The 55,392-nt window shown below is 72.3% G+C and carries 57 protein-coding genes and 1 tRNA gene; 35 read left to right on the plus strand and 23 right to left on the minus strand.

The features are described from left to right. Window positions 1-452, plus strand: a 452-nt coding sequence (locus tag ACFE60_RS01610; RefSeq protein ID WP_375387087.1) for a biotin/lipoate A/B protein ligase family protein, incomplete at its 5' end; no start/stop codon positions are given. Between the two features lie 4 nt (window positions 453-456). Here ACFE60_RS01610 and ACFE60_RS01615 read toward each other — a convergent pair. The 3 genes from ACFE60_RS01615 to ACFE60_RS01625 all read right to left on the minus strand — a co-directional run bounded on the left by ACFE60_RS01615 (window position 457) and on the right by ACFE60_RS01625 (window position 2,919). Continuing rightward, window positions 457-1,311, minus strand: coding sequence for a LamG-like jellyroll fold domain-containing protein (locus ACFE60_RS01615; protein ID WP_375387088.1), 855 nt, complete (start codon window positions 1,309-1,311; stop codon window positions 457-459). Beyond that, window positions 1,308-2,201, minus strand: a complete 894-nt coding sequence (locus ACFE60_RS01620) for a S26 family signal peptidase (protein ID WP_375387089.1) — start codon at window positions 2,199-2,201, stop codon at window positions 1,308-1,310. The genes ACFE60_RS01615 and ACFE60_RS01620 overlap by 4 nt, the downstream gene beginning before the upstream one ends. Window positions 2,202-2,283: 82 nt before the next feature. After that, a complete protein-coding gene (locus tag ACFE60_RS01625; protein ID WP_375387090.1) occupies window positions 2,284-2,919 on the minus strand; it encodes a hypothetical protein in 636 nt (211 codons plus the stop codon). A gap of 130 nt (window positions 2,920-3,049) precedes the next feature. Between ACFE60_RS01625 and ACFE60_RS01630 the strand changes: the two genes are divergently transcribed. The 5 genes from ACFE60_RS01630 (at window position 3,050) to ACFE60_RS01650 (ending at window position 7,945) form a co-directional block, all read left to right on the plus strand. Then, window positions 3,050-3,616 carry a MarR family winged helix-turn-helix transcriptional regulator gene (locus ACFE60_RS01630; RefSeq protein ID WP_375387091.1) on the plus strand — a complete coding sequence of 189 codons (567 nt, stop codon included), beginning with the start codon at window positions 3,050-3,052 and terminating at the stop codon, window positions 3,614-3,616. Between the two features lie 42 nt (window positions 3,617-3,658). After that, window positions 3,659-4,531: a zinc metalloprotease HtpX gene (htpX, locus tag ACFE60_RS01635; RefSeq protein WP_375387092.1), complete on the plus strand. Its 873-nt coding sequence runs from the start codon at window positions 3,659-3,661 to the stop codon at window positions 4,529-4,531. A 107-nt stretch (window positions 4,532-4,638) separates the two neighbouring features. Further along, window positions 4,639-6,072 carry an amino acid permease gene (locus tag ACFE60_RS01640; protein ID WP_375387093.1) on the plus strand — a complete coding sequence of 478 codons (1,434 nt, stop codon included), beginning with the start codon at window positions 4,639-4,641 and terminating at the stop codon, window positions 6,070-6,072. Continuing rightward, the gene (locus ACFE60_RS01645) at window positions 6,069-6,914 is read left to right on the plus strand and encodes a universal stress protein (protein ID WP_375387094.1); all 846 of its coding nucleotides are present in this window, start codon (window positions 6,069-6,071) and stop codon (window positions 6,912-6,914) included. Before ACFE60_RS01640 ends, ACFE60_RS01645 begins: the two co-directional genes overlap by 4 nt. A gap of 182 nt (window positions 6,915-7,096) precedes the next feature. Beyond that, complete coding sequence (locus tag ACFE60_RS01650; protein WP_375387095.1) at window positions 7,097-7,945, plus strand: D-alanyl-D-alanine carboxypeptidase family protein; 849 nt, start codon at window positions 7,097-7,099, stop codon at window positions 7,943-7,945. 87 nt (window positions 7,946-8,032) lie between these two features. Here ACFE60_RS01650 and pgm read toward each other — a convergent pair whose 3' ends face one another. From pgm to ACFE60_RS01665, 3 genes are all read right to left on the minus strand, one after another. Beyond that, window positions 8,033-9,655 (minus strand): phosphoglucomutase (alpha-D-glucose-1,6-bisphosphate-dependent), encoded by a 1,623-nt coding sequence (pgm, locus tag ACFE60_RS01655; protein WP_375387096.1) that lies wholly within the window; start codon window positions 9,653-9,655, stop codon window positions 8,033-8,035. A 107-nt stretch (window positions 9,656-9,762) separates the two neighbouring features. After that, entirely contained in the window at window positions 9,763-12,030 is a 2,268-nt protein-coding gene (locus tag ACFE60_RS01660; RefSeq protein ID WP_375387097.1) for a prephenate dehydratase domain-containing protein, read from the minus strand. Window positions 12,031-12,196: 166 nt separating this feature from the next. Next, window positions 12,197-13,231 carry a diacylglycerol/lipid kinase family protein gene (locus tag ACFE60_RS01665; protein WP_375387098.1) on the minus strand — a complete coding sequence of 345 codons (1,035 nt, stop codon included), beginning with the start codon at window positions 13,229-13,231 and terminating at the stop codon, window positions 12,197-12,199. 88 nt (window positions 13,232-13,319) lie between these two features. On the opposite strand from ACFE60_RS01665, the gene serS reads away from it, so the two are divergent. Together serS and ACFE60_RS01675 are read left to right on the plus strand one after the other, a co-directional pair. Further along, window positions 13,320-14,585, plus strand: coding sequence for a serine--tRNA ligase (serS, locus tag ACFE60_RS01670; RefSeq protein ID WP_375387099.1), 1,266 nt, complete (start codon window positions 13,320-13,322; stop codon window positions 14,583-14,585). After that, a complete protein-coding gene (locus tag ACFE60_RS01675) occupies window positions 14,582-15,376 on the plus strand; it encodes an HAD family hydrolase (protein ID WP_375387100.1) in 795 nt (264 codons plus the stop codon). The genes serS and ACFE60_RS01675 overlap by 4 nt, the downstream gene beginning before the upstream one ends. A 127-nt stretch (window positions 15,377-15,503) precedes the next feature. Here ACFE60_RS01675 and ACFE60_RS01680 read toward each other — a convergent pair whose 3' ends face one another. Further along, a complete protein-coding gene (locus ACFE60_RS01680; RefSeq protein ID WP_375387101.1) occupies window positions 15,504-15,761 on the minus strand; it encodes a hypothetical protein in 258 nt (85 codons plus the stop codon). Between the two features lie 114 nt (window positions 15,762-15,875). Between ACFE60_RS01680 and ACFE60_RS01685 the strand changes: the two genes are divergently transcribed. The 10 genes from ACFE60_RS01685 (at window position 15,876) to ACFE60_RS01730 (ending at window position 25,524) form a co-directional block, all read left to right on the plus strand. Then, a tRNA-Ser gene (locus tag ACFE60_RS01685) sits at window positions 15,876-15,960 on the plus strand. A gap of 101 nt (window positions 15,961-16,061) precedes the next feature. Then, entirely contained in the window at window positions 16,062-17,102 is a 1,041-nt protein-coding gene (locus tag ACFE60_RS01690) for a ribokinase (RefSeq protein WP_375387102.1), read from the plus strand. Between the two features lie 47 nt (window positions 17,103-17,149). Further along, window positions 17,150-17,863 (plus strand): deoxyribose-phosphate aldolase, encoded by a 714-nt coding sequence (deoC, locus tag ACFE60_RS01695; protein WP_375387103.1) that lies wholly within the window; start codon window positions 17,150-17,152, stop codon window positions 17,861-17,863. 99 nt (window positions 17,864-17,962) lie between these two features. Beyond that, the gene (locus ACFE60_RS01700) at window positions 17,963-18,673 is read left to right on the plus strand and encodes a GntR family transcriptional regulator (RefSeq protein ID WP_375387104.1); all 711 of its coding nucleotides are present in this window, start codon (window positions 17,963-17,965) and stop codon (window positions 18,671-18,673) included. A gap of 122 nt (window positions 18,674-18,795) precedes the next feature. Further along, window positions 18,796-20,589 (plus strand): formylglycine-generating enzyme family protein, encoded by a 1,794-nt coding sequence (locus ACFE60_RS01705; protein ID WP_375387105.1) that lies wholly within the window; start codon window positions 18,796-18,798, stop codon window positions 20,587-20,589. 101 nt (window positions 20,590-20,690) lie between these two features. Beyond that, entirely contained in the window at window positions 20,691-21,989 is a 1,299-nt protein-coding gene (locus ACFE60_RS01710; protein ID WP_375387106.1) for an ABC transporter substrate-binding protein, read from the plus strand. 208 nt (window positions 21,990-22,197) lie between these two features. Then, window positions 22,198-23,013, plus strand: a complete 816-nt coding sequence (locus ACFE60_RS01715) for a carbohydrate ABC transporter permease (protein ID WP_375387107.1) — start codon at window positions 22,198-22,200, stop codon at window positions 23,011-23,013. Window positions 23,014-23,048: 35 nt separating this feature from the next. Further along, a complete protein-coding gene (locus ACFE60_RS01720) occupies window positions 23,049-23,870 on the plus strand; it encodes a carbohydrate ABC transporter permease (RefSeq protein WP_375387108.1) in 822 nt (273 codons plus the stop codon). 155 nt (window positions 23,871-24,025) lie between these two features. After that, window positions 24,026-24,595, plus strand: a complete 570-nt coding sequence (locus tag ACFE60_RS01725) for a TetR/AcrR family transcriptional regulator (RefSeq protein ID WP_375387109.1) — start codon at window positions 24,026-24,028, stop codon at window positions 24,593-24,595. 26 nt (window positions 24,596-24,621) lie between these two features. After that, window positions 24,622-25,524, plus strand: coding sequence for an SDR family NAD(P)-dependent oxidoreductase (locus ACFE60_RS01730; RefSeq protein ID WP_375387110.1), 903 nt, complete (start codon window positions 24,622-24,624; stop codon window positions 25,522-25,524). A 22-nt stretch (window positions 25,525-25,546) separates the two neighbouring features. On the opposite strand, the gene ACFE60_RS01735 is transcribed toward ACFE60_RS01730, so the two are convergent. Further along, window positions 25,547-26,020 (minus strand): MarR family winged helix-turn-helix transcriptional regulator, encoded by a 474-nt coding sequence (locus ACFE60_RS01735; RefSeq protein ID WP_375387111.1) that lies wholly within the window; start codon window positions 26,018-26,020, stop codon window positions 25,547-25,549. A gap of 9 nt (window positions 26,021-26,029) precedes the next feature. Further along, entirely contained in the window at window positions 26,030-26,782 is a 753-nt protein-coding gene (locus ACFE60_RS01740) for an SDR family NAD(P)-dependent oxidoreductase (RefSeq protein WP_375387112.1), read from the minus strand. A 103-nt stretch (window positions 26,783-26,885) separates the two neighbouring features. On the opposite strand from ACFE60_RS01740, the gene ACFE60_RS01745 reads away from it, so the two are divergent. Continuing rightward, complete coding sequence (locus ACFE60_RS01745) at window positions 26,886-27,824, plus strand: zinc-binding dehydrogenase (protein ID WP_375387113.1); 939 nt, start codon at window positions 26,886-26,888, stop codon at window positions 27,822-27,824. Between the two features lie 26 nt (window positions 27,825-27,850). On the opposite strand, the gene ACFE60_RS01750 is transcribed toward ACFE60_RS01745, so the two are convergent. The 6 genes from ACFE60_RS01750 to ACFE60_RS01775 all read right to left on the minus strand — a co-directional run bounded on the left by ACFE60_RS01750 (window position 27,851) and on the right by ACFE60_RS01775 (window position 33,433). Next, window positions 27,851-28,786 carry an alpha/beta fold hydrolase gene (locus ACFE60_RS01750; protein ID WP_375387114.1) on the minus strand — a complete coding sequence of 312 codons (936 nt, stop codon included), beginning with the start codon at window positions 28,784-28,786 and terminating at the stop codon, window positions 27,851-27,853. Between the two features lie 55 nt (window positions 28,787-28,841). Then, entirely contained in the window at window positions 28,842-30,491 is a 1,650-nt protein-coding gene (locus ACFE60_RS01755; RefSeq protein WP_375387115.1) for an FAD-dependent monooxygenase, read from the minus strand. Window positions 30,492-30,545: 54 nt separating this feature from the next. Continuing rightward, window positions 30,546-31,238, minus strand: coding sequence for a VOC family protein (locus ACFE60_RS01760; protein WP_375387116.1), 693 nt, complete (start codon window positions 31,236-31,238; stop codon window positions 30,546-30,548). A gap of 31 nt (window positions 31,239-31,269) precedes the next feature. After that, entirely contained in the window at window positions 31,270-31,755 is a 486-nt protein-coding gene (locus ACFE60_RS01765; protein WP_375387117.1) for a hypothetical protein, read from the minus strand. Further along, window positions 31,752-32,603, minus strand: a complete 852-nt coding sequence (locus tag ACFE60_RS01770) for a fumarylacetoacetate hydrolase family protein (protein WP_375387118.1) — start codon at window positions 32,601-32,603, stop codon at window positions 31,752-31,754. The genes ACFE60_RS01765 and ACFE60_RS01770 overlap by 4 nt, the downstream gene beginning before the upstream one ends. Window positions 32,604-32,713: 110 nt before the next feature. Then, window positions 32,714-33,433 carry a GntR family transcriptional regulator gene (locus tag ACFE60_RS01775; protein ID WP_375387119.1) on the minus strand — a complete coding sequence of 240 codons (720 nt, stop codon included), beginning with the start codon at window positions 33,431-33,433 and terminating at the stop codon, window positions 32,714-32,716. 123 nt (window positions 33,434-33,556) lie between these two features. Here ACFE60_RS01775 and ACFE60_RS01780 point away from each other — a divergent pair, with 123 nt between their 5' ends. The 4 genes from ACFE60_RS01780 to ACFE60_RS01795 are packed head-to-tail and all read left to right on the plus strand — an operon-like array spanning window position 33,557 to window position 38,667. Next, entirely contained in the window at window positions 33,557-35,896 is a 2,340-nt protein-coding gene (locus tag ACFE60_RS01780; protein ID WP_375387120.1) for a pyruvate dehydrogenase, read from the plus strand. A 55-nt stretch (window positions 35,897-35,951) separates the two neighbouring features. Continuing rightward, window positions 35,952-37,031 carry an amidohydrolase family protein gene (locus tag ACFE60_RS01785; protein WP_375387121.1) on the plus strand — a complete coding sequence of 360 codons (1,080 nt, stop codon included), beginning with the start codon at window positions 35,952-35,954 and terminating at the stop codon, window positions 37,029-37,031. Continuing rightward, the gene (locus ACFE60_RS01790; protein ID WP_375387122.1) at window positions 37,028-37,912 is read left to right on the plus strand and encodes an SDR family oxidoreductase; all 885 of its coding nucleotides are present in this window, start codon (window positions 37,028-37,030) and stop codon (window positions 37,910-37,912) included. Before ACFE60_RS01785 ends, ACFE60_RS01790 begins: the two co-directional genes overlap by 4 nt. Then, window positions 37,909-38,667, plus strand: a complete 759-nt coding sequence (locus ACFE60_RS01795; protein WP_375387123.1) for an SDR family oxidoreductase — start codon at window positions 37,909-37,911, stop codon at window positions 38,665-38,667. The genes ACFE60_RS01790 and ACFE60_RS01795 overlap by 4 nt, the downstream gene beginning before the upstream one ends. A gap of 45 nt (window positions 38,668-38,712) precedes the next feature. Here ACFE60_RS01795 and ACFE60_RS01800 read toward each other — a convergent pair whose 3' ends face one another. Continuing rightward, window positions 38,713-39,081 carry a VOC family protein gene (locus ACFE60_RS01800; protein ID WP_375387124.1) on the minus strand — a complete coding sequence of 123 codons (369 nt, stop codon included), beginning with the start codon at window positions 39,079-39,081 and terminating at the stop codon, window positions 38,713-38,715. A gap of 60 nt (window positions 39,082-39,141) precedes the next feature. Between ACFE60_RS01800 and ACFE60_RS01805 the strand changes: the two genes are divergently transcribed. Then, window positions 39,142-39,597: a MarR family winged helix-turn-helix transcriptional regulator gene (locus ACFE60_RS01805; protein WP_375387125.1), complete on the plus strand. Its 456-nt coding sequence runs from the start codon at window positions 39,142-39,144 to the stop codon at window positions 39,595-39,597. Between the two features lie 40 nt (window positions 39,598-39,637). Here the strand turns inward: ACFE60_RS01805 and ACFE60_RS01810 are convergent, their stop codons facing one another. Further along, window positions 39,638-40,003, minus strand: a complete 366-nt coding sequence (locus ACFE60_RS01810; protein ID WP_375387126.1) for a DoxX family protein — start codon at window positions 40,001-40,003, stop codon at window positions 39,638-39,640. Window positions 40,004-40,111: 108 nt separating this feature from the next. On the opposite strand from ACFE60_RS01810, the gene ACFE60_RS01815 reads away from it, so the two are divergent. From ACFE60_RS01815 to ACFE60_RS01830, 4 genes are all read left to right on the plus strand, one after another. Beyond that, window positions 40,112-40,549: a winged helix-turn-helix transcriptional regulator gene (locus ACFE60_RS01815; RefSeq protein WP_375387127.1), complete on the plus strand. Its 438-nt coding sequence runs from the start codon at window positions 40,112-40,114 to the stop codon at window positions 40,547-40,549. Window positions 40,550-40,619: 70 nt separating this feature from the next. Beyond that, complete coding sequence (locus ACFE60_RS01820) at window positions 40,620-41,642, plus strand: helix-turn-helix domain-containing protein (protein WP_375387128.1); 1,023 nt, start codon at window positions 40,620-40,622, stop codon at window positions 41,640-41,642. Between the two features lie 336 nt (window positions 41,643-41,978). Further along, a complete protein-coding gene (locus tag ACFE60_RS01825) occupies window positions 41,979-42,413 on the plus strand; it encodes a VOC family protein (RefSeq protein ID WP_375387129.1) in 435 nt (144 codons plus the stop codon). Window positions 42,414-42,418: 5 nt separating this feature from the next. Then, entirely contained in the window at window positions 42,419-43,060 is a 642-nt protein-coding gene (locus ACFE60_RS01830) for a winged helix-turn-helix transcriptional regulator (RefSeq protein WP_375387130.1), read from the plus strand. 27 nt (window positions 43,061-43,087) lie between these two features. On the opposite strand, the gene ACFE60_RS01835 is transcribed toward ACFE60_RS01830, so the two are convergent. After that, window positions 43,088-43,720: a TetR/AcrR family transcriptional regulator gene (locus tag ACFE60_RS01835; protein WP_375387131.1), complete on the minus strand. Its 633-nt coding sequence runs from the start codon at window positions 43,718-43,720 to the stop codon at window positions 43,088-43,090. 131 nt (window positions 43,721-43,851) lie between these two features. On the opposite strand from ACFE60_RS01835, the gene ACFE60_RS01840 reads away from it, so the two are divergent. Next, on the plus strand, window positions 43,852-44,295 hold the full coding sequence (locus ACFE60_RS01840; protein ID WP_375387132.1) for a MarR family winged helix-turn-helix transcriptional regulator: 444 nt from the start codon (window positions 43,852-43,854) through the stop codon (window positions 44,293-44,295). Between the two features lie 86 nt (window positions 44,296-44,381). Further along, window positions 44,382-45,815, plus strand: coding sequence for an MATE family efflux transporter (locus ACFE60_RS01845; RefSeq protein WP_375387133.1), 1,434 nt, complete (start codon window positions 44,382-44,384; stop codon window positions 45,813-45,815). A 5-nt stretch (window positions 45,816-45,820) separates the two neighbouring features. On the opposite strand, the gene ACFE60_RS01850 is transcribed toward ACFE60_RS01845, so the two are convergent. Beyond that, window positions 45,821-46,492 (minus strand): class I SAM-dependent methyltransferase, encoded by a 672-nt coding sequence (locus ACFE60_RS01850; protein ID WP_375387134.1) that lies wholly within the window; start codon window positions 46,490-46,492, stop codon window positions 45,821-45,823. Between the two features lie 77 nt (window positions 46,493-46,569). Here ACFE60_RS01850 and ACFE60_RS01855 point away from each other — a divergent pair, with 77 nt between their 5' ends. Together ACFE60_RS01855 and ACFE60_RS01860 are read left to right on the plus strand one after the other, a co-directional pair. After that, window positions 46,570-46,944, plus strand: coding sequence for a VOC family protein (locus tag ACFE60_RS01855; protein ID WP_375387135.1), 375 nt, complete (start codon window positions 46,570-46,572; stop codon window positions 46,942-46,944). A gap of 218 nt (window positions 46,945-47,162) precedes the next feature. Next, window positions 47,163-47,528: a helix-turn-helix domain-containing protein gene (locus tag ACFE60_RS01860; protein WP_375387136.1), complete on the plus strand. Its 366-nt coding sequence runs from the start codon at window positions 47,163-47,165 to the stop codon at window positions 47,526-47,528. A 51-nt stretch (window positions 47,529-47,579) separates the two neighbouring features. On the opposite strand, the gene ACFE60_RS01865 is transcribed toward ACFE60_RS01860, so the two are convergent. From ACFE60_RS01865 to ACFE60_RS01875, 3 genes are all read right to left on the minus strand, one after another. Beyond that, window positions 47,580-48,167, minus strand: coding sequence for a ClpP family protease (locus ACFE60_RS01865; RefSeq protein ID WP_375387137.1), 588 nt, complete (start codon window positions 48,165-48,167; stop codon window positions 47,580-47,582). Then, complete coding sequence (locus tag ACFE60_RS01870; RefSeq protein WP_375387138.1) at window positions 48,164-48,787, minus strand: ClpP family protease; 624 nt, start codon at window positions 48,785-48,787, stop codon at window positions 48,164-48,166. Before ACFE60_RS01870 ends, ACFE60_RS01865 begins: the two co-directional genes overlap by 4 nt. 83 nt (window positions 48,788-48,870) lie before the next feature. Continuing rightward, the gene (locus tag ACFE60_RS01875) at window positions 48,871-49,572 is read right to left on the minus strand and encodes a TetR/AcrR family transcriptional regulator (RefSeq protein WP_375387139.1); all 702 of its coding nucleotides are present in this window, start codon (window positions 49,570-49,572) and stop codon (window positions 48,871-48,873) included. A gap of 87 nt (window positions 49,573-49,659) precedes the next feature. Here ACFE60_RS01875 and ACFE60_RS01880 point away from each other — a divergent pair, with 87 nt between their 5' ends. Both ACFE60_RS01880 and ACFE60_RS01885 read left to right on the plus strand, forming a co-directional pair. Further along, window positions 49,660-50,520, plus strand: coding sequence for an NAD(P)H-binding protein (locus ACFE60_RS01880; protein WP_375387140.1), 861 nt, complete (start codon window positions 49,660-49,662; stop codon window positions 50,518-50,520). A gap of 46 nt (window positions 50,521-50,566) precedes the next feature. Next, on the plus strand, window positions 50,567-51,073 hold the full coding sequence (locus ACFE60_RS01885; RefSeq protein WP_375387141.1) for a GNAT family N-acetyltransferase: 507 nt from the start codon (window positions 50,567-50,569) through the stop codon (window positions 51,071-51,073). 16 nt (window positions 51,074-51,089) lie between these two features. Here the strand turns inward: ACFE60_RS01885 and ACFE60_RS01890 are convergent, their stop codons facing one another. Next, window positions 51,090-53,462, minus strand: coding sequence for an ATP-binding cassette domain-containing protein (locus tag ACFE60_RS01890; protein ID WP_375387142.1), 2,373 nt, complete (start codon window positions 53,460-53,462; stop codon window positions 51,090-51,092). Window positions 53,463-54,060: 598 nt separating this feature from the next. On the opposite strand from ACFE60_RS01890, the gene ACFE60_RS01895 reads away from it, so the two are divergent. After that, complete coding sequence (locus ACFE60_RS01895; protein WP_375387143.1) at window positions 54,061-55,152, plus strand: XdhC family protein; 1,092 nt, start codon at window positions 54,061-54,063, stop codon at window positions 55,150-55,152. The last annotated feature ends 240 nt before the right edge of the window (window positions 55,153-55,392 follow it).

Raw genomic sequence — 55,392 nt, forward strand, 5'->3', positions numbered from 1 at the left:
TGTCCTTCGCCGAGTCCTACGCCTATCTCGACGACTGGGTGCTGCAGGCGCTGCGCTCCCTCGGCATCGACGCGACCTACCAGCCGCTGAACGACATCAGCTCGCCCGCCGGGAAGATCGGCGGCGCCGCTCAGAAGCGCCTCGGCGGCGGCGCGGTGCTGCACCACGTCACGATGTCGTACGACATGGACGGCGAGAAGATGGTCCAGGTCCTCCGCATCGGCCGGGAGAAGATGAGCGACAAGGGCACGACGAGCGCCGCGAAGCGCGTCGACCCCCTCCGCAAGCAGACGGGGCTGCCGCGCGCGGCGATCATCGAGCGGATGGAGCAGACCTTCGTCCGCCTCACGGGCGCGCAGCGCGACGACCTCACGGCGGCGGAGCTGGCGGCGGCCGAGGACCTGGTCCGGACCAAGTTCTCGACCCGGGAGTGGCTCGAGCGGGTGCCCTGACCGGTCAGAACGTCGGCGCGGCGTGGTTCGCGATCTGCTGGGCGGTGAGCGCGCTCGTGTAGACCGCGGCGGCGCGCAGCCGCCCGGTGAACCACGGGTTCGTGGGGGCGTTCGACCATCCGGGGCCGATGGTGTCGTACCCGACGCGCCAGTAGCCGTTGAAGACCTGCGCGGAGGTGGTGGCGGCGTCCGACGCGACCAGCCTCCCGTCGAGGTGGAGCGCCATCCCCGAGGCGGAGAGGGTCGCCGCGACGTGGTGCCACGCGCCGTCCGCGTAGGTCGACGCCGGCGACGTGAGCGTGCGGTAGGCGCTCGGGTAGACCCCGAACACGACCGCGCCGTTCTTGTTGAGGTACAGCTGGCGGTCGTACTGGGCGGACGCCCCCGTCGTGCTCGAGCCGAACCCGATCAGCTTCCCGCCCTTCACCGTCGTCTGGAAGTCCACCTCCAGGGTGAACACCTGCGGGTTCGTCTGCGAGGTGCCGTAGTACGCGGCGCTCGTGCTGCCGTCGAGCCGCCACGCGCTGCCGCCGTCGCGCGGGCAGGCGATCGGCGTCGACGCGTCGGACACCACGCTGCCCGTGTACGTGCCCGTGCGGTTGCTGCCGCTGATGTCGGTCGCGGTGGTCGCGCCGGAGGCGTCGGCGAGCGGCCACTGGAACAGCGCGGCCGCCTTGTCCGCCGCGATCGCGGGCTGGCAGGTGAAGTAGTTCGCGGTGCCGGCGGTGTCCGTCGAGTTCGTGATCCGCGCCGTGAACCCGCCGGAGGCGCCGGGCACGCCCGCGGCGAGGCCGCCGAGCAGCGCGAGCGCGGCGCCGGCACCCAGCGCGGCGGCACGACGGCGCAGGACCCGCCTCATGCGGCGCCCGGCTCGTCGCGGGGCAGGCCGACCGCGAGCACGACGAGCGACGGCAGCATCGCGACGGCGATCAGCACCAGCTGCATCGCCCACCCGAGGTCCGGCACGGCGGAGATCCGGCCGGCGGCCTGCGCGGAAGCCGGGAGGGTGACGACCTGCGGCGTGCCGTCGCTCAGCCGCGCCAGCACGGTGCCGGCGGCGTCGACGAGGCGGATCGGCAGCAGCCCGGTCGAGACGACGGAGGCCCTGACCGCGTCGCCGGCGGCCTCCGAGGCGATGAGCACGATCTGGACCAGCGGGTGCAGCCACAGCAGCACCCCGGCGGCGACGAGGTGCAGGCCGACGACGCGGGTGGAGGCGCGCCGCGCACGGGACCGGATCGGCGCCGTGACCAGCAGCACGAGGAGCGCGCCGGCCAGCAGCACGGGCAGGCCTCGGACGCCGAAGCCGATGCCGGGCAGCAGCGCGACCGCCTCCCCGGTCACCGCGGAGCGCGGCAGGGACCAGGCGTCCGGCGCGCCGTTGATGTCGCCCTTCGTGCGCACCGAGCCGTCGGCGGCGACCGAGACCACGCGGTGCGTGTAGCTGCGAGGGACGCCGGGCGGCCGGAACGCGATGACGTCGCCGACGCGCAGGTCGCCGGGCGGCGTGGTGATCACCAGGGTCCCGACGGGTGCGGCCGTCCCCATGGAGGGGGTCTCGACCGCGAACCAGCGGACCCCGGCCAGCAGCGCGACGCCGGCGGCGGCGCTGACGAGCAGCGCGACGACCGCGACGACGGCAGGACGCGAGCGGTCCTGCCGCGATCCGCCACCGCGGAGGCCTCGGCAGCGAGCGGCGCGGGCGCGGGCTCGGCGGTCGAGGGCTCCGGGAGGCCGACGAGCCACCACGGGGTGGCGTCGACCCGCGGATCGATCCCGTCGCGGACGGCCTCGTCGCTGAGCGACCAGGCCGTCCGGCCGGGAAGGAGGGTCAGCTGTTGAACGTCCACGTCATCGGCACGGAGGCCTGCAGGCCCTGGTAGGCGTTCGTCGCGGCCGCGTCGAGCGTCACCGTGAAGGTGAACGTCGAGGTGCCGCCAGCGGCGACCGTCGTGAGGTTCTTCGCGGCCGAGCCGGCGAACGCGGTCAGGGTGCCGCTGGAGATCTGGGTGCCGTCCTGCTTCACGACGAGCGTCAGCTTCGTGCAGAGGTCCGTGGCGGTGCCCGCCGGCGTCGCGATGGACGTCTGCGTGCAGGTCCCTCCGGGCGTGAGCATGAAGGTGCTCGCGTTCAGCGTGCCCGTGTTCCTGATCGTCACGGTCGTGGTGACCGGGGTGCCCGGGACCATCGTGGTCGTGCCGCCGAACTCGTTGACGGTGGAGCAGGTGGCGGCGTTCGTGGTGATGCCGCTGCCGTCGACGGAGGTGCACGTGACGGTGGCGCCGGCGTTCTGCTCCTGCATGACGAGCGTGCCGGTCGCGGCGCTGTTCACGCTGTTCGTGATCGCGGCGGTGAAGCCGGAGAGCGTGCCGGTGACCGACAGGGACAGCAGCCCCGCCGACAGCAGCACGGTGGTCAGCGCGAGCGGCGTGAACCGCATCCGGCTCGCGACGGTGGACTTGGACATCGGGATCCTCTTGTCCGCTCCCCCGAGCGGACAGACCGAACGGTATGTCGGTCACCGAACCATGCGCGCGCCCCCAACCTGGGGCGGTCTCGAAGCGATCCGAGGAGCACCATGGCTCCGGGAGGTGCTGATGGCCGGGAACGACGAGGGGGACGACCTCCTCCTCGGTGCCCACGACGCCCCGGTGACGCCCTCGGTGCGGGAGGTGCTGCGCGGCGTGCTCGCGCTGCAGCTGGCCCACCGGCGCGCGATGGCGGTCCTCGCCGGATCGCTCGGCCTGACCGAGAGCGACGTGCTCGCGCTCGCCCTGCTGGTGCAGCGGTCGCGGGTCACCGTCGGCGCGCTCGCGGCCGAGCTCGGGCTCACCCGCGGGTCCGCCTCCCTGCTCGTCACCCGGCTCGAGACGGCGGCCCTCGCGCGGCGGCTGCACGACGACCGGGACCGTCGCGTCGTGCACATCATCGCCACCGATGCCGGCGCGGCCGCCGTCCGCACGGTGCGCGACGCGTACGTCGTCGCGCTGGAGGCGGCGATCGACGGCCCCGACCGGGACCTGCGCGTCGCGGCGTCGGTGCTGCAGGGCACCGCGGGGCGACTGCTCGAGGCCGCGGAGGCGAGCATCCACCCTCCTGACGCGTCGTCCGCTGCCGGCGGACTCGAAGGCGGCTGGGAAGATCGGCCTCCAGCCTGCTGTTGACCTGGATGTCGCCGAGCGAACGGCGCGGATCGGAAGGATCGGATGCACCGCCACCACAACGGCCTGAAGACCGCCATGCTCTTCGGACTGCTCGGCGGGGTCGTCCTGCTCGCGTCCTACCTGCTGTTCGGCCGCAGCCTCGGCGCGCTGACCATCGGGCTCGTGATCGCACTCGTCGTGAACCTGATCTCGTACTGGTTCAGCGACTCCGTCGCGATCCGCGCCATGCGCGCCCGGCCGGTGACGGAGGCGGAGCAGCCGACGATGCACCGGATCGTGCGCGAGCTCTCCGCACGGGCGGGCCAGCCGATGCCGCGGCTGTACGTGTCGCCCACCGCGGCGCCGAACGCCTTCGCCACCGGGCGGAACCCGGAACACGCCGCGGTCTGCTGCACGGAGGGGATCCTCGCGATCCTCGACGAGCGCGAGCTGCGCGGCGTGCTCGGCCACGAGCTGATGCACGTCTACAACCGCGACATCCTCACCTCCTCGATCGCCGCGGCGATGAGCTCCGTCATCACCTACCTGGCCTACGCCGCGATGCTCTTCGGCGGCGGCAACGACCGCGACCGCGGCGGCAGCCCGATCGGCGCGCTGCTGATGCTGGTCCTCGGCCCGCTGGCCGCCGGCCTCGTGCAGATGGCGATCAGCCGCACCCGGGAGTACGACGCGGACGAGGACGGCGCCACGCTGACGGACGACCCGCTGGCCCTCGCCTCCGCCCTCGCGAAGCTGGAGCGCGGCGTGCAGGCGCGCCCGCTCGCGCCCGAGCCGCAGCTGCAGTCGGCGAGCCACCTGATGATCGCGAACCCGTTCAGCGCGCGCGACGTGGGCCGCCTGTTCTCGACGCACCCCCCGATGCAGCAGCGCATCGCGCGGCTCGAGGCGATGGCCGGGAGGCCGCTCAGCCGCTGAGCCCGCTCGGAGGAACCTGCGGAAGCGCTCGGAGAATCCGGTGGACGGGCGCTGAGGCGGGACGCTGAGCCCGCGCGGCGCCCCCGGCGCGCGCGGAGGGAGCGTCCGTGTCGATCAGCGAGCTGTTCCGCACCAGGAGCATCCAGGACCTGGTGAAGGAGACCGGGCGGGAGGGGGAGCAGCTCAAGAAGACGATGGGGCCGGTCACCCTCACCGCGCTCGGCGTCGGCGCCATCATCGGCACCGGGATCTTCGTCGTGATCGGCGAGGGCGCGAAGCTCGCGGGTCCCGCCGTGATCCTCGCCTTCGTGCTCGCCGGGATCACCTGCGCGTTCTCCGCGCTGTCGTACGCGGAGCTCGCGTCGGCCGTGCCGGTGTCCGGCAGCGCCTACACGTTCTCCTACGCGACGCTCGGCGAGCTCGTCGCCTTCATCATCGGCTGGGACCTGATCCTCGAGTACGGCGTCTCGGTCGCCGCCGTCGCGGTCGGCTGGGGCGGCAACGTCAACGAGTTCCTGAAGTCGGCGTTCTCGTTCGAGCTGCCGGCCGCGATCACCAAGTCCCCCTCCGAGGGCGGCGTGATCAACGTCTTCGCCGTGGTGATCGTGCTGCTGATCACCCTGCTGCTCACCCTCGGCACCCGGGAGAGCGCGACCATCAACGCGGTGATGGTCGGCGTCAAGATCGTGATCCTGCTGTTCTTCATCGTGGTCGCGTTCACGGCGTTCAGCGGCCGGCACTTCGAGCCGTTCACGCCGAAGGGCATCCCCGGCATCGCGGCGGCGGCCAGCACGATCTTCTTCGCCTACATCGGGTTCGACGCGGTCACGACGGCGTCGGAGGAGACGAAGAAGCCCGCCAGGGACCTGCCGATCGCCATCATCGGCTCGCTGCTGATCTCCACCGTCCTGTACGTGCTCGTCTCGTTCACCGCGGTCGGCATCGCGTCGACGAAGAGCCTGGGCGACAGCGACGCCCCGCTGTCCACGGCGCTGCGGGAGGGTGCCGGCATCCCCTGGGCCGGCGCCGTGCTGTCGCTCGGCGCGCTGATCGCCATCACCAGCGTCGTGCTCGTCATCATGTACGGCCAGACCCGCATCTTCTTCGCGATGTGCCGCGACGGGCTGCTGCCCAGGCGGCTCGCGCGGGTGAGCCCCCGGTTCGGCACACCGGTGCAGATCACGGTCGGCTTCGGGCTGCTGATCTCCGTGCTCGCGGCGCTCGTGCCGCTCGACGTGATCGTCGAGCTGACCAACATCGGCACGCTGTTCGCGTTCGTGCTCGTGAACATCGGCGTGATCGTGCTGCGCCGCACCCGGCCGGAGCTCGAGCGCCCGTTCCGGGTCCCGTTCGTGCCGGTGCTGCCGATCATCGGGATCCTGCTCTGCGGCACCCTGATCGTGCAGCTGCCGATCGAGACCAAGCTGCGCTTCGTCGCGTGGCTGATCATCGGGCTCGTCATCTACGTCGCGTACTCCCGGCGGCACTCGCGCGTGCGCACCGGCGAGCAGACCGACCTGCCGCCCGCGGAGGACGCGTGAGCGCGCCGATCCTCGCGGCCTACCGCGGTCCGGCCGGTCCGGACGTGCTCACCTTCGCGACGCGCCTGCGGGCCGCCTCCGGCCGCCCGCTGCAGGTGGTCACGGTGTACCAGGGCGCCGCCCCGATCGGCCGCGGGCGGGTCGACGCGGAGTGGGTCGCCCACAACCGCGAGCAGGCGGAGGCGGTGCTGGACGACGCGCGGGCGGCGCTGAGCGGGACCGAGGCGACCTTCGTCCCGGTCGCTGCGGAGTCCGCCTCGCGCGGTCTGCACGACCTTCTGGAGGAGGCGGGGCCGGGCGCCGTCGCCGTGCTGGGCTCGAGGCGCACGAAGGGCACGCGGCGCACCGCGCCCGGCAGCACCGCCGACCGGCTGCTCACCGGCGCGCCCGGACCGGTCGTGCTCGTCCCCTGGGACTACGAGGAGTCGACCGCGCCGGAGGTGCGGCGCATCGCGGTCGCGTACATCGACACCCCCGACGGCCGCGCGGCGCTGACCGCCGCCCGCGACCACGCGCGGGACGTCGCGGCGTCCGTCGACGTCGTCTCGGTGCTGCCCGACACCCTGGTCCGGCCGACGCTGGGGGAGCCGCGCCGGTTCGCGGAGGGGCAGCGGCAGGACTTCGCCGCCGCGCTGGCCGCCGCGGCGCGCGACGACGAGCGGCAGGTGCTGCTCGACGGCCCGGTCGTCGACGCGCTCGCGGACCTGCGGCCGGAGGACGCCGACCTGCTCGTGATCGGCTCCCGCGGCTACGGTCCCGCACGCCGGGTGCTGCTCGGCGGGGTCTCGGCGCGGCTGCTGAAGCACGCCCGCATCCCGGTGATGGTCGTGCCGCGTCCCTGATCGCGCCTTCCCGCCCCGCCCCGGAGCACTTCAGCAGGAAGAACGCACATCGGCAGGAAGTTCGAGCCGACTTCTTCCTGCCGTCGGGAGTTCTTCCTGCCCGAGTGCTCTGTGCTTCCTGCTGACGCGCTCGGTCCGCGCGGGTCCGCGGTGAGGTCGGCGCCCGCCCGTAGGCTCCCCGCGTGCTCCGTCCCGCCGGTCGTGCCTTCTGCGCCGCCGCCCTGCTGCTGATGCTCGCGGGATGCACGTCGCAGCAGCCCGGGCCGGGTTCGGTGCCCTCCTCCACGGCGTCCTCCGGCGCGGCGGGCGGCGCGACGCCCGCCTCCACAGCGCCCACCTCCCTCGCGCCCTCCGCTTCCGCCGGCTCGGCCACGAGCCTGCAGGCCGCGACGACGCCCGCGAAGCCGGCGAGCACCCCGAAGCCCTCCGGGTTCGACTTCTCGGCACGCTCGCTGGACGACCCCACCAGCCTGTGGGTGGTGGTCGACAAGCGGCGGCCGCTGCGACCGAGGACCTACGTCCCGCCGGACCTCGTGACGCCGCAGGTGCCGCACACGAACGTGCCGCAGCTGCGGAAGGTCGCCGCCACCGCCCTCGTGACGATGTTCGCGGCCGCGAAGCGGGACGGGGTGACGCTGTACTCGCTGTCGGCGTACCGCTCCTACGCGACCCAGAAGTCGATCTTCGACCGCAACCTCGCGTCGCTCGGTCGCGCGACGACCCTGAACCTCACCGCGAAGCCCGGCTACAGCGAGCACCAGACCGGCCTGGCGGACGACCTCGGCGACGGCTCCTCCTGCGACCTGCAGGTCTGCTTCGAGTCGCATCGCGCGGCGAAGTGGCTCGCGGCGAACTCCTGGCGCTACGGCTGGGTGCTGCGCTACCCCCTCGGGTACACGAGGATCACCGGCATCCAGACGGAGCCCTGGCACTTCCGATACATCGGCACGCCGGCCGCCACGGAGATGCACCGCACCGGCGTCAAGACGCTGGAGCAGTTCTTCGGCCTGCCCGCCTCCCCCGACTACTGAGCGCTCCCCCACCGCTCGATCGACGCACCGTCCCCGACTCGATGTCGCGCGTCGCCGGATCAGGGACAGGACGTCGATCGCGCGGCGCTAGCCCCCGAGGGCCGCGTCGACGATGCGCTTCGCCTCCGCCTGGACCTTCGCCAGGTCCTCCGGGCCCTTGAAGGACTCCGCGTAGATCTTGTAGACGTCCTCGGTGCCGGAGGGGCGGGCCGCGAACCACGCGGACTCCGACGCGACCTTCACGCCGCCCAGCGCCGCGCCGTTGCCGGGCGCCTTCGACAGCTTCGCGACGATCGGCTCCCCCGCCAGCTCGGTCGCCGACACCGCGTCGCCGTCCAGCCTGCCGAGCGCCGCCTTCTGCGTCTTGGAGGCGGGCGCGTCCACGCGGGCGTACGCCGGGTCGCCGAACTCCGCGGTCAGCTCGCGGTACAGCTCGCTGGGGGAGCGTCCGGTCACGGCGCGGATCTCGGAGGCGAGCAGGCACAGCAGGATGCCGTCCTTGTCCGTCGTCCACGTCGAGCCGTCGCGCTTCAGGAAGCTGGCGCCGGCGCTCTCCTCGCCGCCGAACGCGACGGACCCGTCGATCAGGCCGGGCACGAACCACTTGAACCCGACCGGCACCTCCACCAGCTCGCGGCCGATCGAGGCGACGACGCGGTCGATCATCGACGACGACACCAGCGTCTTGCCGACCTTGGCGTCCGCCGGCCAGTCCGGCCGATGCGTGTAGAGGTACTGGATCGCGACCGCGAGGTAGTGATTCGGGTTCATCAGCCCGCCGTCGGGCGTGACGATGCCGTGCCGGTCCGCGTCCGCGTCGTTGCCGGTGAGGATGTCGTACTCCCCGGCCCGCGCGACGACCGAGGCCATCGCGGAGGGGGAGGACGGGTCCATCCGGATCTTCTCGTCCCAGTCCAGGGTCATGAAGCCCCAGGCCGGGTCCACGACCGGGTTGACGACCGTCAGGTCGAGGCCGTACGTGTCGGCGATCGCCTGCCAGTAGGTGACGGAGGCGCCACCGAGCGGGTCGGCGCCGATGCGGATGCCCGACGCCTTGATCGCGTCGATATCGATGATCGACGCCAGGTCCTCGACGTAGCGGGTGCGGAAGTCGTAGGTCTCGACGGCGGACGGCTCGGCCCGTCGCACGTCCTGCAGGTCGGCCGCGATGATCTCGTTCGCCCGGTCCGCGATCCAGTTCGTGGCGTCGGAGTCGGCGGGACCGCCGTGCGGCGGGTTGTACTTGAAGCCGCCGTCGGCCGGCGGGTTGTGGCTGGGCGTGACGACGATGCCGTCCGCCTGCGGCTCCCCCGGGTGCTCGCGGTTCCAGGTGATGATCGCGTGGCTCACCGCGGGCGTCGGCGTGTAGCCGTCGAACTCGTCGACCAGCACGCGCACCCCGTTCGCGACGAGCACCTCGAGCGCGGTCGTCTGCGCCGGCGCGGACAGCGCGTGGGTGTCCACCCCGATGAACAGCGGCCCGCTGGTGCCCTGCCCGGTGCGGTACTCGACGATCGCCTGCGTGATGGCCGCGATGTGGTCGTCGTTGAAGGCGGTGTTCAGCGAGCTGCCGCGGTGGCCGGAGGTGCCGAACACCACCTTCTGCTCGGGGTTCGACACGTCCGGGTGGCCGCTCCAGTACGCCTGGACCAGCCCCTCGACGTCGATGAGATCGGACGACTGCGCCGGCGTCCCTGCTCGTGAGGTCATGGCCTCATCCTGGCGCAAGCGTCTGGCTCTTCGTATTGAAGGCGTTCTGGCGCGGTGCGACGCCGGACCGCCTCGTTGCGTGGCGCCAGAACGCCTTCACAACGGGATCAGGAGGCGTCGACGCGGACGACCGGGGTGCGGGGCGACCACGGCAGCGTGCCGAGCAGGCGCGCGCCCGCCGGCTCCTCGCCTCCCGCCGCGCTCGAGATCAGCAGGAAGCGCCCGGTCGCGTCGGTCAGCAGCTCCGCGAACGCGGCGGCGCCCGGGCTGCGGAGGAGGGGCAGGACGTCGGCGGCGTCCGCCCCCACCCGCACCGAGCGCAGGGTCGGATCCGAGCCGTCCTGCTGCGGCGCGAACTCCCCCGGCGACCCGAGCACGAGGAACCGGGTGATCGAGCCGGAGAGGTCGTCCACCTCCCGCTCGATGACGCGCAGCCCGCCCGTCGCGAGCCCCGCGCCGCCGAGCGCGACCGCGGGCGCCTCGGAGGCGAGCGCCCGCTCGAGCGCGCCGGCGGTGGAGTCGGTCTGCACCGGCCGCAGCCCCCACCTGGCGATGAAGCGCGTGCACTGCGCGAGCCCCTGCGGGTGGCTGAACACGGTCGCGCCGCGGAACGACTCGAGGGGGCCGCCGGCCGCCGTGTACGCGTCGAAGCGGACCGGCACGTCGACCACGCCGCTCGCGACGATCGGCGAGGCGTGCGCGAGCAGCGCGTCGACCGCCCGCCACACGAGGCCAGAGGCGGAGCTCGAGATCGGCAGCACCGCGATCGTGCCCGGCCGCACCGCGGCCAGCACCTCCGGGAATGTCGCGAGCGCGACCAGGTCCCCCGCCTCCAGGCCGACGCTCGTCGCGCACCGCCGCGCGGCCGCCTCCGAGAACGTCCCCGCCGGCCCGAGGTACGCCACGTCGAACGCGGCGCTGGAGAGGGTGCGCGCGACCCCGACCGGCCAGGCGTACGCGGCCTCCACCTCCCGGCGGACCGCCTCCACGGTCGCCTCGAGGTCGCGGTCCGCGCGGATCGCGAGGTGCACGACGACCGACCGCTGCCCGGTGCGCACGACCTCGTCGAGCAGCCGCACGTCGCGCAGGCCCTCGAACTGCGCGACGACGCGGGCGACGCCGGTGCCGGCGACCGACTCCGGCACGAGGAACCGCACGTCGCGGCCGAGGAAGGCGAGCTGCTCGTCGAGCACCGCAGCGAGCTCCGCGCCCTGCACCAGCTCGATGTGGCCGAGCCCGAACGACTGCGACCGCACCTTCGTCGGCACGCCGAGGTGCCGCGCGTTGTCGAGCCCCGCCCCGTCGAGCAGCGCGGCGCGGCCTGCGGGTCCGACGAGCAGCAGCGCGAGCTCGACCCGGGTGGGGGAGACGTCCACGATCCGGCCGACGCGCACGGGGCCGGCCGTGCCGACGCGGCGCAGCCCCACGAGCCTCCCGTCGATCCGGCGTCGGGAGATGTCGCGCCGCCGCGCCTGCGCCGCCTGGATGCCCGCGGTCGCGGACGCCTGCAGCTCCTCGAACAGCGCCCCCGTGATGCGGTCGCGCACCCGGACGACGGAGGTCTCGAAGTCCGCGTCCTCCAGGTCCGCCAGGGAGGCGGCGAGCCGGCCCGCCGCGACCCCGCCCCCGTCCGCCTGCACGGCGGCGACCAGCGCCTGCTGCCGCGGGTCGAGCGCCCGGGCGGTCAGCCCGAGCAGGCTGTCGAACAGCGGGGTGCGGAGGGTCCACAGGGTCTGGAGGTCGACGTCGCTGCGGGTCACCGCGTCCGCGAACGCGACCAGCGCGCGGTGGGTCGTCGCCTGCACGGTCGCCATCGCGGCGTCGTGCTGCGCCGCGGTCCCGGTGCGCAGGACGCCGCCGCTGCCGGTCACCGCCGCGTCGAGCCAACCCGGCACCTCCGGGCGGTCGCCGACGACGTAGACGCCCTGGCCGTCCACGGCGGTGACGCTCGGGTCGAAGAGGAGGTGGACGCCCCAGAGGGCGGCGTCCCCGGCGAGCGGCCGGGCTGCCTCCAACGTCGCCCGCATGGTGCTCGTGACCAGCACGACGTCGGTGCCCGGTCCGACGTGCGGGGCGAGGTCGCGCAGCACCGTCGGCATCGCGGCGGCGGGCACGGCCACGATCAGCGCGGCCGCCGCGCCCGGCGCGATGCGCGACCCGTCGGCGACGCGGTCGAGCGCGCCCTGCGCTCCGGAGACCGCGACGAGGGTCGTGCCGTCGTCCCGGTCCCGCAGCGCACCGGCCGCGGAGGGGGTGTCGACCAGGACCGCGGCGCGGCTGCCGCCGGCCAGCCGGTCCGCGAACCAGCGCCCCGGCCCGAGGGCGGCGCCGACGACGACGACGCGCCCCTCGGTCGTCCCGCCGCTGCCCGTCACGGCAGCAACGATGCCAGAGCAGGACGCGACCGTGGAGGCTCCCGGTCGACGCCCTCGCCGTTCCGCCGATCTTCGGCCGTTCCGCAGGACCCGGCCGACCCGCCGGTGGGTGGTCGCAGCGCGCCGGCGCGTCGGGGAGGAGCTGCGGATCCGCGAGCGCGCGCGCTCAGACCTTCTGCGCCTCGCGCTCCTCCTCGGAGTGGGGGAGGCGGTCCTGCTCCGTGGCGGGGATGCGGACCGCGAGCCCTCCGGGGTGCACCCGCGCGCGCACCGCGACGACCTCGCCCATCGTGTCGCCGTCGAGCTGGAACTGCTGCGGCGTCTCGGTGCGGAACACGACCTCCTCGCCCTTCAGGTAGCGCAGCGTCCGCACCTCCTTCGTGTAGCTGAGGATCTTGCGGCCGACCTCGCTGCGGCGCATCACGCCGTTCTCCCAGAGCACCTTCCACAGGATCTGGATCCAGCCGAACAGGCCGTCGGGGCGCAGCGCGACGATGTCGAAGATGCCGTCGTCGACCGCCGCCTCCGGCAGCAGCAGGATGTTCCCGGTCAACGTGCCGCAGTTGCCGATCAGGACGCTGTTCACCCGGACGGAGCGCGGCTCGCCGCCGTCCAGCTGGAAGCGCATCCGCACGGTGTTCTCGCCGCGCAGCGCGCGGGCGATGCCCTGCACGTATGCGAGCCAGCCGACCCGGGCCTTCAGCTTCGGGTCGGTGTTCGCGATCATCGCCGCGTCGATGCCGATGCCGGCCATCACGACGAAGGCGTGCGTGTCCTTGCTGCCGTCCTCCCGCCGCAGCTCCACGACCCCGAGATCGATCCTGCGGTCGACGCCGGTGAAGGCGGTGCTGACGGACTCCTCGAGGCGGTCGAGCGAGAGCCGCAGGTTGCGGGCCAGCAGGTTGCCCGTGCCGGAGGGGAGCAGCGTGATGGGCACGTCGGTGTCGCCGATGCCCTCCGCGACGGCGCGGATCGTGCCGTCGCCGCCCGCGGCGAGCACGACGGCGGCACCGTCGGCGGCCGCCTGCTTCGCCTGCCCGGTGCCCGGGTCCTCGACGGTCGTGGGGTACCAGCGGCTCTCGGCCCACCCCGCGTCAGCGGCCTCGCGCTCGACGGCGGCGCGCAGCCGGTCCTCGTCGACCTTCACCGGGTTGAAGACGACGGCGGCAAAGCGCGGAGGGGAGTCGACGGCCGCAGACATGCGCAGAAGAGTACTGAGCGTGCCCCGGGCGGGGGCTGAGCGGTCTGTGAGAGCGCTCTGAGGAGAACGCCCCGAATAGGCTGAGCAGGTGATCGACCCGCAGCTGCTGCGCTCGGCGCCCGAGGTCGTCGAGGCCTCCCAGCGGGCTCGGCGGGCCGACGTCGGCCTGGTGGCCGCAGCCGTGCGGGCGGACGCGGACCGGCGGGACGCCATCGCCGAGTTCGAGCGCCTCCGCGCCGAGCAGAACGTGTTCTCGAAGCGCGTCGGAGCCGCCGCGAAGGAGGAGCGCCCGGCGCTGCTCGCCCAGGTGAAGCAGCTCTCGGCCGAGGTCAAGGCCGCGTCCGAGCGCTCGTCCGCGGCGGAGGCGGTGGCGGAGGAGGCGGTCGGCGCGATTCCGAACGTCGTGCTCGCCGACGTGCCCGAGGGCGGCGAGGTTGACTACGTCGTGCTGCGCGAGGTGGGAGAGGTTCCCTCATTCGACTTCGAGCCCCGCGACCACCTCGAGCTGGGGGAGCTGCTCGGGGCGATCGACATGGTCCGCGGCGCCAAGGTGTCCGGCGCCCGGTTCTCCTACCTCCGGGGCGTCGGCGCCCGCCTCGAGCTCGGGCTGATGCACCTCGCCCTCGACCGGGCGCTGGAGGCCGGCTTCGTGCCCCTCATCACGCCCACGCTCGTGAAGCCCGAGATCATGCGCGGCACCGGGTTCCTCGACAAGCACGCCGACGCGGTCTACAAGGTCGAGGGCGAGGACCTGTACCTCACCGGCACCAGCGAGGTCGCGCTCGCCGGCTACCACTCGGACGAGATCGTCGACCTGACGGGCGGCCCCCTCCGCTACGCCGGCTGGTCGACGTGCTACCGGCTGGAGGCGGGCAGCGCCGGCAAGGACACTCGCGGCATCATCCGCACGCACCAGTTCGACAAGCTCGAGATGTTCTCCTACGTCGACCCGGCCGAGGCCGAGCAGGAGCACGCCCGCCTGCTGGCGATGCAGGAGCGGATGATGACCGACCTCGGGCTCGCCTACCGCGTGATCGACACCGCCGCCGGCGACCTCGGCTCCTCCGCTGCCCGCAAGTACGACGTGGAGGCGTGGATCCCGACGCAGGGCACCTACCGCGAGCTGACGTCGACCTCGAACTGCACGACCTACCAGGCGCGCCGCCTCGCGATCCGCCACCGCACCGAGAGCGGCCGCACCGCGCCCGTCGCGACGCTGAACGGCACCCTCGCGACGACGCGGTGGATCGCGGCGATCCTCGAGACGCACCAGCAGGCGGACGGGTCGGTGGTCGTGCCGGAGGTGCTGCGACCGTTCCTCGGCGGGCTGACCACCCTGCAGCCGCTGTCGTGACCGACCGCTACCTGGTCGGCCTCGACATCGACGGCACGATCCTGCACGAGGACGGCTTCATGTCGGACGCGGTGCGGCGGGCGGCGCTCGCGGCCGAGGACCGCGGGCACGAGGTCATGCTCGCAACGGGTCGGTCCTCCTCCTCCACGACGCCCGTGCTCGAGCAGCTGGGGCTCACCCCCGAGTACCTCGTCTGCTCGAACGGTGCGGTGACCCTGCAGCGCGACGCCGCCGCGCCCGACGGGTACCGCCGCGAGCGGATCGAGACGTTCGACCCGTCCCAGGTGCTGACGACCATCGCGGGCTCGCTCACGGACGCGCGCTACGCGGTCGAGGACGCGGAGGGGTACTTCCGCTACACCTCCCGCTTCCCGGAGGCGGCTGTCGGCCAGGACAGCGAGGAGGTCCCCTTCGAGGGCCTGCTCGAGGTCGCCGCGACCCGCATCGTCGTCATCTCGCCGAACCACGCGATGGAGGAGTTCCTCGGCGTCGTGGAGCGGATGGGTCTGTCCCGCGTCAGCTACGCGGTCGGCTGGACCGCCTGGCTCGACATCGCACCGGACGGCGTGAACAAGGCGACCGCGATGGAGTGGGTGCGCGGCCGACTCGGGGTGCCGCACGAGCTGACCGTCGCGGTCGGCGACGGGCGCAACGACATCGACATGCTCGAGTGGGCAGCGCGGGGCGTCGCGATGGGCCAGGCGCCCTCGGAGGTCATCGCCTCCGCGGACGAGACCGCCCGCTCGGTCCGCGACGACGGCCTCGCAAGGGTGCTCGACTCCCTCCCCTGAGCCGCCCGCTCGCGGATCCGCAGTTCTTACCCGACACGCCGCCCGGAGGCGCCGCCCGCCGGCGCGCCGCCGGATTTCTGCGGATCCGCGAACCCCGCCGCTCCGGCACCTCATCCGGGGTGGGCGATCAGGGACTGAGCAGCAGGAAGTGCAGCGCGAGCCCGCCTGCGAACAGGGCAGCCGCGCCCGCCGTGACGAGCAGCGAGACCCGGGTCGTCCGCCGTGCCGCCGCGTCCCGCCCGTAGACGTGCGCGCGCACGGAGGTGCGGTTCGCCTCGTCCAGCACCCGGCGCACCTCCGGATCGCCGTGGTCCAGCCGTCCGGCGGCGTCCTGCCTGCGGATGCGGGCCGCCTCCTCCGGCGTCATGCGCGCGTTCGAGGCCATGAGCCATGATGGGCCCGCAGCACGTGTGTGCCCTGCGGACATCTGCGTGCGCCACGACGTATGCATATGTCCGCAACTCGCTCACTCGAGCCCGCCGGTATCGTCTGAGGCTCTGGAGGGCTGTCCGAGCGGCCGATGGACCCGGTCTTGAAAACCGGTAGGCAGCGATGTCTCGTGGGTTCGAATCCCACGCCCTCCGCAGTCGGAGCGCCTCCGCTCCCAGATCCGCGTCTTCTCGGGCGCCTGCGACGACCGACAGGGCGCGGGGCTCGTCCGTCGGCGGGAGTGTGCGCCTGGCGCGTGCCCACGGACACGATCCCCCTCAGCCGGGCCGCCGGTGCGATGGGCTTCTCAGTCGGGGTCCCCTCATCGCCACCCGGCGTGATCCGCAATTGCTTGTTCACGGTTGTCCTGGTACACATTGTTTTCATGCGCATCGCGGTCGTCGGAGGGTACGGCGTCGCCACCACCTATCGGGTGACCGACCTCCCCACGCCTGGCGCAACACTCATCGCGAGCGAACGGCGTCTCGACCTCGGAGGGAAGGGCTCGAATCAAGCGGTCGGAGCCGCCCGCCTCGGCGCTCGCGTCGCGTTGCTCACAGCGACGGGTGACGACGAGGACGGCGAGGCGGGACGGCGCCTCTGGGTGCACGAGGGCGTGTTCGCCGAGCACGTCGTCCGAAGCGCAGCCGGCACGATGGCGGGAGCGATCGTGGTGGCGGACTCGGGCGAGAACCAGATCGTGCTCCATCAGGGTGCGCTCAGCGACCTGACGGCCGAGGACGTGGGGCGGTTCGGTGGAGAGATCGAAGCCGCCGATGTGCTGCTGGTCTCTCTCGAGGTGCCGCTTGCTGCTGCGAGTGCCGCTCTCCGCCGAGCACGAGCAGCTGGAACTCGGACGGTGCTGAATCCCGCTCCCGCGACCACCCTCTCGATGGAGGTCCTCGCGTCGGTCGATGTGCTCACGCCGAACTGGACGGAAGCACGGGCGATCGCGGGTGCTCGGATCGGTCTCGATCCGACGCCCGATGAAGTCGCAGCCGCGCTGCACTCGATGTTCGGAGGGGCCCTCGTCATCACGCTCGGTCCGGACGGCGCGCTGATCCTCGAGGACGGCTCGATCACTCGGGTCCGCGCGGAGCAGGTCGACGTCGTCGACACGACCGGCGCGGGGGACGCGTTCAACGCCGCTGTCGCCGTCGGGTTGGCCGTCGGCCTCCCGCTCGAAGCCGCCGCGCGGTACGGCTGCAAGGTCAGCGCGTTCGTCGTGCAGCGGCCCGGCGTCGTTCCCGCGCTGCCGTTCGCGATCGACGTGGGTCGTCCCGGTGATCAGCGGTGAACGGCCGACAGGAAGCGGAACGCGAGAACGGGAATGAGGGAGGCGGAATGACCGACCAGACCGAGCGCACAGCCGTAGTCGATGTGGCGCCCAGCCATCTGGCGCGCTTCATCCAGCACACGAGGATCGAGGTGGGTTCCACCCGCGACGACATGGTGGAACACGCGGAGGAGACCATCCGCTACGGGTTCGATGCAGCGATGATCCCCGGCTCCTGGGTGCCGCTCGTCGCTTCTGTGCTCGCCGGCACCGGGATCGGCGTGGCATCCGCGCTCGACTTCCCCACGGTCGGCGTGACCTCGAGCGCGGGGAAGGCCGCCGAAGCGGCGGAACTGGTCCGGCTCGGCGCGACCCAGCTCGACATCGGGGTGCAGATCGGGTGGCTTCGCAGCGGCATGTACGACGAGTTCCGGGAGGACATCGCAGGAGTCGTCCGTGCGGCAGGAGTTCCGGTGAAGGTGATGCTCGAGCTTCCGCTGCTCACGATGGCCGAGCGGGAGGCTGCGGTGGAGCTCTCGCTGGAGGCGGGAGTCGCGTACCTGAAGAACGCGAGCAGTGGAGCGGTCGAGACCGCCAATCCCGCGAGCGTCCGCTTCCTCAAGGATCGGGCGCCCGCCGGCGTGCGAGTGAAGGCTTCCGGTTCCATCAAGAGCCAGGCGCAGGCACTCGACCTGCTGCGCGCGGGGGCGGACCTTCTCGGCACGAGCGCCGGAGTCGCGATACTCGCAGGATCCACCGACGACGACGTCGCTGGTTACTAGCGCCGTGATCCAGCCCGATCCCGCTGCCCGAGGAAAGAGGATGCCGTGAGCACGGTGCCGGATGCCCTGCCAGGAGCCGGACTGCAGCGAGGGGTTCCCGTGTCGCTGCACATCCAGATCTCCGACGCTGTGCGAAGCAAGATCTCCTCGGGCGAGTGGCCGCCGAACTACCGACTCCCGGCCGAACCGGAGCTCTCCCGACAACTGGGCGTGAGCAGGGGGACGCTCCGCCGTGCGCTCAGCACCCTCATCGAGGAGGGGGTGCTGAAGCAGGTTCAGGGGCGCGGGACCTTCGTGACGTCGACCGTGATCGAGCCTGCGATCGCGCAGAAGCTCAGCACGCTCTCCGAGGACCTCGCGAGCCAGGGCATCATGACGGAGACGTCGGTGATCTCGGTCAGTCTGCTCGACGCCCCCCGCCCCATCGCCAAGCTCCTCGACGTGATGCCTGGACAACGCGTGATGAAGCTCGTCCGGCTCCGCACCGCAGCGGCGGGACCGCTCGCGCTGCTGCACAACTACGTCCGGGCCGACCTCGCACCCGACATCGAGCACGTCGACTTCGCGGAACGCAGCCTCTTCGGCACGCTCGAGCAGCGCTTCGGGCTGCGGATCGGTTCAGGGCGCCGCACGTTCAGCGCGCAGGCGGCGACGGACGACGTCGCTGACGCGCTGCACGTGCCGCGGGACACGGCGGTGCAGTACCTGGAGCAGGTGACCTATCTCAGCGACGGTCGGCCTGTCGAGTACTCGGACGTCTGGATCAACAGCGCACTGCTCCGGGTGACGTCGATGCTCGCCAGGCGGTGAGCGCTCGCGACGGTGACCTCGCCGCACGATTCGCGGCGCTCGAGGTCGCTCCGGACGACCCCGCGGAGCGGACGGCTTGGCGTCGACAGGTCCGTGAGTGGAGGGACGACGCGCGCGGCGCGATGCCATCGGCCGGGCGGTACGACGCGACGACCACGGCCTGGGCGAGGACCGCGTTCGTCTGCGGCGTGCTGATGCTGTGGGACGAGGAGTTCTTCGACCGGGAGACCCAGCGATTCGAGGTCGAACGGTACCTGGATCTGTTCGAGGCGGATTTCGGGCGAGCGGATGCACTCGTCCTGTGGCACGCGTACCCGCGCATCGGCTTCGACGACCGGAACCAGTTCGACTTCTATCGCGACATCCCGGGGGGCGTCTCCGCCCTGCGCGACATCATCGAGCGCCTCCACGCCCGGGGGACTCGGGCGATCCTCGACTACAACCCCTGGGACACCGGTACTCGCGCTGAGCCGTCGGGCGACGAGGCCGCCCTCGCTGAACTCGTCGTGGAGGTCGCCGCCGACGGGATCTTCCTCGACACCCTCGCGGACGCGTCCGCGTCGCTGCTCGCCGCGATCGATCGCGCCGGCGCCGAGGTGATCCTGCAGTCCGAGCACGTGGCGCCCTTGTCCGGGCTCCACGATCACCTCATGTCATGGGCCCAGTGGCCGGAACGCCTGAACGAGCGCCTGCTGCTGCGCAACAAGTGGGCGAAGCCACGTCAGATGCAGCATCTCGTTCGGAGGTGGCACGAGGATCACGCGGACGAGCTCTTCACCGCCTGGCTCAACGGCAGCGGGGTCGTGGTGTGGGAGAACGTCTTCGGGTCCTGGTTCCCCTGGAATCCGACCGACAAAGCCACGCTGCGTTCCATGCGCTCGGTCCATTCCGCGTATGGAGAATGGTTCGCATCGGGGGACTGGACGCCGTACGTCCAGACATCGTCGGCCGCCGTCGATGCCAGCGAGTGGACGCTCGGCGACATCTCGGTCTGGGCCTTCGTCAACCGCTCGGACGCCGAGGTGCACGAGACCCTCGTGCTGCATGGGCAGGACGGGGACGTGCTCACCGCCCCCCTCGGCGGCGTCCGGCGAGCTGCGGGCACGACGACCGTCGTGCTGGGGCCGAAGTCGATCGGTTTCGTGGCGCAGGTCGGCTCGTCATCCCCCGGGGTCGAGGTCGCGCGCCACTCGTCGACCGTTCGACGAGTTCGAGATCCGCTGCCGCCGATCGGACGACGCTCGTCCGCGGACCCCGCTCCGGCCGACATGGTGACCGTCGCATCAGGGATCGCCGGGCCGGCGCGATTTCGACTGCGCGAGTGCGGTGCGTACGACCGGGCACCACTGGTCGGCCGGAGCTACCCCGATCTCACGGGCGACATCGCCGTGCTTCGGGATCGACCCACTCGACCGATCGTGATCGACCCTGCAGCGGTCACCAACGATGAGTACCTCGACTTCCTCTCAGCGACCGCATACGTCCCTGCTCACCGCGAGCGCTTCCTCGACCACTGGATCGCCGACGCTCCCGCGCCAGGAACCGGAGGCGACCCGGTGGTGTACGTGGACCTCGATGATGCCCGGGCATACGCCGGATGGCGTGGATGCCGACTTCCCACCGAGGACGAGTGGCAGCTCGCGCTCGCCACGCCCGGAGTCGGCTACGGCGCTCGGCGGGTGTGGGAGTGGACGGAGAGCGAGCAGAGCGATGGGCACTCCCGTTTCGTCGTGCTCAAGGGCGGGTCGGATCGGAGCGTGGCCGGGTCGGACTGGTACGCGGAGAGCGGTCCGCTGCTACCCGAACGGAGCGCGAAGTTCGTCCTCTTCGCGCCGTCGATCGACCGATCCAGCACCGTCGGCTTCCGCTGCGCAGCCGACCTCGATGCTGTCGGCCCTGATCAATTGGACTATTGACAACCATGTACAAATCTGCTTGGCTCCTCCAAGATCGGGAGCTCCAGGTGCACCGCCCTCGGGTAGCGATCCCTTCCTGACGACGAGGTTTGGAGACGTGCATGCGTAAGAAATCGGCCGGGCTGGTCCTGGCACTTTCCGGGGTCCTCGCCCTGGCCGGCTGCTCGGCAGCCCAGACGACTCCTGCGGGCGCGAAGGACAGTGCCGACCTGAAGGGCGTGACCCTGACGATGTGGGTCGCCCAGTCCACCGCGACCGAGGCGAAGCAGCCGATCGACGCGTTCGAGAAGAAGACCGGCGCGGTGATCAAGACCGTCGTGATCCCGGATCCGTACGAGGGCACCGTCCCGACGAAGCTCGCATCAGGGGACAAGCCCGACCTCGCGTTCTACCAGCCCTCCGTCAGCGCGCTTCCGGTCATCCAGCCGGCCAACAACCTGCTTCCGCTCGACGGCGAGCCGTACATCGCGAAGCTCGGGAAGGTCGAGCAGACCCTCGGCGTGATCAACGGCGTGCACTACTCCGCGGTGATCAAGCAGCCGTCGATGCTCGGCGTCTACTACAACAAGGCCGTGTTCGCGAAGGCGGGCATCACCTCGATGCCGACGAACTACGAGGACTTCATCGCGGTCGCCAAGGAGATCAAGGCGAAGGTTCCGTCCGTGGCGCCGCTGTACGAGGCCGGCGGCGACAAGTGGCCGCTGCAGTGGCAGGTCGACATGCAGCTGTCCGGAGTCGTCGGACCCGACTTCTGGAAGAAGCTCAACGAGAACAAGGCGAGCTGGACGGATCCGGCGTTCGTGAACGCCGTCCGCACCTACGACGACGACGTCATCAAGGGCGGCCTCAGCAACCCGGACTACAAGACGGGCACCTTCGCCCAGCAGGGCGCCGACCTGCTGTCCGGGAAAGCCGCGATGGTGGCGCAGGTCGACGCGCTGGTCCCGCTGCTGTCCGCGAAGCTCAGCACGAAGCAGCTCGACGACACGATCGGATGGTTCCCGGTCGCCGCGAAGAGCGACACCGCCCAGTTCGTCGCCGACGTCACGAACGGCGTCTCCGTCTTCAAGACCGGCAGGAGTCAGAACGAGGCCGCGGCGAAGCAGTTCATCCGCTTCTGGCTCGGCGAGGACTACCCGGCGTTCATCAAGGCGCAGGGCTACCCCTCGATCGAGCCGGCCGTGCCTTCGCCTTCGGGGCTGCCCGAGATCGTGCAGCAGGCAGCAACAGCGTTCCCCACGGCGACGCAGATGTACTACGGGTACCTCATCGCGACGCCCGACATCCACATCTACCTGAACGAGATGATCGTCGGACAGAAGACGCCCGACACCCTGGCTCAGGCCATGCAGCGCCAGTTCGTGCAGCAGGCGAAGGCCCAGGGCGCCAAGGGGTTCTGAGCGGTCCCATCGGAGGCCGGCCGCCGCTGCGGCCGGCCTCCGCCCGAGCGAGATGTGGAGAGCACCGATGACGGTGAGCACCAGGAAGTCCAGCCTTCCGATCGCCCCGCCGCCCCTTGCCGGGCTGCGCAGGGGCCTCGTCTCCCGTCGCGCTCCGTCGGGCAGTGCGAACTACCCCTGGTGGTTCGCGATTCCTGCCGTCCTCGTCATGGTGGTCCTGTTCGTGGTGCCGAACGCCGCCAACTTCGTCCTGCCCTTCACGGACTGGTCCGCGTTCAAACCGCAGATCGACTTCGTCGGTCTCGACACCATCGCCGCGGTGCTGCAGGACGGCACCGTCTACTCGGCGATCCGCGCGACCGTCGAGTACGCGGTGCTGGTCGCGATCATCCAGAACGTCGCCGGGCTCGCCCTGGCGGTTCTGCTCGAGCGGGACACGAGGATCAACCGGTTCGCACGCTTGCTCTTCTTCTTTCCCATGCTGCTCTCGGCGCTGGCTGTCGGCTACGTCTTCCAGGGGCTGCTGAACACCCAAGGCGCAGTCAACGCCGGCCTGACAGGGATCTCCGGCCAGCCGGTGGCGATCGAGTGGCTCGGCAGCACGACGTGGACCATCGTCATCCTCACCCTCATCCACTCCTGGAAGTGGATGGGGTTGTCGATGCTGATCTATCTCGCGGGGCTGAAATCGGTGCCCGAAGACATCGTCGAGGCGGCCCGGATCGACGGAGCGGACCGCTGGACCACGTTCCGCCGCATCCGCTTCCCGTTGATCGCGCCGGCAGTCACGTTCAACGTCGCGACCGCCTTGATCGGCGCGCTGAGCTCCTTCGACATCATCCTCGCGACGACGAAAGGTGGACCGGGGAACGCGACGAACGTGATCAACGTCTACATGTACCTGATCTTCGGTGAAGGACTCTTCGCGCAGGCGACCGTCACGAGCCTGGTGCTGTTCCTGCTCGTCGTGGTCTTCGCCGTGCCGCTCATCATCGTGCTGCGCAGGCGGGAGAACGTGCTGTGACCGCATCCCTTGCTCCGCAGACCCGGCGACGCGCGATGCCGGTGACGCGTCTCGTGCAGCCGGTCGCGGCGCTCCTGCTCTCACTGGCGTTCATCGGCACGCCCGTCTGGCTCGTACTGGTCACATCGGCGAAGCCACTCGGTGAGACGCAGGTGCCCAGCTTGGCGCTTCCGCAGCACCTCGCCGCAGGAGCGAACTACGCGACGGCGTTCGTGGACGGCAGCATGATCCTCGGACTGGTGAACAGCCTGCTGGTCGTGATCCCTTCCGCCGTCGTGATCCTCGTGCTGGGTTCGATGGCGTCCTGGATCTTCGCTCGGCGGACCGGGCGATTGGTCTCCTGGGCCTACGCGGTGGTGATCGTCGGGCTCCTGATCCCGCCCGCAGTCGTGACGTTGGTGCTCGAGCTCCGCGGCCTCGGCATCGCGAACACGCAACTCGGACTCATCGCCACCTACGTGTCGATGTACCTGCCGTTCGCCGTCTTCTTGATCACCGGCTTCATCCGTGCGCTTCCTCCGGAGCTCGAGGAAGCGGCACGGGTCGACGGAGCGGGCCCCATCCGGGTCTTCTTCCAGATCGTCCTGCCGCTCATCCGGCCCGTGATCGCGACCGCCACGATCATGATCGTCCTCTTCACGTGGAGCGATCTGTTCTACGCAGCGTTCGTTCTCGGCGGCGGCGACAAGGCGACCCTTCCCCTCAACCTCCTGAACATCGCCAGCGCGAACCTCTACCAGAACTCGTGGAATCTCGTGTTCGCTTACGTCGTGCTGATGAGCCTCCCGATGGTGCTCGTCTTCATCGTGGCGCAGCGCCGCATCGTCAGCGGAGTCACGAGCGGCGCCCTCAAGTAGCCCGTCGCTGCCGTTCGACTGGGAACAGCCGGTTGCTGATGCGTTCGACGGACCGGCCGTCCCACACGCGGCGGAAACGACTCCGAGCGGGTGCAACCGCCGCCCCGAAGGTCTCATAGTTGACTGACCGCTCACTCATCGCTACGGTCGGACGCATGGCCCGCTCTCGCAACCCGGCGTTCCGCGCCGGGCTGCTCGCGGCCGCGACCCGGGTGTTCGGCGAGCGCGGGCTCGGCGCATCCACGGCGTCGATCGCGAAGGAGGCGGGTGTGTCCACGGGCACGCTGTTCGTCTACTTCGAGTCCAAGTCGGTCCTCGTCAACGCCCTCTACGTCGAGCTGAAGACTGAGATGGCGCGTGTCGCGACCGACGGCCTGCCGATCGATGCGGGTCCCCGCGAGCAGCTGCGGCACATGTGGGACCGGTGGATCGAGTGGAGCACCACCCAGCCGGAGAAGCGGCGCGCGCTCGCGCAGCTCGGCGTCGCCGAGGACCTCACCGACGAGAGCCGTGCTGCGACGGGCGAGGCGTACGCGGACATCGGCGCGCTGGTCAGGGCGATCGCCGAGGCAGGACCGATGCGCGCCGCGCCGCTCGCCCTCGTCCTCGCCCTGATGTCGTCGATCACGGACACCGTCATCGACGACCTGCTGCTGGACCCCGACCCCGCCGGAGCACGCAGCGGCCTCGCGTTCGACGCGATGTGGCGCGCACTCGCCGGCTGACGCGTTCCAGGAACGAGGAGATCATCGTGGCTGAGACACAAGACGCCTGGGTCGTGACCGGACCGACGTCCGGCTACGGCCGGGCCACCGCGCTCGAGCTCGCGCGGCACGGCACCGTCGTGCTCGTCGGGCGCTCCCCGCAGAAGCTCGCCGCGGTGCGGTCCGAGATCCAGGCCGCGGGAGGCGAGGCGGTGGCGGTCGTCGCCGACTTCTCGGACGTCGTCAGCGTCCGTCGCGCGGCGAAGGAGGTCGTCGCGCTCGACCTGCCCATCCGGGGGGTGCTGAACAACGCCGGCATCCAGACCGCGGACACCACGCCCACCGCGCAGGGCTGGGACCCCTCCTTCGCGACCAACCACCTCGGTCCGCTCGCGTTCACGGAGTCGCTCTTCCCGGCGCTGGCCGACGGGACGAACGTGGTGTTCATCGCGTCGGCGGTCGAGGACCCCGAGCGGAAGCCCGCGGTGCGAGTCGGGTTCCGCGGCGGGCGGTACCTCTCCGCGGAGGCCGCCGCGCGCGGCGAGTACACGCCCGGCGGGTCCACCCGTCCCGGGTTCGACGCGTACGCCACGTCCAAGCAGGGCAGCCTCGCGGCCGTGTTCAACCTCGCGCGGCAGCACCCGCGCCTCCGGTTCCGCGCCATCGAGCCCGGGGTGAACCCCGGGTCCAACCTCGGGGACCTGCCCGCTGCAGCTCGCGCGATCGCGAGGGTGCTCACGCCGGTCCTCACGGTGATCCCGCACGTCACCACCTCGAAGCGCGCCGCGAAGGTGATCACCCGGATCGTGACGGATCCGTCGGGCGCGACGGGGATCTACTACGACGAGAACGGCGCGCCGCTGCAGGCGTCGAAGCAGGTCTCCGATCCCGCCTTCAGCGACCGGTACATCGCCGAGAGCCGGGCGCTGCTGGCCACCGTCCCGGACTGATCCCGAGTCCTGCCGGCCGCCCTCAGGCGTCCGTCCCCGAGTCGGTCCGAGCGGCGAGATGCTCGGTGAGGCGCCGCGTCGCCTCCTGCAGCACGCCGCGGGCCACGGCCAGGTCCGCGGGGTCCATGCCGCCGAAGGCGACCTCGGTGGCGACGGCGACGGGGTCGGGCAGCTCGGCCCAGAGCGCCATCCCGGCATCGGTGAGGTGCAGGGTCCGCTGGCGCTGATCGCCCGTGTCCGCCTCCTGGCTGACGAGCCCCTTCCGCACGAGGGCGCCCACGATCCCGCTGAGCGTCGCTCGCTCGATCTCGAGCAGCCGGCCCATCTCGCGCTGGGGCGTCGACCCCCCGTGGACGAGCTGCCAGAGCACGAGCCACTGCGTGCGGCCCAGCGACCACGGGCGCAACGTCGCCTCGGTCAGAGCCCGGGACAGGAGGTACTGCTTCTTCGCCCAGGCCCCGACGGAGTCGGTGCGCGCTTCGGAGCCGTCAGGCACCCGACATGGTTACCACGGGATCGCGGCGTCCTCCCATCGGGTGAACGTGCCGGTGGGGCCGTCGGGGCCGAGCAGCGCGACGCGCACGACCTCGCGGGACCCGTCCTCGATCGACTCGGTGCCGCTGAAGTTGTTCAGCGCCGTGCTCGTGTACGCCGGTGAGACGAGGTTGATCCTGATGTCGGTCGACTCCAGCTCGACCATCATGGCCAGCGTCATCGCGTTCTCCGCGGCCTTCGACGCGGGGTACACCGGACCGAACATCGCGTGGTACGGGTAGCTCGGGTCCGCGTTCGTGGTGAGCGAGCCGACGCCGCTCGAGACGTTCACGATGCGCGCGTCGACGCCCTTCCGCAGCAGCGGCAGCATGGCCTGGTAGACCGCGAGCACGCCGAAGACGTTGACGTCCCAGACGGCGCGGATCTCATCGAGCGACGCGGTGCTCGCCCGCGACCGGGCTGCCCGCTCCTCCGGTGTCGCGTCGCCTCCTCCGGTGTTCGAGATGCCGGCGTTGTTGACGAGCAGGTCGAGACGACCGAACTCGGTCTCCACGAACACCGCAGCAGCGGCGATGGAGGCGTGATCCGTGACGTCGATCCGGACGGCGCGGGCGCCGGCGCCGATCTCCGCGGCGGCGTCCTCGCCGCGTCGGAGGTCCCGGGATCCGACGAGCACGGTGACGCCGTGCTCGGCCAGCTCCTTGGCGACCTGTTTGCCGACACCCTGGTTGGCGCCGGTGATGAGCGCGATGCGATCGGACATGCGTTCCTCCCTCGATTCTGTTTGCTACCTAGCAAGTAGCCTACGTCGCGGGCCCGTCGCCCGGAAGGGACGTCCCGTGGGTCGTGCGTGCCAGGCTGACGTCATGCGTGCCGCGGTCGTCACCGACTTCTCCCAACCGCCCGTGCTCGGCGAGTTCGCGGAACCCGAGCCCGCCGACGGCGAGGTGGTCGTCGACGTCCGCGCCGCGGCCGTGTCGAACCTGGTCCGTCTGGTCGCCGCCGGCAAGCACTACTCGAGCGCGGCGAGGCCGCCGATGGTGGCGGGCGTGGACGGGGTGGGGCGGCTTCCGGACGGCTCGCTCGTGTACGTGCCGGGCGTCCGGTCGCCGTGGGGGACCATCGCCGAGCGCGCTGCCGTCTCCCGCGCGGCGATCCGGCCGGTCCCGCAGGGGCTGTCCGCGGTGCAGGCCGCTGCCGTCGTCAACGCCGCGTTCGCCTCCTGGCTGCCGCTGACGAGGATCCTCGAGCCCGGCGCGACGCCGACCGTGCTCGTCATCGGTGCGACGGGCGCCGCGGGGACCGTCGCGGTGCCGATCGCGAAGCACCTCGGCGCGAAGCGGGTCGTCGCGGTCGGCCGCGAGGGCGACGCCCTGAGGAGGACCGTCGAGCGCGGCGCCGATGAGGTCGTCCCGATCGACGACGGCCTCGAAGGCGCGCTCGAGCGCATCGGGTCGGACGGGGTCGACGTCGTGCTGGACTTCCTGTGGGGTGAGACCGCGGCGAGGGCCCTTCCCGTGCTCGCGCGCACCGCTCCGAACCCGCAGCACCGCATCGACTGGGTCAACCTCGGGGCGCTCGGCGGGGTCCACGTGCCGCTCGACTCGATGCTGCTCAGGATGAGCGACCTGCACGTGTGGGGGAGCGGCGCGGGTGCGTACTCGCACGAACGGCGCCGTGACATGGTCGACGCGGCCCTCGACCTCGCGGCGAAGGACGTCATCGCCGTGGAGGTGCAGGAGCGCGCGCTCGACGACGTCGCCGCCACCTGGTCGGACCGCGGGCGTCTGGTCTACGTGCCCTGAGCCGGTGAGCCGACGCGCCCACTGGTCTACGCGGTGCCCACCAGCGCGTCGCTCGGCTCGGGCGCCGGTCGGGCCGACTGGACCGCGCACTCGAGCGCGAAGGCGAGCTGCTCGAGCTGGAACGCACGGCCGGCGAGGTGGAAGTCGATGCAGTGGCCCGCGGTCGGCACCAGTCGCGCGTCGACCCACGGCGCAGCGGTGAACGCCGACCGGAACTCGGCGACCTCGCCGTCGTCGGTCACCCAGAGGTGATCGAACTCGCCCTGCCGGCTGTGCACGGGCACCCGCACCTCCGCGGCGACGTTCCGCATCCGCTCCACCCAGCCGCCCGTGATGTCCAGCAGCTCGGCCTTCGGCACGGGGGCGTCGGCGGCGTGACCCGCCTCCGGCATCGCTGCGGTGTGCGTCCACTCCGGCCCGTACATCACGAAGTCCTTGATCTGGCCGGGCAGCTCGACGAACTCGAGGTCCGGCAGCGCGGCCCACGCGGCGCCGCTCTCGCTCGGCACCCGCACCAGGCAGCCCGAGACGGCGATGCCGAGCAGCGGCCAGGATGGGTGCCGCGCGGCGAGGGCGGTGGTCACCGCTCCGCCGATCGAGTGGCCGATCACCACGACGCCCGCGAGGCCGGCCCCGAAGGCGGCCCACAGGTCGCCGATGAGGTGGTCCAGCACCTCCGCGTTGCGCAGGATGATCGACTCGCCCGGCTCGACGGCGGTGCTGCCGCGGTAGCCGGGCCGGTCGACCGCGATCACCGGGACACCGACGGCTTCTGCGCTGTCGAGCAGCGACTGGCCGGGGACGTCGAAGTAGATCGACGAGTAGGTGCCGCCGGGCAGCGCGACCACGAGCGGCGCGCCGTCCGAGACTGGGGCGTCGTGCCGCCGGCGGGCGGAGAAGGTCATGCCGTTCGCAGGCCCGTCGGAGGTGACGGTGTGGGTGAACTCGGTGGTCTCGCTCATGGTGCGGTCCTCTTCGATCTGATCGGTGGGGTCCGGCGTCGGTGCCGGAGGGGGGTCACGCGGTGGGGAGCGCCTCGGCTCGAGCGGTGCGCTCGAGCAGACCGCGCGCGAGCACGCCGTCGAGGACCTCGTCGGCCTCGGCGGGCGTGAGGGCCTGGCCGAGCCAGGCGATGTGCTGGTCGGGTCGGACCAGCACGACGGCGGCGCCGAAGCGCTCGAGGGCGTCCACGAGACCGCCGGGGACGGCCGCGATCGGGATCCCTCGCCGCACGGCCGCAGCCACCAGGGAGGCGGTGTCCGCGTCGTCGCCGATCGCCGTCATCCCGGCGCCGAGATGGTCGTACAGCGAGTCGCCGGGACCGATCCAGTGGTGCGGCAGGCGGTTGCCGACCGCCGCCACGGGGTGGAAGTCCGCGCCGTCCGTCGTCTGGTCGCCCGCCCCCTCGCCGTAGCCGTACCCGAGCACCAGGCCGAGGCAGTGGAACTCGATGTGCTTCGTCCGCTGCACGGTCGCGGCGGCGGCAGGCCTCGCGGCGGCGAACCGGTCGGGGCCCGCCATCAGCTCGTCGGAGGCGAGCTCCGTGGCCAGGGTCCTCGCGTTCCGGCCGGCGATCGCGATCGTGGCGGCGGCGACCGGGCGGCGCTCGGTCTCGTAGGTGTCGAGCAGCGCCGGAGGCGCCCATCCCTGCAGCACCGCGGCGAGCTTCCAGCCGAGGTTCGCGGCGTCGCCGATCCCGGTGTTGAACCCGTGCCCGCCCCAGGGCGGGTTCTGGTGCGCCGCGTCGCCGACGAGCAGCAGCCGCCCGCTGCGGTAGCTGCCGGCGAGCAGCGACCGCGCCTGCCACGGGTCGGTGCCGAGCACGTCGACGTCGATGTCGGCGCCGACCATCGCCCGGACCAGGGCGGCCGGGTCGGCGTCGCGGTCGTCCTCGGGTCGGCCGGTGGCGATCGCCCACCACACGTCGCCGAGATCGAGCGGGCCGACGACGCCCGGGGCGGCCGGGTTCAGGATCCAGCGGTGGACCGCGCGGTCGTGGATCAGGCCGCCGAGCCGGGCGGAGCGGAACACGATCGAGAGGTTGGGCTTCCCGGCGTTCCCGCCCTCGTACCCGGCTCCCATCGCCTCCCGCACGATGCTGCGCGCGCCGTCCGCACCCACGACGTAGCGGGCGCGCAGCGCCGACGACCGCCCCGCGGCATCCTCGACGAGGACGTCGACGCCGTCCTCGTCCGCGTCGATGCGGATCGCCCGGCTGCCGAGCAGCACCGTCACGCCGTCCGCCTCCGCGAGGGACTCGCGCAGGACCTGCTCGACCACCGGCTGGCCGATCTGCTGCCCCGCCTCGGCGACCAGGTCGCTTCCGGACAGATCGAGCCCGAGCGTGCCCGTGAAGCGGGTGACCTCGGCTCCGGCGGCCGTGGTGCAGAAGACGACGTCGCCGGACCAGTCGACCGGGATCGGTGCGCGGGCGCGAAGACGGTCCGCGAGACCCCATCGGCGGAAGAGCTCCATCGACCGCGCCGAGGTGGTCTTGGCCCGCGGCCGGACGGTCGAGACCTCCGCGCGCGGCTCGATCACCGCGCACGCGATCCCCTGGAGGCCCAGCTCGGTCGCGAGGGCGAGGCCGACCGGCCCGCCGCCGACGACGACGACGGGGACGACGTCGGCGTCGACGGCGCTCGAACCGGCGGCGGTGGCGGTCATGGTGGACGGTTCCTTCAGGGGTGGAGGGGTCCGGGTGCGACCGCCCCACCGGTCTCAGTAGAGGTCGGGCAGGAAGATGTCGTCGGGGATGTGCGCCGGCAGGTACTCGCCGGCCCGGGCGCGCTCGTGGATCTCCTTGAACCCGAGGCCCTGCTCCCTGGCGGCCACGAGCCGCTCCGGATCGAAGTAGGTGCCGATCGGGTTCGTCGCGAACTCGATGTTCGAGGCGATCCACTGCTTCGAGTCGGCCCAGTCGCCGAAGCCGTCGACCTGGATCTCCACGCGGTTGCCGTCCGGGTCCTGGTAGTACACGGACATCGTGATGCCGTGGTCGAGGGTCAGCCACGGCAGGATCCCGTGGTCCCGCAGCCGGATGTAGTTGTCCAGCCACTGGTCGAAGGTCGCGAACTCGAACGCGGTGTGGTGGATCCCGGTCGTGTGGCCCTTGTCCTCCGGGTGCTTCAGCCCCGGAGGGGAGAGCAGCGCGATCCGGTGGTTCGCCGCGTCGTTCGACAGCCATGCGGCGCCGTCGCCCCAGAACACGGGCAGCAGGCCGGCCACCTTCTCGTACCAGCCGACCATCTCGTCGAGCCGCATCGTCGTGAAGGTCGTGTGGTGCAGCGTCGGCGGGATGACCGGCCGCGCGGTGGCGCGGTTGAGCGGCGCCTGCGGCTCGGCCGTGGGGGTGAACCGCTCCTCGTCGACCTTCAGGGTCTCGGAGGAGTCGGTGACGGTCTCGTTCGACATCGGTGTCTCCCTCTCGTGCGTCGGGTGCTGGTCAGTCGGTGGGCTCGAGCGCTCGGATCCGGGCCAGCGCGGCGCGGACGTCCGGCACGTGGGCGAGCGCCGCGGCGCGGTCGACCCGGCTCGCGCGGAGGGCGAGGATGGCGCCGCTGCGCGACTCGGGCGGGACGTCGTCCCCGCGGACCGTGACGACGGCGTGGAAGTGCGGGTAGGCCTCACCGAACGTCATCAGGTAGCGGGCCGGGGCGTCGAACGTCTCCTCGAGCGCCAGCATCAGCCGCTGGGCCGTCGGGCCGAATCCGGTGAGGTCGGCGCGGGTCAGCTCGCCCCAGCCGAGCGCATGCCTCCGCAGGCGGAGGAAGTACCACCCGGGTACCTCGAAGCCCGGCAGGACCTCGCACGCCCAGTCGTCGTCCCGGAAGACGACCGCCTCCTCCGGGGCGCCCTCGAGACCGCAGATGATGCACTCGGCGGGATCGGTGACGCTCCCGTCCGGGAAGCGCGTCGGTGCCACGCTCACGGTGCGACGAACCGGGTGGTCAGGGTGCCGATCCCGTCGATCGTCGTCTCGATGCGGCTTCCGGCATGGAGGGTCTCCCGCGGATCGCGGCTCCAGCCGACCCCGGCGGGCGTGCCGGTGAAGATCAGGTCGCCGGGGTGCAGCCGGACGCGGGAGGACAGGTAGGACACGAGTGCGGGGACGCCGAAGATCAGGTGTTCGGTGTCCGATGACTGCTTCGTCACGCCGTCGACCTCGCAGCGGATGGCGAGGTGCGGCTCGGCGCCGATCTCGTCAGCGGACACCACCCAGGGGCCGATCGGCCCGAAGCCGGGCCCGGACTTGCCGAGGCCGAACTGCGGGTTCGCTCCGCCCTCGAACTGCACGACCCGGTCGCTGAGGTCCTGCCCGATCGTGTAGCCGGCGACGACGGCGAGCACGTCCCCTTCGGCGACCTCGAAGCACTCGCTGCCGATCACGACGACGAGCTCCGCCTCCCAGTCGAGCGCCTCCGTGCGGACGACGACCTCGTCGTTCGGCCCGGTGATCGAGGATGAGAACTTCGGGAAGACGAGGGGGTTCCTCGGCAGGTCCATCGCGGACTCACCCGCGTGGTCGAGGTAGTTGACGCCGATGCCGAACGCCTGCAGCGGCACCGGCACCGGGCGCTCGAGCCTCGCGGGATCGAGCGGGGCCGAGCCGCTGCCGTCGGCGTCGCCGACCTGCTCGGACAGGCGCAGCAGATCGGCCCAGACGGCGAGGACGGAGGCCGGTGACGCGGGGACGGCGCCTCCGCTGGCGGCCTCGACGTCCACCGCCCGGTCGCCGACGACGAGCACGGTCCGGCCGTCCAGCACGCCGACCTTCATCGAGCGGGCTCCGCGGGGTGGATCGGGTGCGTCATCGCAGGTCCTTCAACGTCGTCGTCGACGCCCGGCGGGCGGATGGGGTGACCATACGCCCGCTATATCGTGTAGCGCTACTCGTCCGATCTCGGTTCCGCTGCGTGGCCGACGCGGTGCAGGATCGCCTCGATCCGATGGGCGATCTCGTGCTCGTTCGCTTCGAGATGCGCGGACAGCTCCGCCTCGAGCCCTCCGGCGTCGCCGGCGGCGGCGCGGTCGAGGAGTCGCTGGTGGCGTGCGTGCCGACGTTCCCGCTCGTCGTCGTCGACCACGATCGGGTCGAAGACGAGCAGGGTGTAGCGCTCGGCCGCGGTCCACAGCGTGTGCAGCAGCCGGAGGTCCCACGACGAGGCCGCGGGCGCGACGAGACCCTCGTGGAAGTCGTAGTGGCCCTGCCACGCGCGATCCGGATCCGAGTTCCGGCTCTCCTCCAGGTCGCGGGCCAGCCGATCGACCCACTCCGGCGTGCGCGATGCCGCCGAGCGCGCTGCGAGATCGGGTTCGATGCGTAGGCGCAGCCGGTAGATCGCGGTGAGATCCTCCGTGCTGAGCGGTGCGACGGCGGCGCTGCGCGCCTGCGTCAGCACGACCAGCCCCTGTCCTTCGAGCCGGCGCAGCGCCTCCCGGATCGGGATGTGGCTGACTCCCAGCTGCCGGGCGAGCTCGCGGATCGAGAACTGCTCCCCGGGCGGCAGGGCGCCGGTCAGCACGGCCCGGCGGATCTCGGCGGTCACGAGATCGACGGCCGAGATGTTGCGGTCCGCGATGGACCGCACCGCACCGGTCGTGGTCATCGGGCCTCCTGGTCGTCCGGCCGCAGCATCGCGCGCTCCGCGGCCGATGGTGTCACGGCAGCGGCTGGCCCACCTCGACCGGTGGTGCTATACCGTATAGCGAACGCGTCGAAGGAGACCGTGATGACCCTCACCGACCGGATCGGCTCGACCGGAGGGGCTGCGGCCGGCGACCCGCTCGCGCAGATCGAGGAACGGGTCCTCTGGCTCTCGGCGTCGATGGTGGATGCGGCCAACGCCCCGGACCGCCGGGACCCCGACGGCCTGAAGGTCGGCGGCCACCAGGCGTCGTCCGCGTCGATGGTCTCGATCATGACGGCGCTGTGGTTCACCGCGCTCCGGTCCGAGGACCGGGTCTCCGTCAAGCCGCACGCGTCGCCCGTCCTGCACGCCATCCACTTCCTGCTCGGCGAGCTCGAGCCGTCGCAGATGGGTTCGCTGCGCGCGTTCCACGGCCTGCAGAGCTACCCCAGCCGCTCGAAGGATCCGGACACCGTCGACTACTCGACCGGGTCGGTCGGCATCGGCGCGACCGCGCCGATCTGGGGGGCCATCGCCCGTCGGTACACGGCGGACCTCACCGGCGCGGAGCGGTCGCGGGGTCGGCAGTACTCGTTGGTCGGTGACGCCGAGCTGGACGAGGGGGCCGTCTGGGAGGCCCTGCTCGACCCCGCCGTCGCGGAGCTCGGTGAGCTGGTCTGGGTCGTCGACTTCAACCGGCAGTCGCTGGACCGGGTCGTGCCGAACATCTCGGCGACCCGCCTCCAGGGGATGTTCGCGGCCGCGGGGTGGCAGGTCATCACGCTGAAGTACGGCCACCTCCTCGAGGAGCTGTTCGCCCGGGAAGGCGGGTCCGCGCTCCGGCGCCGGATCGACACGATGACGAATCCCGAGTACCAGCGCCTGCTGCGGTGCACGCCCCAGCAGGTGCGCGATCGGCTCCCGGGCGAGGGGGAGGACGCGCCCGCGATCGCCGCCCTGCTCGGCGGGCTGTCGGACGCCGTGGTGCTGCGGACCATCAGCAACCTCGGCGGCCACGACCTCGCGGCCCTGCGGGACGCGTTCGATGCGATCGACGACACCCGCCCGACCGTGGTCTTCGCCTACACGATCAAGGGCCACGGCCTGCCGAGCGCCGGTCACCCGCAGAACCACGCCAACCTCCTCACCCCCGCGCAGATGGCGGAGCTGGCTTCCGCGCTCGGCATGCGGGTCGAAGCGCCCTGGCAGCGCTTCCCCGCGGGATCGGCGGAGGCGGACCTCTGCGCGACGGTCGGTGCTCGGCTGCGACGCGAGCCGGTCCGGCTCCACGCCCGGATGGCGGTGCCGAAGGACTTCGGGCACCGGATCGTGGGCCACAGCTCCACGCAGCAGGGTCTCGGCCGCTTCCTGCTCGACCTGACGAGGGAGTCGCCCGCGATCGCGCGGCGGGTCGTCACCGTCGCCCCGGACGTCGCATCCAGCACGAACCTCGGCGGCTGGCTCAACAAGGTCGGCGCGTGGTCGTCCAGCGAGCGGCAGAACTGGTTCTCCGACGACGCGGAGACGATCCTCCACTGGCGTGAGCGGCCGACCGGGCAGCACATCGAGCTGGGGATCGCGGAGGTCAACCTGGTCGGCCTGCTGGGGGAGCTCGGGGCGACGTGGAGCCGGTGGGGCGAACCGGTCTTCCCGATCGGCACCCTCTACGACCCGTTCGTCGGCCGCGCGCTGGAGCCCTGGTCGTTCGGCATCTACGGCGGTGGCCAGTCGATCCTCGTCGGCACGCCGTCCGGGGTGACCCTCGCGCCGGAGGGCGGCGCGCACCAGTCGATCATCACGCCGTCGATCGGTCTCGAGCAGCCCGGCTGCGTCGCCTTCGAGCCCGCCTTCACGCAGGACCTCGAGTGGTGCCTGCTCGACGCCGTCTCACGGCTCGGCCACGAGGGCGGTTCGTCCAGCTACTTCCGGCTCTCGACCCGCCGACTCGACCAGGCGCTCGCCGCAGTGCCGTCCGACGCGGTGGCGCGGGAGCGTCGTCGCGCCTCGGTCGTCGCCGGCGCGTACGCGATCCGCCGCGCCGAACGGCCCGCCGTCACGCTCGTCGGCATGGGTGCTCTGATGCCCGAGGTGCTGGAGGCCGGCGACCATCTGGCCGCCCTCGGCATCGGTGCGGACGTGGTCTGCGTCACGAGCGCCGACCGCCTCCACCGGGCGACGAGGGCACGACGTGGTCGTGGGGACGGCGATCCGTCGGTCCTCGAGTCGGTGTTCCCGGCGGATCGCGCCGCACCGATGGTGACCGTGCTGGACGGCCACCCGCACACGCTGTCCTTCCTCGCCACCGTGAACCGGGTACGGAGCGTCGACCTCGGCGTGACGGAGTTCGGGCAGACCGGCACGATCCAGGACGCCTACCGCGAGCACGGCATCGACGAGGCATCCATCGTGCGGGCGGCGCTCGACCTGTCCGGGGCAGCATGACGATCGAGCGAGCAGGGCGGTCCACCCGGGCCGCCGGATGCGGGCGGGAGCAGCGATGACGGAGATCTTCACCGGGGTCCGGGTGTTCGACGGCGACCGCCTCCTCGACGGCCGATGGGACGTGGCGACGGACGGGTCGATCATCGCGGCCGTCGAGCGGGCCGGCTCGCCGATCCCCGAGGGGGCGGCGACGATCGACGGGTCGGGCGCAACCCTGCTGCCCGGACTCATCGACGCGCATGTGCACCTGCGCGGGCCGGACGACCTGCTCGCCCTCGGGCGCTGGGGCGTGACGACCGCGCTCGACATGGGCAGCTGGTCGACGATCATCGGCGACCTGCGTCGCGCCGGCTCGACGGACGTCCGGGGCACCGGCGCCGCCGCGATGGGTCCGGGCAACCCGCTCGGACGGCAGCCCGGGCGCCCGGGCGACAGCATCGTGGCGGACGCGGAGGCGGGACGCCGATTCGTCGCGGCCCGGGTGTCGGAGGGCGTCGACTTCATCAAGGTCATCGTCGATCCGCCGGGGCGAGGGGGGCTGGAGACCGACGCGATCGGTGCGATCGTCACGGCCGCGCATGCAGCTGGCCGGCTCGTCGTCGCCCACGCGTCGAACACCGACGCGGTCCGGATGGCCCAGGACGCGGGGGTGGACGTCCTGACGCACGCGCCGCTCGACGCCGATCTCGACGCCGCCGGCGTCGACGAGGTGCTGCGGTCCGGACGGACGGTGGTCCCGACGCTGGTCATGATGGAGGGGGTCGCGGCCAACGTGCCCGTGCCCGGCCTCGACTACGCACATGCTCGGGCGAGCGTCACGGCCCTGCACGCCGCCGGGGTCCCGATCGTGCTCGGCACCGACGCGAACCAGGCGCCCGGCGTGCCCGCGAACGTGCCGTACGGCGAGGGCGTCCATCGCGAGCTCGAGCTGCTCGTCGAAGCCGGCCTGACCCCTGCGGAGGCGCTGCACGCGGCGACCGGCGCCGCCGCCGACCGGTTCGGCCTGCCCGACCGGGGCCGCATCGCCGTCGGCCTGCGTGCGGACCTCGTGCTCGTCGAGGGCGATCCGGCCGGCTCGATCACCGCCTCCCGCGCGATCCGCGAGGTGCGCCTGTCGGGCCGGGCCGCCGGGTGACGACCGTCCTGGTCACCGCCGCAGCCGGCAACCAGGGCCGGTTGCTGGTGCCGAAGCTGCTCGCCGCCGGGTTCATGGTGCGGGCCTGCGTGCGGTCCGCGGCGTCCCCCGATCGTCTCCGCGCGCTCGGCGTCGACGACGTCGTGACCGGGGACGTCTCGGATGCCGCAGTCGCGGCGCGTGCCGTCACCGGCGTCGACGCGGTCTACCACGTCGGCCCGACCCTCCACCCGCGGGAGCGCGAGATGGGGCTCGTCCTCGTCGATGCCGCCCGCGCCGCCGGCGTCGGGCACCTCGTGTTCAGCTCCGTGCTGCACTCGATCGTCACGGACCTGGTGCAGCACGAGATCAAGCGGGATGTGGAGGAGCACCTGCTCGCATCCGACCTCGAGTTCACGATCCTGCAGCCGTCGAACTACATGCTGCCGCTCAAGCTGCAGCCGGCGTTCGAGCGCGACGTGTTCGAGCTCTCCTGGTCGCTCGACCGCAGGCAGTCGCTCGTCGATCTCGGCGACGTGACCGACGTCGCCGTGCAGGTGCTGTCGGACCCGGCTCGGCACCGCGGCGCCACCTACGAGCTCGTCGCTCCTGGGCGGTACACCGCGCACGACCTCGGGGAGATCATCGCGCGAGTGGTGGGGCGCCCGATCGCGGTGCGCGAGATCGACGCGGACACCTACCTCCGCGCCTGGGTCGGCGACCGGGATCCCGCGCAGCTCCCGCACGAGGCCCGGGTGCTGCGCGCCATCAGCGCGCGATACAGCGCGCACGACTTCGTCGGCAACCCCAACGTGCTGACCTGGTTGCTCGGCCGCGAACCGACCGGCTTCGAGGCGTACGTGCGGCGGCAGTGGGCCGAGTACCGGCTGGAGCACCGATGAGGACGACCGGCAGCACCATCCTGCTGACCGGGGGCGGCAGCGGCATCGGGCGGGCGCTCGCCGAGCGGTTCCATGCCCGCGGCGACACGGTGATCGTCGCGGGTCGCCGAGCCGACGTGCTCGCCGAGGTCGTCGCGGCCAACCCGGGCATGGACTCCGTCCTGCTCGACGTCGCCGATCCGGCCAGCATCACGCGAGCGGCAGCGGAGGTGCTCGACCGGCATCCCGGCCTCGACGTGCTGATCAGCAACGCCGGGATCATGTTCGGCGACGACCCGGCGGCACCCGTCGACGACGAGGCGCTCGAACGGATCGTGGCCACCAACCTGCTCGGCCCGATCCGGACGATCTCGGCCTTCATCGAGCATCTCCGGGCGACACCGGACGCGACGATCATCACCGTGTCGTCGATGCTCGGCTACGCGCCACTCGCGTCGTCCTCGCTGTACTCGGCGACCAAGGCCGCGCTCCACTCCTACACGTTGTCCTTGCGGTACCGCCTCGCCGGATCGGGGGTGGAGGTGATCGAGATGGCGCCGCCCTTCACCAGGACCGGCCTGATGGACGTCAACCTGACCGACCCGCGGGCGATGCCGCTCGACGAGTTCGTCGAGGAGACCATGGCGGCCCTCGACGCAGGCGAGCCGGAGGCCTACGTGACCCGGGCGAAGCAGCGCAGGGACGCGCAGCGCTCCGACGACATCCTCTGGACCGCGCAGCTGAACGACGCGATGGGGTTCTCCGCGAAGGGGTGACGCCGCTCGCCGCGGCTCGATTCCCGACGACGACGCCGCCCCGGTTCAAGCCCGGTCGTGGAGGGTGATCCGGTAGCCGTCCGGGTCCGCGAAGGTGAAGGTGCGGCCGAACGGGCCGTCGACGGGAGCCGACACGATGGTCGCTCCGGCGGCGACCAGGGCGTCGTGGATCGCCTGCACGTCGTCGCCGTGCAGCCAGACGGCCGCGCCGACCCCAGGATGCGGGGCCGCGTCGAGATCGACCCCGGGAACCAGGTCGCGGAGCGCGAACGCGATCGGCCGGGTCTCGAAGACCACCGCGTGCGGCGGGCCGGCGTGCGACCGGACGAGCCCGAGGTGCTGCTCGTAGAAGGCCGCCGAGCGCTCGAGGTCGCGGGTCTGCAGCGAGATGAAGTCGGGTCCGGTGACCGGCATGATGGCACTCCGTTCCATGTCAGAAGATTGACATGTCTGACTCTATGTCAGACTCCTGACATGAGTGGAACCGATGCCGGAATCGATCTGGAGACATCGATCGGGTACCTGCTCAAGGAGGCCTCCACCGCCCTCCGCGGAGCGATGGAGGCCGTGCTGAAGCCCATGGGCATGACCGTGACGCACTACTCCTGCCTCGAGCTGCTCGCGCAGCGTCCTGGCCTGTCGAGCTCGGCGCTCGCGCGCGGCGCGTTCGTGACCCGGCAATCGATGAACGTGCTGCTGCAGTCCCTCGAGCGCGACGGCGCCGTGACGCGGCCGACCGCCGCGCCGGTCGGCAGGGTGCTGCCGGTGCGGCTCACGGAATCGGGTCGACGCGATCTCGCCCGCGCGAGTGCCGCCGTGGCAGTCGTCGAGCGGCGCATGCTCTCGGCGCTGACTGCGGAGGATCAGGACGAGGCGCGCCGGATCATGAGAGGGCTCGTGGTCGCCCTTGCCCCGCCGCTCGGTGCCTAGCCCCGCCGGCCGACACCGCAGGTCCCGTCGCCCGCTCCCCTCACAGCAGGACGACTATGCCGAGGATCGCGCTCGCCAGCGCGAGCGCGGCGAGGACCAGCGGTGGTACCGGCGTCTCCTGCCGGCGGAGGTGGACGACCGCCGCGCCGATCATCAGGATCGCGAGCGCGAACCCGGCAGCCGGCGCGAGCGCGGGCGCGATGCGGGTCGCGAGCGGCAGGACGAGACCGAGCGCTCCCAGCACCTCCGCCGCCGCGATCAGCTTGATGACCGGCGGCGTGTAGTCCGCCGCCCAGCCCATGCCGCCGGCGACCAGCGCCTCACGCGGTCGCGCGAGCTTCATTCCGCCCGCAGCGAGGAAGGCGAGGGCGGCGACGGCGCTGACGATCCAGAGGGCGATGAGCACAGGGGTCCTTCCGAGGTGGTCACTTCTTGTGACCGACCACATGATGTGTCACCGTGGACCCCGTCGGCAAGGAGGCACATCGGTGTGCCCGGAGGGGGGATGAACCGGATGCCATGGTCCGCGGACGCCCGCGCGAAGTCGGGCTACGAGTCGCGGTGCCGCGGCCACGACGAGGACGGCGCCGCGATCCGCACCCTGCTCGACCGCATCGGCGACAAGTGGTCCCTGCTCGTGATCGTGACCCTGCGCGAGGGCACGCTGCGCTTCAGCGAGCTGCGCCGGCACATCCCCGGGGTGTCCCAGCGCATGCTGACCCTGACGCTGCGGCACCTCGAGCGCGACGGCCTGCTGAGCAGGGTCGTCCATGCCGAGGTGCCCCCGCGGGTCGAGTACACCCTGACCGGCCTCGGGCACACCCTCCTCGAGCCCGCGGCGGCGCTCGCGGACTGGGCCGTCGCCAACCACGGCACGATCGAGTCCGCTCGCGCCTCCTTCGACGCCCGCACGGCGACGGGGATCGAGGTGCAGCGCGCCCCCGCTCCCTGATAACCGGCTCCCAGCCGAAGTCCCTTATGGTTCCGCGACGCCGGTCGCACGAGTCGAGGGGGATCCGGGCATGGCAGGTTCCGTCACGCGTTTCCAGGCACGCACCTCCGACCTGGACGAGGGCGTCGCCGTCACCCGCGCCGCGTTCGGCGACGGGGTCGACATGGCGCCGCCCGAGCGCGGTGCCACCGACGTCGCCGTCCGGCGCCTCGAGGCCCAGGGGCTGCGCTCGATCCGCTGGCGCGCGGCCGGTGCCGGGACCGGCAGCCGGGACGGACGTCACGACTGCCGCCGCATGCTGCTCGCCAGCACGCTGCTGCGGGGCGGGCTGGTCTTCCACACCGACGACGAGCGATCCGTCGACACGTCCAGGCCGTTCCTCCACCCGGAGCTGCTCGACTGCGATCTCGACGCGCCCGATCTCGCGTCCCTCGCGGTGCCGGAGGAGCTGCTCGTCGCCCGCGCGAGGGCGATGACCGGGGACGACGCGTTCCAGCTGCGGTTCCGGAGCGCTGCGCCCAGCACACCGACCCTCGACCGGGTGTGGCGCAACACCATGGTCTACGCGGAGCGGACGCTGACCGAGCTGGTCGACGAGCCCGATGCCGATCTGGCCGCCACGGGCCTCGTGGACCTGGTCGTCACGCAGCTGCTGCACGTGTTCCCGAACTCCGCCCTGGAGGTGGAGGACGAGCGCGCCGCGGGACCGGCGACGGCGAACGCCGCGGTGCGCCGCGCGCTGCGGTTCATCGACGAGAACCTGCAGCGGCCGTTCTCGGCCGTCGAGCTCGCCGGGTCGAGCGGTCTGAGCCTCCGCGGGCTGCACGCGGCGTTCCTGCGCGAGCTGGAGACGACCCCGATGCGGTTCGTGCGCGACACCCGCCTGATGGCGGCGCGCGCCGAGCTGCGGGAGGCCGGCGACGCCCCGATCGACGTCCGGCGGCTCGCGATCAGGTGGGGGTTCCCCAGCGAGGCCTCGTTCGCGCGGCGCTACCGCGCCGTGTTCGCGGAGGCGCCGGACGCGACGCGCCGGCTCGGGTCCTCAGATCGCGACGAGCCCGCAGCCCGGGCAGCGCAGGACCACCATGCCTGAGTCGAGCGCGTAGGGGTCCATCCGCGCGTCGCACCGCTGGCAGTCCGGCTCGATGAAGGCGAAGCCGTCGTCGGCGTCCTCATCGTTCTCGCACACGTGGTGCACCCTACGAAGATCAGTGCAGAGGATGGTGCGAGGGGTGCACGTACGTACGCAATCCTGAACGCGTGGGCTGCGCGCACGCGGCGGACGGTGGAGCGCGGCTCATCGCGACGGCGTGATTCGGGACGGCGCCGGATCGCTCGCGCGCGTCTCGGTCCAAATCGCTCTTGACGAGGAACTTGCTTTTTGCAAGTGTGGACGACGTCCACATCCGGACCGACCGAGGGAAGCACGATGACTTCGATGTTCGTCAACCTGCCGGTGACCGACCTGGAGCGCTCGAAGGCGTTCTACACGGCACTTGGCTTCACCATCAACCCGCTCTTCAGCGACCACAACGCGGCGTGCGTGGTGGTCGAGGAGGACCACAGCTACTTCATGATCCTGGTCCGGGACTACTTCCAGACCATGACCGAGCTGCCGATCGGCGACCCGGCCGTGAGCCCCGCCTCCGCCACGGCGATCTTCCTCGACAGCCGCGAGCAGGTCGACGCCGCGGCGGCGGCCGGCCTCGCTGCCGGAGGCGCGGAGCCCGGCCAGGCGCAGGACTTCGGCTTCATGTACCAGCGCGGCCTCACCGACCCGGACGGCAACGTCGTCGACTTCGGCTGGATGGACCCGGTCGCCGCGGCGCAGGGGCCGGAGGCGGCGCTGAAGCAGCAGGGCTGAGGTCGGTGGCCGCGCGCGAGTACGGGCAGTACTCGGCCGTCACGAGGGCGATGGAGCTCGTCGGCGAGCGCTGGGCGCTGCTGATCGTCCGCGACCTGCTGGTCGGGCCGCGGCGGTACAGCGAGCTCGCCGAGGGGCTGCCGCGCATCCCGAGCAACATCCTCACGTCGCGGCTCAAGGAGCTGCAGGCGGCCGGCGTGCTGCGCCGGGCGCCGCGGTCCCGGGTCATCGTGTACGAGCTGACGCCGTACGGCCGCGAGCTCGAGCCGGTCGTGCTGGCGCTCGGCGCGTGGGGCTTCAAGGCCCTGGGCGACGCGCGCGAGGAGCAGGTGATCACGCCCGACTCGATGACGATGGACCTGCGCACCGCGTTCCGGCCCGAGGTCGCGGCCGGCCTGCCGACGACCGCGTACGCGGCGCGGCTGGGCGCGGCGGAGCTGCTGATCCGGGTGGACGGCCCGGCGCTCGAGGTGGTGCGCGGGGACGGTCTCGTCGACCTCGCGTTCGCCGCGGGCCCCGACATCCGCCGGCTCATCTCGGGCGAGCTCGCTGCCGATCGCGCGATCGCGACGGGGGTCGTGGAGGTGCTGCGCGGGCGCGGCGACCTGCTCGGCCGCTTCGCCAGCACCTTCCACCTCGCCGCGTGAGCAGCCGGCCCACCCCGGCTCGAGCGGTCAGATGTCCCACACGTGGGGCGTCTCGTCGTGCGCCCAGCCGTCCCGGAACCGGGTGACCGCGCGATCGAAGGATGCGACGACGTCCATCGTCGGACGCAGCATCGACTGCAGCTGCAGGCCCTCGTAGATCGCGATCAGCTGCTCGGCGGCGTCCGCGGGCTCCATCGACGGCGACTCGCGGCCGATCCCGACGTCGTGCGTCAGCGTGCGCTGCACGTGCGCGTGGAACTGCCCCCACTGCCGCTGCAGCGCCGGTGCGAGGGGGTGGCCGGGGGTCGCAGCGAGGTCGACCATCGCGGTCAGCAGCCGCATCAGCGCCGGGTCGGCGAGGTTCGCGGTGAGCATGGCCCGCAGGAACGCGACCGCGCCGGCCTGCTCGGCGACGGGCAGCAGCGGACCCGTGCGCTCGGCGTTCCAGGCCCGAACGGTCACGATGACCAGGTCGTTCAGCGTCGGGTGCAGCGCCTGCACCGCGCGGAGCTCGAGCCCGGCTGCCGCGGCGACGCCCTGCAGCGTCACCTCGTTGAACGCCTGCTGGCGGAAGCACCGGATCGCCGCCCGCAGGACGTCCATCCTCGTGGCGTCGAGGTCGGGCGTCGCCGCTCTCAGGGCGAGTTCGGGCGCGGTCATGCTCACGCCGGAGAGTCTCGTGAGCGCGCACTCTCACCGCGACCCTCAGTCCGCGGGGTACCGAGCCGGAGTCAGCGCTGCACACGGTTGAGTACTTGACGATCAGCCACTTGATGATTAAAGTCTTGAGCATGACCGGATCCGACGCGCAGCGCGCGAGCAGCATCGACCTGATGCGCTGGGCGACCTGGGCCGCCGGCAAGGCGGGCGAGGACTGGATCCGCGAGCGCGAGCTCACGCACCAGCAGGCCTTCACCCTCGGCTACCTCGTCCGGTTCCCCGGGTCGATCCAGCGGGACATCGCCGACACGACCAGGACGACGCCCGCGAACGTCTCGCTGCTGCTGCAGGGTCTCGAGCGCCGCGGCCTCGTCGAGCGCCGGACCGAACCCGGCGACGAGCGCAGCAAGCGCGTCCACGCCACTCCCGCGGGCGAGGAGGTCATCGCCGGCTGGGAGGTCGCCATGCGCGAGGCGACCGACTCGATCCTCGCGCCCCTCGCAGCGGAGGAGCGCGAGACGCTCCACGCGCTGCTCGTGAAGCTCTCCGACGGGCTGCCCCCGCTCACGCGCTAGCCGCACGCCGGCGCGACGCGCGCCCTCTTCTCGCCGCGCCGGCGATCGTCGGCGCGTGCTCCCACCTGCCCGGAAGGAAGTCCACCATGTCCATCAGCCCCGCATCCGAGCCCGCTGTCGGCACCGACCGCTGGTACCTCTCCGCCGCCCCGCTCGTCCGCGCGCTCGTGCACCTGTGCGTGCCGATGGCGGCAGCGATGATCGTGAGCGCCGTCTACAACGTCGTCAACGCCGGATTCATCGGCTCGCTGCACGACACGGCGCTGCTCGCCGCCGTCACGTTCGGCTCGCCGCTGCTCGGGCTCGTCATGGCGGTCGGCGGCGTGTTCGGCGTCGGCGGCGGCGCGATGATCTCCCGCCTGCTCGGCGCGTCCGAGAAGGACCCGTCGCAGGCCGGCGCGATCAAGGGCGTCGCGTCGTTCGCCCTCTGGGGCTCCGTGACCGTCGGCGCGGTGCTCGGCGGCATCGGCCTGCTGCTGCTGCGGCCGCTCGTCGTGCTGCTCGGCGCGAACGGCCCGGCCCTGCAGGCGACCACCGCGTTCGTCGCCGTGACCCTCGGCTTCGTGCCGGTGCTCGCTGCCGCGTTCTGCCTCGAGCAGCTGGTGCGGGCGGGCGGTGCCGCGCGGCAGGCGATGATCGGGCTGATCGCGTCCACCGTCGCGAACCTCGTGCTCGACGTCCTGTTCATCCTCGTGCTTCCGTGGGGCGTCGCGGGAGCGGCGCTCGCCACCGGCCTGGCGAACCTCATCACGGTCGTCTACTTCGTCGTCGTCCTGCAGCGCACCAGCGAGCACGTCAGCCTGTCGCCCCGGTGGTTCACCGTGGCGCCTCCGATCGTGCGGCCCGTGCTCGGCGTCGGTGCGGGGGAGCTGCTGCAGTCCGCCTTCCTGATCGTCACGTCGCTGGTGCTGAACAACCTCGCTGCCGGGTACGGCGACGGCCCGCTGGCGGCGATGGGCGTCGCCGTCAGGATCGCCCAGGTCCCGGAGTTCTTGATCATGGGCGTGACGCTCGGGGTGCTGCCGCTGCTCGCGTACGCGTTCGGCAAGGGCGACCGGCATCGGCTCGTCTCGGCGGTCCGCGCCGCCGCCGTCGCCGTCGGCGGCATCGCCGCGGTCTTCTCGGTCACGGTCTTCGTGCTCCGCGATCAGGTGCTCGGCCTCTTCATCACCGATCCCGCCGTCCTCGGGATCGGCGTGACGATCATCACGGCGCAGCTGGTGGCGATGATCGCGAACGGCTTCACCGGCCTGCTCACGTCGCTGCTCCAGGCGACCGGCCGGGTGCTGCCGTCGATCGTGCTGTCGATGGCGCAGGGCGTGCTGCTCGTCCCGATCGTGGTCCTCGGGAACCTGTGGTTCGGACTGGCCGGGATCATCTGGGCGCTCACGGTCACCGAGGCCCTGGTGCTCGTCGTCGCCGGCGTGATGGTCCTCGCGTCCCGCAGCGCGATCGATCGCGGCCTCGCGGAGGGCAGCACGGAGCGCGCGGAGGAGGTGCTCGAGGCTCCTGCGGGCTGAGGCGGTCAGCCGGTCGGCGCATCCCGGCGCACGGCGTCCCACGGGACGTCCCCGGCCCGCACCTGCACGTGCCCGGCCCAGAAGGTCCATCGGCGGTCGCGCTCGAGGTCCTCCTCCACCGCCCGCCACGGTCGGGCGTCCAGGTCGCCGAGGCCGACCGCGGAGATCCAGCGCGACCAGGCGGCGATCGCCGGCCTCCCCGGCACCGGCCGCCCGATGTCCGCCACGGCGACGCGGGCGCCGGGGCGGGCCGCGGCGAGGGCCGTCCGCCAGGCCCTGCGCCAGTCGGGGATGAGCGAGAGGGTGTTCACGGCCAGCACGGCGTCGACCGGGATCTCGCCGGGCGGCAGCACCGTCCGCGCGCGGGTCAGGTCGGCCAGGACCGGGCGGATGCGGGGCCAGCCGGCGCGGGGCCGGCCGAGCAGGTCGCGCCCGCGCCTCCGGCTTCGGCGCAGCATGACGGCGCTGTCGTCGACCGCGATGATCGTGCCCTGCTCGCCGATCGCGGCGGCGATGAGCGGCAGGTCGAGCCCGGTACCGGCGCCGACCACCAGCACGCGGTCGCCCGGCGCGAGGCGGAGGGACTCGACCGCCGCGACCCGACCTGGCCGGTACAGGGGGCGCTCGCCCGAGAAGACGTCGTAGAGCACGGCGGTCACGACCCCGTAGCGGCGCATGCGCTCATCCTGGCCCCGGACCGGAGGATCCGCCGCAGCTGCTCGCGCAGAGCGCTCGCCGGGTGTTCACTGCGACGATGAGCACTCCGGAGAGCGTCATCGTCACCGTCGCGCTGGCCGTGTCCGACCAGGACCGCGCGCTCGAGTTCTACCGCGGGGTGCTGGGGTTCGAGGTGCGGCGGGACGTGCCGATGGGCCCGGGCTCGAGGTGGATCGAGGTCGCGCCGCCCGGCTCGCCGGTCACGGTCGCGCTCGTCGCCGAGGGGAGCGGTGTCCCGCTCGGCATCCGCATCGCGACGCCGCACATCGACCTGACGCGCGAGGCCCTGCAGCGGGCGGAGATCGACGTCGACGACGCGGTGATCCGCACCGCGTTCGCGCCCGCGATGTTCGCGCTGCGCGATCCGGACGGCAACCCCGTTGTCGTGCTGGAGGCGCAGGAGGAGTCCTGAGCACGACGGCAGGAAGAATCCGGTTCGGCAGGAAGAGATCGGCCGGATCCTCCTGCTGAAGCGAGTGCTTCCTGCCGTCGTGCTCGGGAATTCCTGCCGTCGTGCTCGGGGCCTCCGGCGGCGGCGGCTCCGGGTCGGACGCTGCGAGCGGCGGTCAGCCGTTCTGCTGTGAGCGGAGGGACCTGGGGGCGCCTGCGCCGTCCGTCCTAGCATCGCGCATGGCCGAAACCGCTTCCCCGTCCCGCCTCCGGCTCGCCGGGGCCCCGTCCCGCCCCGAGCCCGCTGCGAGCGGCATGGAGCCGCTGTGGCGGCACATGCTCGGCGACCGCCTCCGCGCGGTGCGGCACGATCGCGGCGAGACGCTGGGGGAGACGGCGGCGCGCGCCGGGGTGTCGCCGCAGTACCTCTCGGAGATGGAGCGCGGCGCGAAGGAGCCCTCCAGCGAGATGATCGCCGCCGTGGCGGGCGCGCTGGAGACGACGCTGCTGGATCTGACGGTCGCGGTCGCGGACGGCCTCCGCGAGGCCCGGGCCGCGGCGACGTCCGGCGCGGTCTGCCGGGTCGGGCTGGCGCTCGCGGCGTAGCCCGCGCCTCCCTCCCGCGCGCGACGGCGCCCGGGAGGGGTGCGCTCGCCCTCAGCGGCGCTCGATGACCTGGTCGATCAGGCCGTACTGGCGAGCGGCGGCCGCGGTGAAGATGCGGTCGTGGTCGGTGTCGGCCCGCAGCCGCTCCACGGCCTGCCCGGTGTGCCGGGAGAGCACCGCCTCCAGGTCCGCACGGATGCGCACGACCTCGTCCGCCTGCAGGATCAGGTCCGGGATCGTGCCGCGGCCCTGCGCCGCCGGCTGGTGCAGCACCACCCGGGTGTGCGGCAGGGCCGACCGCTTCCCCTCCGCACCCGCGGCGAGCAGCACCGCGCCGACGGCGACCGCCTGGCCCACGCACGTCGTCGCGACGGGGGAGCGGATGTAGCGCATCGTGTCGTAGACGGCGAGCATCGCGCTCGGGTCGCCGCCCTCGCAGTTGATGTACAGCTGGATGTCCCGCTCCTGGTCGTTGCCCTCCAGGTGCAGCAGCTGCGCGATCAGGGCGTTGGCCACCCCGGAGTCGATGCCGGTGCCGAGGTACACGATGCGCTGGTCGAGCAGGTGGGAGTAGACGTCCATGATCCGCTCGCCGCGGGAGTCGCGGGCGATCACGTTCGGGATCGTGTAGCCGCTCATCGCGCGACCGCCATCGGGCCGAAGCCGGCGCGCTCGCGGTCCGGAGGCACGACGTCGTCGAACCGGTCCACGATCGCGTCGATGAACCCGTAGTCCTTCGCCTGCTGGGCGGTGTACCACCGGTCGTGCAGGGAGTCCTTGAACACCCGGTCCAGAGGCTGCCCGGTGTCCTCCGCGATGAGCGCCAGCACCGTGTCCCGGGTGTGCCGCAGGTCGTCGGCCTGCAGCTCGATGTCGACGGCGGTGCCGCCGATGCCGGCGGAGCCCTGGTGCATCAGGATCCGCGCGTGCGGCAGCGCCCGCCGCTTCCCGGGGGCGCCGGAGGAGAGTAGGAACTGCCCCGCGCTGCACGCCAGCCCGACGGCCAGCGTCGCCACGTCGCACGGCACGATCCGCATCACGTCGCGGATCGCGAGCATCGACGGCACGGAGCCGCCGGGGGAGTGGATCCACAGCGCGATGTCGCTGATCGGGTCCTCGGCCGCGAGCGCGAGCATGGACGTGGCGAGCAGGGTGCCGTTGTCGTCGTCGAGCGGTCCGTCGAGCACCAGCACGCGCCGCTCGTGCAGCTGCCGCCTGGCTCGGTCGTCGAACATCGGGGGTCTGGGGGAATCGGCCATGCGTCCACCGTCGCGTCCCGTGGCGGCGTCCGGTCCGCCTACGGCCCACGGCAGCGCTGCTGTGGGCGGCGGCCGTGCTGGGATCAGGCGTTCGTGATGCGGTCGAGCCAGTCCGCGAGCAGCGAACGCTCCGCCGGGGTCAGCGCCGCGAGGTCGTCGAGGGAGGCGCGGAGCGCGACGGCAGCCGACTCCGGACCGGTCGTCGAGGCAGGGGCGTCGGTCAGGATCGCGGCGCACACCGCTTGCCAGGCGGTCTCGGGCAATGCGGTGTCCCGCGCCGCGTCCGGCTGCTCGATCTGCTGGAGGACGATCCCGGTGCCCGTCGCGCCGATCAGCTCGACCGCCCGACGCTCGGTCACGCGGAGGCGGCCGTCCTGCGCGACGCGGCGCACCCTGGCGCGAAGCACCTCGGTGCCGCTCGCCAGGATCTCGCGGGCCCTCGGGGTACGCAGCCCGGTGTGCATGAGACGGAAGAGTGCGGGGTTCGCCAGGCCGAATCCGACGTGCAGGTTCCAGCCGTCGTGGAGGCCGTCGACGGGGTCGCCGGCCTCCTCGACGTGCTTCTCGCCGACATAGTTCGCGAACCCGTGCTCGGCTACCGCGGCGAGCAGCCCCTCCTTGTCGCCGAACAGCCGGTAGATCGTGGGCGCCTGCACGCCTGCGGCGAGAGCGACCGACCGCGTGGTCACCGCCTCGGCGCCGCCGTCGGCGAGCAGGCGGGCGGCGACGGCGACGAGCTGCGCGCGGGTCCGGTCGCGGCTGGACGCGGCGACGGGCTCGATCACGCTATCGATGCTAACGGATCGGTGCGAACGGTGGGTTTCCTCTGCTACCGTCCCTCTTGAATCATCGATAACAGAACGAGGCGTCCCATGATCGTCATCACCGGAGCGACCGGCGCCTTGAACGGCGCCACGGTCGAGCACCTGCTGGGGCTCGTACCCGCCGACCGCGTCGCCGTCAGCGTCCGCGACGTCGGCAGGGCGCAGCACCTGGCCGACCGCGGCGTCCGCGTCCGGCGCGGGTCGTACGACGACCCGGCAGCCCTCCTCCACTCGTTCGAGGGCGCCGAGCAGGTGCTGCTGGTCTCCTCGAGCGACCCTCGCGCTGACGGCCCCGCCCTGCACCTGGTGGGCGTCGAAGCGGCCGTGGCGGCGGGGGCGCAGCGGATCCTCTACACGAGCCATCAGAACGCGAAGCCCGACACCGCGTTCGGACCGGGTCGGGACCACGCCGAGACCGAGGCGCTCCTCGCGCAGTCGGGTGTCGCGTGGACCTCGTTCCGCAACGGCTTCTACGCCCACAGCATCGACTGGATGCTCGGCCCGTGGCAGTCGGCGGGCGCCATCGCGACTCCCGCCGACGGCCCGGTGTCGTGGACTGACCGGTCCGAGCAGGCGGAGGCGGCCGCCGTCGTCCTCTCCCGGCCGGGCGGCTTCGACGGCCCGATCACGCTCACCGCGTCCGCGGCGCCGGACTTCACGGAGATCGCGGCGATCGCGGCCGGGCTCACCGGTCGGCCGATCGAGCGCGTGGTGCTGGACGACGAGGACTGGGTGGCCGCGCAGATCGCCTCCGGTGCACCGGAGGCGCAGTCACGCTTCACGCTCGGGTTCTTCCAGGCGGCCAGGCGCGGCGACTTCGCCGGCGTCGATCCGCTGCTGCGCGAGCTGCTGGACCGCGAGCCCCGCGGCGTCAGCGACCTGCTCGCCGAGCGGGTGTCCGCCGCCTGAGGGTCCGCCGAGCCCCCGCGGAGCCGACCGGGGGAACGATGGGCGCGTGATCACGCTTCCGGAGCGGCCGCACCTCGTGCCGCCGACCGTCGACGTCCGGATCTCCTACCTCACCGGCGAGCAGGCGGACATGCGGGTCCGCGGCGAGGACACCGCCTGGCTCGGCCCCGCGAGCCTCGACTTCGCCGCGTTCGTCGCCGACCGGGTCGGGGTGCGGGAGCGCTGGGGCGTGCCCTCGACGCTGCTCTGGTACGTGTCGGGTCCCCACTACCTCGGCACCCTGGTGGTGCGGCACCGGCTGCTGCCGGAGGAGGCCGGCGGGCACATCGGCTACCACGTCGTGCATCCCTGGCAGCACCAGGGGCACGCGACGCGGATGCTCGCGGAGGGACGGCTGCGCGCGGCGGAGCTCGGGATCGACCGCGCGCTGCTGACGGTCGCGCCGGTCAACCGGTGGTCGAGGCACGTCGTGCTCGCGAACGGCGGCGCTTCGGACGGCCGCAACCCGGACGGCGAGGACCGCTTCCTCCTCCCCACCGTCGGGGATCGGTGACTCTGCCCGGAGGCGCTCAGCCGCCCACGTACGCGGCGAGGTGCTCGCCGGTGAGGGTGCCGCGCGCGGCGACGAGGTCGGCGGGGGTCCCCTCGAAGACGACGGTCCCGCCGTCGTGGCCGGCGCCCGGGCCGAGGTCGATGAGCCAGTCCGCGTGCGCCATGACGGCCTGGTGGTGCTCGATCACGATCACCGACCTGCCGCCGTCGACCAGCCGGTCGAGCAGGCGCAGCAGCTGGTCGACGTCGGCGAGGTGCAGCCCCGTCGTCGGCTCGTCGAGCACGAGCACCCCGCCGGGCTCGCCGAGGTGGGTGGCCAGCTTCAGGCGCTGGCGCTCGCCGCCGGAGAGCGTGGTGAGCGGCTGACCGATCGTGAGGTAGCCGAGCCCGACGTCGCCGAGCCGGGCGAGCACGGTGTGCGCGGCAGGCACCTTCGCGTCGGTGCGGAAGAACGCCTCCGCCTCCGCGACGGCCATGCCGAGCACCTCGCTGATGTCCCGGCCGCCCAGCCGGTACTCGAGCACGGAGTCGGCGAAGCGCTTGCCGCCGCACACCTCGCAGGTGGTCGAGACGCCGGCCATCATGCCGAGGTCGGTGTAGACGACGCCGGTGCCGTTGCAGCTCGGGCACGCGCCCGCCGAGTTCGCGCTGAACAGGGCCGGCTTGACCTTGTTGGCCTTCGCGAACGCGGTGCGGATCGGATCGAGCAGCCCGGTGTAGGTGGCGGGGTTGCTGCGGCGCGACCCTCGGATCGGTGCCTGGTCGATGGTGACGACGCCCTCGCGCCCGGAGACCGACCCGCCGATCAGCGAGCTCTTGCCCGAACCCGCGACCCCGGTGATCGCCACGAGCACGCCGAGCGGGATGTCCACGTCGACGCCCCGCAGGTTGTGCGACCGAGCGCCCCGCACCGGTAGGACGCCGGTCGGGCTCCGCACCGCCGCCTTCAGCGCCGCGCGGTCGTCGAAGTGCGCGCCGGTGACGGTGCCGCTGCGCCGCAGCTCGTCGACCGAGCCCTCGAAGCAGACGGAGCCGCCCGCCGCGCCGGCCCCGGGGCCGAGGTCGACCACGTGGTCCGCGATCGCGATCGCCTCCGGCTTGTGCTCGACGACCAGCACGGTGTTGCCCTTGTCGCGCAGCGCGAGCAGCAGCCCGTTCATCCGCTGCACGTCGTGCGGGTGCAGCCCCGTGGTCGGCTCGTCGAACACGTACGTGACGTCGGTCAGCGACGAGCCGAGGTGGCGGATCATCTTCACCCGCTGCGCTTCGCCGCCGGAGAGCGTGCCCGACGAGCGGTCGAGGGAGAGGTAGCCGAGGCCGATCTCCTCGAAGGAGTCGAGCAGCTGCTGCAGCGACTCGAGCAGCGGCGCCACCGACGCCTCCTCCAGCCCGCGCACCCAGGCCGCCAGGTCGCTGACCTGCATCGCGCAGGCGTCCGTGATGCTGACGCCGGCGATCCGGGAGGAGCGCGCCGCCGCGGACCGGCGCGTGCCGTCGCACTCCGGGCAGGCCGCGAAGGTCGCCGCCCGGTCGACGAACGCCCGGATGTGCGGCTGCAGCGCGTCGCGGCTCTTCGAGAAGAAGGACTTCTGCACCTTCGGGATCAGTCCCTCGAAGGTGAGGTTCATGGTCTCGAAGCGCACCTTCGTCGGTTCCCGGTGCAGGAAGTCCTGCCGCTCCTGCGCCGTGAAGTCGCGGATCGGCGTGTTCGGGTCGAAGAAGCCGGATTCCGCGAAGACGCGGACCATCCAGCCGTCGGCGGTGTACCCGGGCACGGTGATGGCGCCCTCGTGGATCGACTTCGACTCGTCGAACAGCTGCGTCAGGTCGATGTCCGAGACCGTGCCGCGGCCCTCGCACCTCGGGCACATGCCGCCCACCTGGGCGAACGAGCGCTCCACCGTCTCGCCGTCCCCGCGGGCGACGGTCATCGCGCCGGACCCGGTGACCGAGGGGATGTTGAACGAGAACGCCTGCGGCGACCCGATGGCGGGCTCGCCGAGGCGGCTGAACAGGATGCGCAGCATGGCGTCGGCGTCGGTCGCGGTGCCGACGGTCGACCGGACGTCGCCGCCCATCCGCTGCTGGTCGACGATGATCGCGGTGGTCAGCCCGTCCAGGACGTCGACGTCGGGCCGGGCGAGCGAGGGCATGAAGCCCTGCACGAACGCGCTGTAGGTCTCGTTGATCAGCCGCTGCGACTCGGCGGCGATGGTGCCGAACACGAGCGAGCTCTTGCCGGAGCCGGACACGCCCGTGAACACGGTCAGCCGGCGCTTCGGGATCTCGATCCGGACGTCCTTCAGGTTGTGCTCCCGCGCTCCGTGCACGCGGATCACGTCGTGCGTGTCGGCGACGTGCGCCGGATCCGGGGTGCCGGCTGCGGTCATCTGGCGTCCTCCCGTCGGGGGGATCAACGGTATCGGGACGGCGCGGGATATGTGCCCCGCACTGGGGACCGAATTCCGGCTGCAATTCGAGAAGCGGGCGATTATGCTGCTGGCTATCGGGCTTCTTCCTCGCTGGGGGGCAGGAATCGAGGCCTGAGTCGCTACGGAGACGCCGCGACGGCCGATCGGGGGGTCGGCCGTTCGCGGCGTTTCTCGTCTGCCCGTCTCGAGGGCTCCGCGCGGGGACGGGGAGCCCTCTGTTCCGCGTGGGGGCGCGGGACCGGGGAGGAGCGGTGCTCGTCAGCCGTTCGGGTGCGTTCCGACTCGGGCTGGGTCCAGGGTCGTACGGCACGGCGGTCGAGCCGGTGCTTCATGGGTGTTCGGTATTCGGTCTGCGACGGGTATCGCATTCTCGCGACCGGTATCGCGATGGAATGACTGTAGCAGCCATGCGGACAGACAGATCGGTCTGTCCGCATCCATTCCGTCCCCAGTAGAGGGGGATGGGAATGCGTTGTCGAATTCGAGGAGATCCGATATGGATTCCCGATCCGCGCCACGACACGCGCCCGAAACGCGGCGCCGCAAGGATGGGCGGATGCTGGAGCTCGCGGACCGCCTGCTGCCGCTGGTCGCGGCCGGGGAGCCGCTGGCGGTCGCGACGGCGATCGACGTGCTCGGCAGCGCGCCGCACGGCGCCGGCACCTCCATGGCCGTCACCCGCTCCGGCGCGGTGCTGGGGTCCGTGTCCGGCGGGTGCGTCGAGGAGGCCGCGCTGCGGGAGTGCCTCGGGCTGCTGCGCGGCGGCAGGGCGCGCGTCCGCCGGTTCGGCTTCGGCGACGCGGCCGCACTGCACGCCGGGCTCGCATGCGGCGGCGAGCTCGACGTGCTGGTCCACCCGCTCGGGGGTCCTGCGGTGGAGGCGCAGCTTCGCGTGGCGGCCGCCGGAGAGCCCGCCGCGCTCGCCGTCGTGACGTCGGGTCCCGCGAGGGTGCTGGGGCGGGCCGTGACCGCGCGCACCGTCGACGAGCTGTCAGCCCTGGTCCCGGGGCTCTCGGCCGCACGCCTCCGGTCCGCGCTCGAGGGAGCGCAGGACGCGGCCCGGCCCGGGCTGGTCGAGGTGGCCTGCGATCCGGTCGCGATCCGGCTGCTCGTCGACGTCGCGGCTCCCGCGCCGCGCATGGTCATCGGCGGAGCGACCGAGACGGCGGTCGCGCTCGCGGCAGCAGCCACCGCGGTCGGGTTCCGCGTGACGGTCTGCGATCCGCGCGCCGCGTTCGCGCAGCGCGACCGGTTCCCCTCCGCGGCCGCCGTGCACGTCGGCCGGGTGCACGAGCTGGTCGCGGCCGCCCGCCTCACCTCCCGGGATGCGGTCTGCCTGCTCGGCCACGACGAGGACCTCGATCCCCTCGCTCTCGCGGCGGCGCTCGAGTCGCCCGCCGGGTACGTGGGCGCCCTCGGGTCGAGGAGCACGGCGCAGCGGCGCCGGCAGCGGCTCGCGGTGCTCGGCACCGCCCCGGAGGCGATCGCCCGGCTGCGCATGCCGATGGGGCTCGATCTCGGGTCGCGCACGCCGGCCGAGATCGCGGTGTCCGTGCTGGCGGAGGTGCTCGCCGTCCGGGCCAGCGGTGACGCGACGCCCCTGCGGTCCGGGGCCGGCCCGATCCACCGGACGACCGCGGCCGTCTGACCCGCCGCGGCAGCAGGCCGCGGCGACGCGGCTGCCCGAGCCGGGACCGCGACCGGAACGGTAGGGTGACGGCATGCTCGAAGCGACCCCGCTGATCTACGGCGTGCTCGCGCTGCTGACGGCCGGCTTCGGCGTCGGGATGCTGGTCTGGCAGACCGGTGCGACGCAGAACGCGCTGACCACCCGGCGGGGCATGCTGGTCGGCGGGGTGCTGCTGATCCTCGGCGGGATGGTGGGCGT

Origin of the sequence: uncultured Amnibacterium sp. (genome assembly GCF_964245895.1) — a bacterium.
In the GTDB taxonomy this organism is placed as follows: domain Bacteria; phylum Actinomycetota; class Actinomycetes; order Actinomycetales; family Microbacteriaceae; genus Amnibacterium.

Coding starts and splice junctions, on each gene's coding strand:
- ACFE60_RS01615 (WP_375387088.1), bottom strand. CDS start 1,311: ATGAGGCGGGTCCTGCGCCGTCGTGCCGCCGCGCTGGGTGCCGGCGCC.
- ACFE60_RS01625 (WP_375387090.1), bottom strand. CDS start 2,919: ATGTCCAAGTCCACCGTCGCGAGCCGGATGCGGTTCACGCCGCTCGCG.
- ACFE60_RS01630 (WP_375387091.1), top strand. CDS start 3,050: ATGGCCGGGAACGACGAGGGGGACGACCTCCTCCTCGGTGCCCACGAC.
- htpX (WP_375387092.1), top strand. CDS start 3,659: ATGCACCGCCACCACAACGGCCTGAAGACCGCCATGCTCTTCGGACTG.
- pgm (WP_375387096.1), bottom strand. CDS start 9,655: ATGACCTCACGAGCAGGGACGCCGGCGCAGTCGTCCGATCTCATCGAC.
- ACFE60_RS01665 (WP_375387098.1), bottom strand. CDS start 13,231: ATGTCTGCGGCCGTCGACTCCCCTCCGCGCTTTGCCGCCGTCGTCTTC.
- ACFE60_RS01680 (WP_375387101.1), bottom strand. CDS start 15,761: ATGGCCTCGAACGCGCGCATGACGCCGGAGGAGGCGGCCCGCATCCGC.
- deoC (WP_375387103.1), top strand. CDS start 17,150: ATGACCGACCAGACCGAGCGCACAGCCGTAGTCGATGTGGCGCCCAGC.
- ACFE60_RS01705 (WP_375387105.1), top strand. CDS start 18,796: ATGCCATCGGCCGGGCGGTACGACGCGACGACCACGGCCTGGGCGAGG.
- ACFE60_RS01710 (WP_375387106.1), top strand. CDS start 20,691: ATGCGTAAGAAATCGGCCGGGCTGGTCCTGGCACTTTCCGGGGTCCTC.
- ACFE60_RS01715 (WP_375387107.1), top strand. CDS start 22,198: ATGGTGGTCCTGTTCGTGGTGCCGAACGCCGCCAACTTCGTCCTGCCC.
- ACFE60_RS01720 (WP_375387108.1), top strand. CDS start 23,049: ATGCCGGTGACGCGTCTCGTGCAGCCGGTCGCGGCGCTCCTGCTCTCA.
- ACFE60_RS01725 (WP_375387109.1), top strand. CDS start 24,026: ATGGCCCGCTCTCGCAACCCGGCGTTCCGCGCCGGGCTGCTCGCGGCC.
- ACFE60_RS01740 (WP_375387112.1), bottom strand. CDS start 26,782: ATGTCCGATCGCATCGCGCTCATCACCGGCGCCAACCAGGGTGTCGGC.
- ACFE60_RS01745 (WP_375387113.1), top strand. CDS start 26,886: ATGCGTGCCGCGGTCGTCACCGACTTCTCCCAACCGCCCGTGCTCGGC.
- ACFE60_RS01750 (WP_375387114.1), bottom strand. CDS start 28,786: ATGAGCGAGACCACCGAGTTCACCCACACCGTCACCTCCGACGGGCCT.
- ACFE60_RS01755 (WP_375387115.1), bottom strand. CDS start 30,491: ATGACCGCCACCGCCGCCGGTTCGAGCGCCGTCGACGCCGACGTCGTC.
- ACFE60_RS01760 (WP_375387116.1), bottom strand. CDS start 31,238: ATGTCGAACGAGACCGTCACCGACTCCTCCGAGACCCTGAAGGTCGAC.
- ACFE60_RS01770 (WP_375387118.1), bottom strand. CDS start 32,603: ATGAAGGTCGGCGTGCTGGACGGCCGGACCGTGCTCGTCGTCGGCGAC.
- ACFE60_RS01775 (WP_375387119.1), bottom strand. CDS start 33,433: ATGACCACGACCGGTGCGGTGCGGTCCATCGCGGACCGCAACATCTCG.
- ACFE60_RS01780 (WP_375387120.1), top strand. CDS start 33,557: ATGACCCTCACCGACCGGATCGGCTCGACCGGAGGGGCTGCGGCCGGC.
- ACFE60_RS01785 (WP_375387121.1), top strand. CDS start 35,952: ATGACGGAGATCTTCACCGGGGTCCGGGTGTTCGACGGCGACCGCCTC.
- ACFE60_RS01795 (WP_375387123.1), top strand. CDS start 37,909: ATGAGGACGACCGGCAGCACCATCCTGCTGACCGGGGGCGGCAGCGGC.
- ACFE60_RS01800 (WP_375387124.1), bottom strand. CDS start 39,081: ATGCCGGTCACCGGACCCGACTTCATCTCGCTGCAGACCCGCGACCTC.
- ACFE60_RS01805 (WP_375387125.1), top strand. CDS start 39,142: ATGAGTGGAACCGATGCCGGAATCGATCTGGAGACATCGATCGGGTAC.
- ACFE60_RS01815 (WP_375387127.1), top strand. CDS start 40,112: ATGCCATGGTCCGCGGACGCCCGCGCGAAGTCGGGCTACGAGTCGCGG.
- ACFE60_RS01820 (WP_375387128.1), top strand. CDS start 40,620: ATGGCAGGTTCCGTCACGCGTTTCCAGGCACGCACCTCCGACCTGGAC.
- ACFE60_RS01825 (WP_375387129.1), top strand. CDS start 41,979: ATGACTTCGATGTTCGTCAACCTGCCGGTGACCGACCTGGAGCGCTCG.
- ACFE60_RS01835 (WP_375387131.1), bottom strand. CDS start 43,720: ATGACCGCGCCCGAACTCGCCCTGAGAGCGGCGACGCCCGACCTCGAC.
- ACFE60_RS01840 (WP_375387132.1), top strand. CDS start 43,852: ATGACCGGATCCGACGCGCAGCGCGCGAGCAGCATCGACCTGATGCGC.
- ACFE60_RS01845 (WP_375387133.1), top strand. CDS start 44,382: ATGTCCATCAGCCCCGCATCCGAGCCCGCTGTCGGCACCGACCGCTGG.
- ACFE60_RS01850 (WP_375387134.1), bottom strand. CDS start 46,492: ATGCGCCGCTACGGGGTCGTGACCGCCGTGCTCTACGACGTCTTCTCG.
- ACFE60_RS01855 (WP_375387135.1), top strand. CDS start 46,570: ATGAGCACTCCGGAGAGCGTCATCGTCACCGTCGCGCTGGCCGTGTCC.
- ACFE60_RS01860 (WP_375387136.1), top strand. CDS start 47,163: ATGGCCGAAACCGCTTCCCCGTCCCGCCTCCGGCTCGCCGGGGCCCCG.
- ACFE60_RS01865 (WP_375387137.1), bottom strand. CDS start 48,167: ATGAGCGGCTACACGATCCCGAACGTGATCGCCCGCGACTCCCGCGGC.
- ACFE60_RS01870 (WP_375387138.1), bottom strand. CDS start 48,787: ATGGCCGATTCCCCCAGACCCCCGATGTTCGACGACCGAGCCAGGCGG.
- ACFE60_RS01880 (WP_375387140.1), top strand. CDS start 49,660: ATGATCGTCATCACCGGAGCGACCGGCGCCTTGAACGGCGCCACGGTC.
- ACFE60_RS01890 (WP_375387142.1), bottom strand. CDS start 53,462: ATGACCGCAGCCGGCACCCCGGATCCGGCGCACGTCGCCGACACGCAC.
- ACFE60_RS01895 (WP_375387143.1), top strand. CDS start 54,061: ATGCTGGAGCTCGCGGACCGCCTGCTGCCGCTGGTCGCGGCCGGGGAG.